Origin of the sequence: Micromonospora sp. WMMA1976 (assembly GCF_027497335.1) — a bacterium.
GTDB lineage: Bacteria > Actinomycetota > Actinomycetes > Mycobacteriales > Micromonosporaceae > Micromonospora > Micromonospora aurantiaca.
Window position 1 is genome coordinate 4204140 of sequence record NZ_CP114912.1, and the last position, 57671, is coordinate 4261810.

Genomic DNA, 57671 nt, shown 5'->3' on the forward strand with positions numbered 1-57671 from the left:
CCGCCGGAGAGCGTGCCGATGGTCTGCGCCAGGGCGCGGTCGGGCAGGCCGAGGTTGGCGCAGATCCGGGCCGCCTCGGCCTCGGCCGCGTAGCCGCCGAGCGAGGCGAACTGGTCCTCCAGCGCGCCGTAGCGGCGGACCAGCCGCTCGTCGTCGGCGCCCTCGGCGAGCTTGTTCTCCAGCTCCTTCATCTGCGCCATGAGCACGTCCAGCCCGCGGGCGGAGAGCACCCGGTCCCGGCCGGTGACGTCCAGGTCACCGGTACGCGGGTCCTGCGGCAGGTAGCCGATGGCGCTGCGCCGGTCGATCTGGCCGCCGTACGGCTGCCCCTCCCCGGCGAGCACCTTCAGTGTGGTGGTCTTGCCGGCGCCGTTGCGGCCGACCAGGCCGATCCGGTCCCCCGGCTGCACCCGCAGGGTGGTGTCGGACAGCAGGATCCGGGAACCGGCGCGCAGTTCCAGGCCGGTGGCAGTGATCATCTCGGAGTACTCGCTCTCGGGTCCGGAAGGGCTGATTCAGGGCACGCGAAAGCGCCGGCGGGTGGAATTTCCCGTCGGCGCGGGGCGGTTCAGCCTTCGCAGCGCAGCACGGGGGCAAGTGTACCGGGCCCCGCGGGCCCCCTCCCCCGGATTACCGCGCAAGATCATCGGGTACGAAATCCGCCGTCCGGACCCGGTCCGGTACCGCAACCATCACAAACGGACACATCGGTGATCGGGGTCAACATGGAGCTGAACGAGAACGCGCGGGTCGACACCAGCCAGGTGGACGACCGGCGAGGGTCCGGCGGAGGCGGCGGGATGGGCATTCCGATCCCGATCGGCGGCGGCCGGGGCGGGATCGTGGGCATCATCATCGCCGTACTGGTCGCCCTGGTGGGCGGCGGCTTCGGCCTCAACGCCGCCACCAACGGCGGCGGTGACGAGCAGGGCGACAACACCTCGCTGGAGCAGAAGTGCTCGGCGCAGGACGCGCTGAAGCAGCTCGACTGCCGCAACGCGCTCTACGTCAACTCGATCCAGGCGTACTGGCGTACCGCGATGCCGGAGGCGTTCGGCGAGCAGTACCGGCCGTCGAAGACGGTGTTCTTCAGCCAGAACGTGAGCACCGCCTGCGGCGCTGCCGACTCGGGCGTGGGCCCGTTCTACTGCCCGGCCGACGACCTGGTCTACATCGACCTCACCTTCTACAAGCTGCTCGCCGACCAGCTCGGCGCCGAGGGCGAGTTCGCCCAGCCGTACGTGCTGGCCCACGAGTACGGCCACCACGTGCAGGACCTGCTCGGCACCGAGGCGCAGATGCGCCGCCAGCAGCAGCGCGATCCGCAGAGCGCGAACGCGCTCTCGGTGAAGCTGGAGCTGCAGGCCGACTGCTACGCCGGGGCGTGGGCGAAGAACGCCACCGGCACGGCCGACGACAAGGGCCAGAAGATCTTCAAGAGCATCACCGAGCAGGACATCTCGCAGGCCATCGACACCGCCGAGAAGATCGGTGACGACGCGATCCAGCAGCGGTCCGGCCGGCCGGTGAACCCGGACGAGTTCACCCACGGCAGCTCGGAGCAGCGCAAGCAGTGGTTCACCAAGGGCTTCACCACCGGTGACCCGAAGTCCTGCGACACCTTCGGTTCGGGGGCCTGAGCCGCTCGTGCACCGGCCCGCACCGCCGACCTGGTCGGCGGTGCGGGCCGATGTCGTTTCCGGGGCCGGTCAGGCCGGCAGTGTCACCTGAGCCGGGGTGGACCGGTTGACGGTCGTCCCGTCACCGAGCTGGCCCCCACTGTTGTCGCCCCAGCACCACAGTCCGGCGTCGGTACGGATCGCGCAGCCGTGATCGGTGACCGCGAGGCCGCCGGTCCAGGTGGTGGCCGTACCGACCTGGGCGGGCGCGGACCGGTGGTTGGTGCTGCCGTCGCCCACCTGGCCGGCCGAGTTCTTGCCCCAGCACCACAGGGTGCCGTCGGTACGCGACGCGCAGGACGTGTCGCTGCTGGCGGCGATCCGGTTCCACGTGGTGGCCGTGCCGATCTGCACCGGCGCGGTCCGGTACGTGCCGCTCACGCCGAGCTGCCCGTATCCGTTCTCCCCCCAGCACCACAGCGCGCCGGAGCGGACCCCGCAGGTGTGCGCGTACCCGGCGGCGACGCCGGTCCACCCGGTCGCGGTGCCGACCTGCGCGGGCGCGGTCTGGGGCGTCAGGTTGCCGAGCCCGAGCTGGCCGTCCGAGCTGGCCCCCCAGCACCAGAGCGTGCCGCCGGTCCGGACACCGCAGGTGTGCCCGTAGCCGGTCGAGACGCTCACCCAGTCGGTGGCCGTGCCGACCTGCAACGGGGTGTTCGCGACGTACGGCGAGGCGCCGACGCCCAGCTGGGTGGTCCGGTTGAAGCCCCAGCACCAGAGCGTGCCGTCGGTGCGTATCGCGCAGGTGTGCTGGGGGCCGGCGTCGACCCGGGCCCAGGTGGTCGCGGTGCCGACCTGCGTCGGGGCGCTGCGGCTGGTGGTGCTCCCGTCGCCGAGCTGACCCCGGAAGTTCGAGCCCCAGCACCACAGCGTCCCGTCCGTGCGGACCGCGCAGGTGTGCCCGGAGCCGGCGTCGACGTTCGTCCAGGTGGCGGTGCCGACCTGCGTCGGGGCGCTGCGGTTCGTGGTGGTCCCGTCGCCGAGCTGGCCGCCGTAGTTCGAGCCCCAGCACCACAGTCCCCCGTCGGTGCTGATCGCACACGTGTGCGCGCCACCCGCGGTGACGCTGCTGACGGTGGGCGCGGCGAGGGCGGCGCGCTGCACCGGGCCCGCGTTCGCCGTACCGGCCGTGAGTGCGGTGGTGAGCACGAGGCTTCCGACGCTCATCGCCGCCGCCGCGACGAGGAGCCTCGTCGCACGGCGCCACCGGGCCCGCAGCCGGCCGTCCTGATATCCGCTCATGAAGTTGTTCTCTCCCAACGATGTCGGCACGTGATGGCGGAGGTGAAGCGGGCCCTGCGGGTCGCCCGGAGACCCGCCGCTTCGTGACACCGACCATATGCATCGAGTCGATTCGATGCATCATCGAGGAGCGGGATTGCGCCGTCTTGAGGTGATCTTTCCTGTTCAGCGGACCAGGATGTGGACCGCCCGGGCGGCGGCGACTGCCGCCACCAGCACCGCGTGCCGGGGTTCCGGCACGTCGAGCAGGCGCGGCGCGCGCAGCGTCGCGAGCGGGGCCAGCCGCCGGTCGGCCAACACGGTGTCCACCGCGCGCCGGTCGCCGCCGCACACCAGCGCCGCCAGCGTGCCCGCCTCCGGCAACAACAGGCGTACGGCCAGCTCGGCCGCGTCGCCCAGGGCGGCCTTCGCCTGGTTGTCGCGCCGCCGGGCGAACCGCTGCTGGGACCAGCCGCCCGCCGCGGTCCGGCCCTGCACGTACCGGGTGTCCACCTTGGAGACCGCCAGGTCGGTGCCGTCGGCGACGCCGACCGCGACAGCGCCCTTGCGGGCCAGGAGCAGACCGAGCCGGCGGGCCGCCGTGGCGGAGGCGACGAATCCGGGTACGTCCGCCGACGCGCTCGCGCCGGGCGGGGTGTGCAGCTCGGCGGTGGCGCCGTCCGGGGCGGTGAGCAGCAGCCCGTACTCCTGGACTGTCGTGGTCGGCGGGCCGTGCCGGTCGGTGAAGCCCTCGACCCAGCGGGCGACGCGGCCGGGGTCGACCTCGACCCACCGGCCACCCCCGGCGGCGGGTCGGCTGCTCATGGCCCGACGGTACGCCATCGACGGACCCGGGAACGCAACGCGGGAGGACACCGTGACCGGTGCCCTCCCGCGTCTGCCGCGTGGATCAGTGGACGGTGAGGTTGCCGCCCTTCAGCGTGACCTCGGCGGTCGCGCCGCCCGTCCAGTCGGACGAGAAGAGCAGCAAGCCGCCCCGCCACAGGGTCAGCCCGACGGTGTCGTTCCTACCGGGGGCGCCCCTGTCGGTCACCGTCACGGCCAGGGTCAGGCCGGAGGCCACCAGCTTGCCCTTGTTGTCGTACAGGGCGGCCTGGTAGCGCACCTGGGCGACCTTGCCCGCCGAGGTGACGCCGAGTGCGTCCACAGTGCCGGCCCTGATCGTGTACGACTTCCCGCCGGAGCGGAACTCGATCTCGGCCTTGCCCGTGGCGGGCTTGTTCGCCTTGCCCGGCTTCGCGTTCAGCTCCACCTCGACGGTGGAGTTCACGTCGGCCGGGTAGGTGCCCGCCGAGCGGGTGGCGGTCAGGTGACCGCCGCCGGTGAGGAACCCGCCGTCGGAGACGGCGACTGTCACCTGGGCGGTGGTGCTGCCCGTGTAGTTGCCGCCGACGGTCGCGGTGACGGTGTGCGTGCCCTTCGGCAGGGTGGCCGTGCACGCCGCGGACGCGGTGGTGGTGGCCGTGCCGAGCAGGGCGGGCACACCGGTGCACAGCGTCACGCCGTCCTTGGTGAAGGTGACGGTGGCGGTACGGATGTCACCGGCTGTGGTGTCCGTGGCGCCGGGCAGCACCGAGCCGTCCCGGACCACGGCCCGCAGCAACACCTGGCTGGACGAGCCGCCGGTCGCGGTGTTCACGAGCGTGTCACCGGCCCAGCTGACCGCCGCGTCCTCGGCGGCGACGGTGACGGTGAACGAGGTGCTGCCGGTCAGACCGGAGCCGTCGGAGGCCGTCACGGTGACCGGGTAGTCGCCCGGGGCCGCCGTGGTGGTGCCGGCGACCGTCCAGGTGCGCGACCCGGGCCGGGCGTCCGTCGCCGAGGTGCTCGCGACGGCCAGTGACAGGCCGGCGGGCAGCCCGGTGGCGGCAGCGGTCAGGTCCGCGCCCGTGGTGTCGCCGTCGGTGGCGGTCACCGTGACGGCGGGCGAGAGCGCGTCGCTGTACTGCACACGCACGCCGCCGTCCGGGGCGGTGCTGGTGACGACCGGGGCGGAGCGGATGGTGAAGTCGGCGTCGTTGACGTCGAAGAAGACGTTGCCGACCGCCTCGATCTTGATCCGGGCCTTCCCGGTCGCCACGTTCGGCAGCGTCACCGTCGCGGTGCCGGTGTTCGCGGTCTGCTCGGCCAGCACGTACGGGAAGGTCAGCCCGCCGTCGGCGGACAGCGAGATCTTCACCTGCGCGGCGTTCACCGGCGCCACGTCGGTGCCCGCGACGTCCCACGTCACGGTCTGGGTCGAGCCGCCGTCCAGGACGGCGGCGGCGCCCTGCGAGGTCACCAGGAACGGACCGGCGTCCGGCGCCAGCACCACGGAGACGTCGGCGCTGCCGATGCCGCCGCCGCCCAGCCGCCCGTCCCGGGCGGTGAGCTTGAAGTGCAGGGTCCGGTCGCCCGCGATGCCGACCCAGTCGCGGGTGGGCAGGAACTCGGAGTAGCAGTCGACCAGCTCGGCCGGCACGTTCGACGCGCCACCGGTGGCCGGCGGCGCAGGCGGGGCCGGGCAGGCGCCGGTGGCCGCGTTGGTGTTGCCGGCCAGGATCTGCCGCAGGTCCGGGAACACCCGGGTCGAGTCGGTGGTGACCGCGTTCAGACCCGGCGAGTAGTACTTCAGCGTGTCGGTCGGCGACACGATCGCCGCCTCGCCGAACACCCGGAACAGCGGGCCGTTGACCTTCGTGTTGTTCGTCAGCGCGGTGCCGGTCGTGGCACCCCTGTCGTTCTGCTCCCACAGGTACGTGACGGTGTCGCCGTCGGCGTCGGTGGCGCTGCCGGTCAGCGCGAACGGCGTACGCACCGGGATGGTGACGGTGTCCGGCACGGTGACCACCGGGGCGTGGTTGGTGGTCTCCTCGACCAGCCAGCCGCCGTTGTCGATGGCGCCGCCCTTCGCCGTCTCACCGACGAAGCCGGAGGCACCGGCGGCGTTCGTCAGCTCCAGCGACGCCACGTTCGTGGTCGCCAGCGTGCCGCCGAAGGTCACCTGGAAGCCGTTGTCGTTGAGCGTGCCGCTGCCACCGAACGCGGCCACGGTGACGGTCGCGCCGGCCGGCCAGCCGGCGATGCCCTCGACGGCGGCCTTGATGCCGGCGGTGGTGTAGTTGACGCCCCGCACGATCGGCGCCGAGTCGCTGCCCGCGTAGCTGATGGTGAACGAGTCACCGTCGGCGTCGAACCCGTACAGCGAGACGCTCTGCACCTCGTTGATGGCGGGGCGGTTCGACGTGACGTAGTTGGTGATCTCGGTGTAGCTGCGGTGCGACCAGTACGGGTCGCTGTGCGGCTGGAGGTTGTCCTGCTGGCAGATGCCCGCGTACGCCATGATCGACGAACCGCTGCCCGGCTCGTACGAGTTGGCCGCGCTGCGGTTGCCGCCCGAGCAGTTGTACTGCGTGCCGTTGAAGGTGTGGTTGCCGGCGAACTGGTGACCCATCTCGTGCGAGACGTAGTCGACCGCGTAGAAGTCGCCGACCGGCGTGGGCAGGCCGGTGCAGCCCTGCGCCTTGCCGTTGCCGCCGATCACGCCGAGGCTGGCCACGCCGCCTCCGTTGACGCCCAGGCCGACGTGGCCCACGTCGTAGTTGCTCGCGCCGACCAGCTGGCCGAGCACGATGCGGTTACGGCTGAGCGTGCCGCCGCCGCAGGAGGTGAGCTGCGCCGGCGTGAAGCAGGCCGCCGCGCCGCACGGACCGTTCGGCTCGGTGGCCAGGGCCGGTGTGTTCAGGTTCGTCTTGTCGGTGTCGTTGATCAGGACGAGCCGGATCGCGGTCTCGTCCTCGTAGATCTGGGTGACCCGGTTCATCAGCGTCACCTTCGCGGCGGTGACGTTCTCCGCGCCGAAGTAGGTGGCATACGACGGGTCGGTCACCAGCGCCACCCGGTAGGTGCGCAGCTTCACCAGCGGCCCGGCCGGCACCTCCGCCTCGGCGATCTCCTCGGCCAGCGCGTGCGCCTCCTGCGTGACGTCCTCACGCTCGACGAACTCGCCGTCGGGGTGCTCCAGGTCGCGGGCGAAGTAGCTCGCGTACAGGCTCTGGTCGCGCTGGTAGTACGGGTCGATGTACCAGTTGCCCTTCGCCGAGCGGACCGAGGCGTGGAACCCGAGCGGGGTGAGGTCCGCCCGGATGGTAGCGGTCGGGTCGTCCAGGCCCTTGCCGGCGTACGTGGTGATCTCCGGGTGCTTCGCGGCCAGGCCGGCCTCCATCACCGGCGAGTCGACCAGCTCGAAACGCTGGAACGTGCCGTCCGGAGCGGGCAGCGACACCACCTGCTTCGCCACCCGGGCCACCGCCACGCGCTTCTCGGCCGGCGCCTTGTCCAGCAGGCCCTGCATGGTGCCGCGGTCCAGCTTGTACGCGGCCAGCCGCTTGGCCTTGATCGCGGCCTTGCGGCCCGCCTTCGTGGCCGCCGGCGTGCTGTCCACCTTCTGCCACGGTCCGTGGACGCCGGGAGCGGCGGAGGCGGGCGCGGGCGCCGCGAGAACGGGAAGCGTCGCCGCGGCCAGCGCGGCGACGAGGAGGGCAGCGGTCCGTCCGCGCCGAGGCGGTCCGGCGGGCTGCCGGTCGCGCGGCGGGCGCCCGAGGGTGATCCTCAAGTCTTCTCCCTGTTCGATCGGGTGTGGACTGACGCACGACCGGTGGGGATGACCGGACGTACGTGAACGGTCCACGGATTGTTCCGTGACCCTAGGACCACTCGCGAGCTCGAACATCACCCGCAAAGAGGATGCGGTTCTACCTGGACGGTGATCCGGGTCGTCCCGGCTTGCGGGATCCGCGCTTCGCAGGCCCGGCACGGCCGGCCTGACGACCGAGGGCACCTGTGGTCGGACGCGGGACCGGGACGGCTCCTTCCGTCATCCGGAACCGCCGTTCCGGCCGATCCCGGGGTTACGGATCATGAACCGGCCCGCAATCCGGCCGACACATCGGCGTGTCCACGTCGGTCAGACAGCGAGCACCGTGGCGACTGCGAGCGCGGCGACGATGACACTGGACAGCAGCGCGGTGACCTGCCGCCCGCGGGGACCGGTGAGGGCCCGGCCGATCAGCGTGCCGCCGCCGGCGATCAGCAACTGCCAGCTCGCCGAGGCGAGGAACACCCCGGCGGTGAAGGCACCCGCGCCCGCCGGACCACCACCGAGCACGTCACCCCGGCCGAGGACGAGCGCCACGAAGTAGACCACTGTGGCCGGGTTGAGCAGGGTCAGCGCGAGGACCGCGGCGAACGCCCGCACCGGTGTGTCCAGCCCGCCCCGCGCCGCCGCCGTCCGATGCGGCCCGCCTTCCCGGGCCGGTCCGCCTTCCACGCTCGGCTCCGGCGTCGGGGCGGGTGGGCGCAGCGCACGCCAGGCGGTGAGGCAGGCGAGAGCCAACAGCACCCCCGCGGCGACCAGTCGCAGCGGACCCGCGACCGGCGCGAGCCGGCTCGCCACCGCGGCGCCGCCCAGCGCCGCCACGGCCGCGTAGAGCCCGTCGGCGCTGGCCACGCCGAGCGCCGCAGCCGCACCGACCCGGAACGAGGTACGGGCGCTGAGTCCGAGAATGAGGATCGCGATCGCGCCGACCGGAATGGCGACGCCGTAGCCGGCGACCAGGCCGGCCAGGAACGCCCCGGTCACGACGACGGGTGATGGGTCGAGGCGGCCGAGGGCAGGGTGCGCTGTCGACGCGCGGCAGTGGCCGCACGGACAGGAACCTGCTTCGGGTACGCCTCGATCACCCGCTCATCCTGCGCCCCACTCCCCCACCCCGCGACCCCTTTTCCCGCGCGCCCGCACGCGCACCCCGCGGCTGGGCTGGGCTGGGCTGGGCTGGGCTGGGCTGGGCTGGAGATCTTGGTACGAATCTGCCTCCTCGGGGGCGATCTCGTACCAAGATCTCGCCGTTCCCGGCCCCGCTGCCGATGGCAGTGCCGTCAGCCCACCTTGATCGGCACCACTACGCCGATGTAGCGGCATCAAAGCGACTCCGACCACACCACTTCGGCGAAGTGGTGTCGATCAAGCCGAACAGGCGGACAGTTTCCCACAACTAGGGAGCCGGATCCCGGCATGAGGGAAGCGAGGAGGTCACGGAAGGAAACGGCCGCCCAAGGGGCGTTCTCGTACCAAGATCTCGCCGTTCCCGGCCCCGCCGCCGATGGCAGTGCCGTCAGCCCACACCTTGACGACACCGCTACGTAGCGGCATCAGACCCCCTCCAACCACAACACTTCGGCGTAACGGTGTCGATCAAGCCCGCAGACACGACGGGCGCGGCATCCCCTTGGCAGGGGTGCCGCGCCCGTGGCGGTGACCGGGAGAACGGTCAGACGTTGAAGCCGAGCGAGCGGAGCTGGTCGCGCCCCTCGTCGGTGATCTTGTCGGGGCCCCACGGCGGCAGCCACACCCAGTTGATCCGGATGTCGTTCACCAGGCCGCCGCCCGGACCGGTGGTCAGCGCCTGCCGCGCCTGGTCCTCGATGACGTCGGTCAGCGGACAGGCCGCCGAGGTCAGCGTCATGTCCAGGGTGGCGACGTTCTCGTCGTCGACGTGGACGCCGTACACCAGGCCGAGGTCGACCACGTTGATGCCCAGCTCGGGGTCGACGACGTCCTTCATCGCCTCCTCGATGTCACCGATCGCGGCCTTGCCGCCGGCCGGGGCCGCCGCACCCGCTGCCGCACCGTCGGCAACAGTCCCGTTGACGGCGGTGCCGTCCGTCGCCACCGCGCCGGCCTCGGGGGTCATGTTCTCGTCGCTCATGCCTTCACCTCCGGGCTCACGCCCACCCCGGCGCGTGCCGCGGCGTCCTTGAACGCCATCCACGACAACAGCGCGCACTTCACCCGGGCCGGGTAGCGCGCGACACCCGCGAACGCCACCCCGTCTCCGAGCACGTCCTCGTCCGGCGTGACCTGGCCCCGCCCGGACATCAACTGCACGAACGCCTCGTGCACCACGGCGGCGTCGCTCGCGGCCCTGCCGCGCAGCAGCTCGTGCAGGATGCTCGCCGACGCCTGGCTGATCGAGCAGCCCATCCCGTCGTACGAGATGTCGGTGAACACGCTGCCGTCGGTCGCCACCCGCACGGTGATCTCGTCGCCGCAGGTCGGGTTGACGTGGTGCGCCTCGCCGACCCGGACGGCCGGGTCCGTCGCGTCCCGCAGGCCACGGCCGTGCGGGTGCTTGTAGTGGTCCAAAATGATCTCTTGGTAGAGAGATTCAAGTTGCATCAGTCGAACACCTTCCGCACCCGCTCCAGACCCGCCACCAGGGCGTCGATCTCCGCGGTGGTGGTGTAGAGGTAGAACGACGCCCGCGTCATGGCCGGCACCCCGAAGCGGGTGCACACCGGCTTGGCGCAGTGGTGGCCCACCCGCACCTGCACACCGAGCGAGTCGAGCACCTGCCCGACGTCGTGCGGGTGCACGTCACCGAGCGCGAACGAGATCGTCCCGCCCCGGCCCACCGGCACCGTCGGGCCGAAGATCCGCAGCTCCGGCACGGTGGCGAGGGCGTCGAGCGCGTACGCCGTCAGCTCCTTCTCGTGCCACTGGATCGCCGGCATGCCGATCGCGGTGAGGTAGTCCACCGCCGCGCCGAGCGCCACCGCCTCGGCGATCGGCGGGGTGCCCGCCTCGAACCGGGCCGGCGGCGCGGCGAACGTCGAGCCCGCCATCGTCACCGTCTCGATCATCGAGCCGCCACCCATCACCGGGGGCATCGCGGCGAGCAGCTCGCCCCGGCCCCACAGCACGCCGATCCCGGTCGGGCCGCACATCTTGTGCCCGGTGAAGACGATGAAGTCGGCGTCGTAGTCGACCACGTCCATCGGCAGGTGCGGCACCGACTGCGAGCAGTCGAGCAGCAGCAGCGCGCCGACCTCGCGGACCCGCGCGGTGATCCGCGAGGTGGCGTTGACGGTGCCGAGGATGTTCGACATGTGCACCAGCGAGACGATCCTCGTCCGCTCGGTGACCAGGTCGTCCAGGCCGGACTCGTCGAGCCGGCCCTGGTCGGTGACCGGGAACCAGCGCAGCGTCGCGCCGGTGCGCTCCGCCAGCAGCTGCCACGGGACGATGTTCGAGTGGTGCTCCATCTCGGAGATCACGATCTCGTCGCCGGGGCCCAGCCGGAACCGCGGGTCGCCGTCCGCGCGCAGCGAGGCGTTGGAGAACGCGTACGCCACGAGGTTGATCGCCTCGGTGGAGTTCTTGGTGAACACCACCTCGTCCACGCTCGGCGCGTTGATGAACGCGGCGATCTTCGCCCGCGCGCCCTCGTACGCCTCGGTCGCCTCGGTGCCCAGCGTGTGCACCGAGCGCGACACGTTGGCGTTGTGCAGCGCGTAGTGCTCGGCGAGCACGTCGAGCACCTGCCGCGGCTTGTGCGAGGTGTTCGCGCTGTCCAGGTAGACGAGCGGGTGACCGTTGACCTCCCGGTCGAGGATCGGGAAGTCGGCCCGCACCTTCGCCACGTCGAAGCGGGGCACGTCGTCGTACTGCGGCATGCCCGCCGGGATGGCCATCGAGGTCATGTCGAGTCTCAGGCCCGCGCCGCGCCGGCCCCGGCGACGTACCGCTCGTAGCCCTCTTCCTCGAGCTTGTCGGCCAGCTCCCGGCCGCCCTGCTCGACGATCCGGCCGGCCACGAAGACGTGCACGAAGTCCGGCTTGATGTAGCGCAGGATGCGCGTGTAGTGGGTGATCAGCAGCAGGCCGGTGTCACCGGTGTCGCGCACCCGGTTCACGCCCTCGCTGACCACGCGCAGCGCGTCCACGTCCAGACCGGAGTCGGTCTCGTCGAGGATCGCCATCTTCGGCTTGAGCAGCTCCAGCTGCACGATCTCGTGCCGCTTCTTCTCGCCACCGGAGAAGCCCTCGTTGACGTTGCGCTGGGCGAACGCCGGGTCCATCTGGAGCTTCTCCATCGCGCCCCGCAGCTCCCCGGCCCAGGTGCGCAGCTTCGGCGCCTCGCCGTCGATGGCGGTCTTGGCGGTACGCAGGAAGTTGGCCACCGACACGCCGGGGACCTCGACCGGGTACTGCATGGCCAGGAAGAGACCGGCGCGGGCCCGCTCGTCGACGGACATGGACAGCACGTCCTCGCCGTCGAGGGTCACCTCGCCGCCGGTGATCTCGTACTTGGGGTGACCGGCGATCGAGTACGCCAGCGTGGACTTGCCGGAGCCGTTCGGGCCCATGATGGCGTGCGTCTCGCCGGAGCGCACGGTCAGGTCGACCCCGTGCAGGATCGGCTTGAGCTCACCCTCGGGCAGCTTGACCGACACCTTCAGGTCGCGGATCTCCAGGGTGCTCATCAGCGGGTCACTCCATTGCTCGGCAGCGGACGGCCGTCGCCGTCCACGGAAAGGTAGATGTCGCCGTCGCGGACTTCGACGGGATAGACGGGTACGGGTTCGGTCGCGGGCAGCCCGGTGGGCTCACCGGTACGCAGGTCGAAACGGGATCCGTGCAGCCAGCACTCCAGCGTGCAGCCCTCGACCTCGCCCTCGGACAGCGCCACGGCGGCGTGCGAGCACTCGTCGTGCACCGCGTAGAACACGTCGTCCTCGCCGTGCACGATCGCGACCTGCACGCCGTCCACGTCGGCGCTGATCGCGGTGCCCTTCGGCACGTCCTCGGTGGAGCAGATCTTGAGCATCAGGCGCCGGCCTTCGCCAGCCGGGCCTCGATGGCGTCGCCCAGGCGCTCGCGCAGGTCCTCGACCGGGATCTTGTTGATCAGCTCGGCGAAGAAGCCGCGCACCACCAGGCGCCGCGCCTCGGCCTCCGGGATGCCCCGGGCCATCAGGTAGAACAGCTGCTCGTCGTCGAACCGGCCGGTCGCGCTGGCGTGCCCGGCGCCGGCGATCTCGCCGGTCTCGATCTCCAGGTTGGGTACGGAGTCGGCCCGCGCGCCGTCGGTGAGCAGCAGGTTCCGGTTGATCTCGTACGTGTCGGTGCCGGTCGCCTCGGCACGGATCAGCACGTCGCCGACCCAGACCGTGTGCGCGTCGTCGCCCTGCAGCGCGCCCCGGTAGCCGACGTTGCTGCGGCAGTCCGGCACGGTGTGGTCGACCAGCTGCCGGTGCTCCAGGTGCTGGCCGGAGTCGGCGAAGTAGACGCCGTACAGCTCGGCCTCGCCGCCGCGCTGGGTGTACTCGACAGACGTGTACTGCCGGACCAGGTCACCGCCGAGGCTGACCTGCACGTGCAGGATCCGGGCGTCGCGGCCCAGCCGCACCTTGAGGTGCTGCGCCTGCACCGCGTCGTCGGCCCAGTCGGCGACGGTGACCAGGGTCAGCTTCGCCCCGTCGCCCACAGTCACCTCGACGTTGTCGGCCAGCGTGGCCGAGCCGACGTGCTCGATCACCACTGTGGCCTCGGCGAACCGGTCCACCTCGACGAACGTGTGACCGAAGGCGAGCGCCTCGGCGTTCTCGCCGACCACCCGCAGGCGCACCGGCGCCTCCACCACCGCGTCGCGGTCGACGCGCACCAGCAGCGCGCCGTCGGCCCCGCCGTACGCGAGCGCGCTGACCCGGTCGAACGGGGTGAGCACGCTGCCCACCCGCGGGTCGTCCCGGCCGATCCGGTCGACGGTGACGCCCTCGGGCAGGTCACCGTACTCATGCCGGACCGTGCCGGTCGCACCCTGCGCCGACCCGGTCAGGCCGCGCAGGCGCTTGAGCGGGGTGAAGCGCCACTCCTCCTCCAGGCCGGTCAGGGCCGGGAAGTCGGCGACGTCGTACGAGCGGAGCGCCTGCGACTTGGTCGTGGGCGGCGCGGAAGCCTGGGTAGTCATCTCTTCCTTGGTCTGTTCAGCGACGACGGTGTCAGTGAGGCGAGGGTGGCCGGCGTCAGCCGACCGCGCCCTCCATCTGGAGTTCGATCAGGCGGTTGAGCTCCAGCGCGTACTCCATCGGGAGCTCCTTGGCGATCGGCTCGATGAAGCCGCGCACGATCATCGCCATCGCCTCGTCCTCGCTCAGGCCCCGGCTCATCAGGTAGAAGAGCTGGTCCTCGCTGACCTTGGAGACGGTCGCCTCGTGCCCCATCGACACGTCGTCCTCGCGGATGTCGACGTACGGGTAGGTGTCGGAGCGGGAGATCGTGTCGACCAGGAGCGCGTCGCACTTGACCGTGCTCTTGCTGCTGGTCGAGCCCTCCAGCACCTGCACCAGACCGCGGTACGAGGTGCGGCCGCCGCCCCGGGCGATCGACTTCGACACGATGGTCGAGGAGGTGTGCGGCGCGGCGTGCACCATCTTGGCGCCGGCGTCCTGGTGCTGGCCCTCGCCGGCCATCGCCACCGACAGCACCTCGCCCTTGGCGTGCTCGCCGGTCATGTAGACCGCCGGGTACTTCATGGTGACCTTGGAGCCGATGTTGCCGTCGACCCACTCCATGGTCGCGCCCTCGTGGCACACGGCGCGCTTGGTGACCAGGTTGTAGACGTTGTTCGACCAGTTCTGGATGGTCGTGTACCGGCACCGGGCGTTCTTCTTGACGATGATCTCCACGACGGCGCTGTGCAGCGAGTCGGAGGAGTAGATGGGCGCGGTGCAGCCCTCGACGTAGTGCACGTACGCGCCCTCGTCGACGATGATCAGCGTCCGCTCGAACTGGCCCATGTTCTCCGTGTTGATCCGGAAGTAGGCCTGCAGCGGGATGTCCACGTGCACGCCCTTCGGCACGTAGATGAACGAGCCACCGGACCAGACGGAGGTGTTCAGCGCGGCGAACTTGTTGTCGCCGACCGGGATGACCGTGCCGAAGTACTCCTTGAACAGGTCCTCGTGCTCCTTGAGCGCGGTGTCGGTGTCCAGGAAGACGACGCCCTGCTCCTCCAGGTCCTCACGGATCTGGTGGTAGACGACCTCGGACTCGTACTGCGCCGCGACACCGGCGACCAGGCGCTGCTTCTCCGCCTCCGGGATGCCGAGCTTGTCGTAGGTGTTCTTGATGTCCTCGGGCAGGTCCTCCCAGGAGGTGGCCTGCTTCTCGGTGGACCGCACGAAGTACTTGATGTTGTCGAAGTCGATCCCGGTGAGGTCGGCGCCCCAGTTCGGCATCGGCTTGCGGCCGAACAGCCGCAGGCCCTTGAGCCGCAGGTCGAGCATCCAGGCCGGCTCGTTCTTCTTGGCCGAGATGTCCCGCACCACCGCCTCGCTGAGGCCGCGCTGGGCGGACGCCCCGGCGACGTCGGGGTCGGCCCAGCCGTACTCGTACCGGCCGAGGGCCGCGAGCTGCTCCTCCTGGGTCAGGGGCTGGACGATCTGCTCGGTCATCTATCTGTCCTCACAGTGGTGACGGTGGAACCGGACTGGGCGGGAATGTGCGTGGTGCACACGCCGTCGCCGTGCGCGATGGTGGCCAGGCGCTGTACGTGAGTGCCGACCAGACGGGAGATCACTTCGGTCTCGGCCTCGCACAGCTGAGGGAACTCGGCGGCCACGTGCGCCACCGGGCAGTGGTGCTGGCAGAGCTGGCCGCCGGAGGCGATCGTGGACGCGTTGGCAGCGTAGCCCTCGGCGGTCAGCGCGCCGGCGAGCGCCTCCGCCCGCGCGAGCGGGGCGTCACCGGCGTCCTCCATTGCTGCCCGGCAGCGGGTCTCCAGCGCGGAGACCTGCTCGGCCGCGAACGCCGCGACCGCCTCGGTGCCGCCGGTGCGGGCGATCCACCGCAGCGCGGCGGTGGCCATGTTGTCGTAGTGGTGGGTGCCACAGCGGCCGCGGCCCGCCTCGGTGAGCGCGAAGACCTTGGCCGGCCGGCCGCGCCCGCGGCTGCCGCGCACGGCCTGCTCGCGGGCGACCACGTCACCGTCGGCGAGCATCGCGTCGAGGTGGCGGCGGATCGCCGCCGGGCTCAGGCCGAGCGCCGAGCCGAGCTGCGCGGCGGTGGTGGGACCACGCTCCAGCAGCAACTGGGTGACCCGGTCGCGGGTCGACAGGTCGGCCGGAGCGGTCTCCCGCTCGCCGGGCCGTACGCCGCGACGTGCGCGCGAACCACCGGCGACCGGACCGGTCACCGGCGTTCGGGAGAGCGCCGCCGCGTTTTTCACAACGGCAACGTTACGTAATTCGCGGAGGGCCCGCAAACCCGGGGTCCGGTGATTCCGACCACCGGGGTGCCGGAGTCACCCGATCGGGATCAACTACGGTGCGTAGGATTCGCTCCGTGAAGCGATCCGTCCGGTTTCCGGTCTCCGCCACGCTGCTGCGCCGCCTCGCGCTCGCCTCGATCATCGCGAACGTCGCGATCGTGGTCACCGGCGGGGCCGTCCGGCTCACCGCCTCCGGCCTCGGCTGCCCCACCTGGCCCCGGTGCACCGAGGACTCCTACACCACCACGCCCGAGATGGGCGTGTACGGGGTGATCGAGTTCGGCAACCGGCTGCTCACCTTCGCGGTCGGAATCATCGCGCTCGCCGTGGTGCTGGCCGTGCTGGCGCACCGCCCCCGCCGCCGCGGGACGCTGCCGCTGGCGGTGGGCGTGCTGTTCGGCATTCCGGCCCAGGCGGTCATCGGTGGCATCACCGTGCTCACCAACCTCAACCCGTGGGTGGTCGGGCTGCACTTCCTCGCCTCGATGGCGGTGATCGCGGTCGCGTACGCGCTCTGGCGGCGCATCAAGGACCCGGACGGGCCGGTGTCCCCGACCGTACCGGCGCCGCTGCGTACCCTCGCCTGGATCACCACGGCGGTGAGCGCGTCGGTGCTGGTCGTCGGCACGTGGGTGACCGGCAGCGGACCGCACGCCGGCGACCACGGCGCGGCCCGCAACGGCCTGGACCCGGCGGCGATCTCCCAGGTGCACGCCGACGGCGTCTTCCTGCTGATCGGTCTGTCGGTGGCGCTGTACTTCGCGTTCCGGGCGGTCGGCGCGGCTCGGGCGGCGCGGGCCGCCGCGGTGCTGATCGCGGTCGAGCTGGGCCAGGGCGTGATCGGCTTCGTCCAGTACTTCACCCACCTGCCCGCCGTGCTGGTCGGCGCGCACATGCTCGGCTCCTGCCTGGTGCTGCTGGCCACGCTGGGCGTGCTCTGGGCGACCCGGGAGCGACTGCCGGCCACCCCGGAGGTGCCGGCCGCGCCCGCCGAGCGACGGGTGGGCGCCGCCGCCTGAGCGCGGGCGTTACCGCGCGGCGGGAGCGGGAAAGCGGTCCGGGCCACCGACCGTCGCCCGAGGGGAGCTCCCCGTGTCGCGCAAGAGCCTCTCCACCACCACACCGCAACGGCTGACCCCGGTCGCCGGCGCGCCGCTGTGGTGCGACGCCCGCGAGTACGGCCTCACCGGCGACGGGGTCACAAACGACCAGCCCGCCCTGGCGGCGCTGGTGGACCGCCTCGGCGCCGGGTACGACGCCGACGGCCGGGCGCGGGTGATCTACTGCCCGCCCGGCCTGTACTCGATCCGTGACGCCGGCACCGTCTGGCGCAGCGGCGTCTCGCTGATCGGCGCCGGACCGGCGGCGACCCGCTTCCTGCTCAGCAACGAGGGCAACCGCAGCGCGCCGGTCCCGCTCGCCTTCTGGACCACGGTGCAGCACGGCGCGGACCGGGACCGGCACATCGCCGACTGCTCGTTCGCCGACTTCGAGATCGACGGCTCCGGCGTGGCCCAGACGTCCTACGACTACCTGGCCAAGGGGCTGGGCCTGCAGTACGTGGTGCGCGGCGTGTTCCGCAACCTCTACATCCACCACACCGGGGCGACCGGCCTGGGCTGTGACTTCCTCCAGGACAGCCTGATCGACGGCGTGGTCGTGGTGGGATGCGGCCGGCTGGACAACGGCGACCAGATGGGCGGCGCGGGGATCGGCGTCGGCATCGGCGGCTGGGGCGACGTGGAGCGCCTCACCATCGCCAACTGCACCACCATCGGCAACGGCACCAACGGCATCTTCCTGGAGCTGCAGAAGGACTACTGGACCCCGCCGCGCGGCATCCGGATCGTCGGCTGCCACAGCCAGGCCAACCGGTTCGGCATCTCCGACTGGGGCGCGGACGGGCTGATCGTCTCCGCCTGCACCATGACCAACAACCTGGAGGCCGGCTTCGACGTGTCGGGCAACGGCACCGCCGGGGTCGCCGGGCGCGGCGGCCTGGTCACCGGCTGCGTGATCGACTACAACGTCGGCGACGGCATCAGCATGGGCAACACCCCCGGCCCGTACGCGGTCCAGGCCAACCGGATCAGCCGCAACGGCGGTTTCGGCTACCACGAGCACGACCTGGGCCACGGCTACCGGGGTGCGGCGGCCGACGTGGTGATCCAGGACAACGACATCCGGGAGAACGCGCTGGACGGCATCCGGATCGACCGGCCGATGCTGGACACGTCGATCGTCGGGAACCGGATCCGGGACAACGGCCGCCGCTCCGCCCCGGCCTGCTCCGGCTCCGGCGAGGCGGTGCGATACGGCCCGCGCGAGGTCACCGACGGCAACGCCGACTGGCCGGCCGGCGGGCACCGGGGCAAGGTGGTGCGGGTCGGCTCGCGGGACGCGGTGGTGTCCGACAACAGCGCCACCGGGCTCTCCCTGGCCGAGGTACGCCCGGACGGCTCCACCGGCTGGAGCGCGGACACACCGGAGCCCGGCACGGCGTACGAGCTGCCCGACTCGCCACCGGCGTGCGGCGGCATCACGATCGCCGCGCCGTTCGACTCGGCCACCGTGCGCGGCAACCGGATCTGGCACCGGGACGCCGACACCCAGGCGTACGGCATCTGGGTCACCGAGGCGGGCAGCTGTGTCTCGTGCGCGTTCGAGGACAACGACCTGACCGGCGCCGAGGCCGCGCTGCGGCTGGACACGCCGCCGATCGGCGGCCGCTGGGCACGTAACCACAGCGACCGCGACTGAGCGCGCCGTCGCCGCCGCCGGCGGTCAGGCGGACGCCTCGGCGGCGAACGCCAGCGCGACGAGCGTCCCGTTGCTGACGGCGTGGGCGAGGATCGGCACCCAGAGGTTGCGGTGCCGGTGCAGCAGCCAGGCGAACAGCAGCCCGGCGAAGAGGGCGCTGACGGTGTTGAACACCCGGGGCAGGTGCACGACGGCGAAGAAGGCCGCCGACAGCACCACGGCGGCCACCGCGGGCAGCCGCGCGGCCAGCCCCTGGTAGAAGACACCCCGGTAGAGGATCTCCTCGTAGAGAGGGGAGACGACGGCGCCGAAGGCGAACGCGAAGGCGAACTGCACGAGCAGGCTTCCGGCGGGGTAGCCGCCCTCACCGCCGCCACCCTCGACGAGCGCCGCGGGCAGCGCCACCACGAGCACGAGGGTGAGCGCGGCCTTGGCCAGGCCCCAGCCCACCGCGGCACCCACCTGGCGGCCCGCCGGGCGGACGAGTCGCAGCGGCCTGGCGATCTCGCCGAAGCGGTGGCGCACCACCGCGAGGCCGACCGCGAGCTGGGCGCCGTTGATCAGGGCCCAGGCGATGGTGGACGCCGCCGTCTCCGGCATGCCCAGCCGCTCCGGTCCCCGGGCCAGGAAGTCCGCGACCGCCGAGTTGGCCAGGCCGACACCGACGGCGAGCACGAGCGCCATGTCGAGGTAGCTGAACCGGCGGGTGTCGCGTGCGGGGTCGGTGAGGGGTGCGGTCATGCCGGGCAACGTTAGGCGGCCGACCTATATCGGTCAAATGACCGACCATCTATGATCACGTCGTGCCCAAGGTTGTGGACCACGAGGAGCGGCGGCGTCATCTCGGCGCGGCGGCGTGCGTCGTACTGGCGCGCGCGGGGTCGGCCGGGATGACGGTGCGCGCCGTCGCCGCCGAGGCCGGCATGCCGCTGGCGACCGCGCAGCACTACCTGCCGACCCGGGAACTGATGGTCCGGGCGGCCATGGACCACCTGGCCGGGCGCGTGGTGGCGCGGGCCCGGACGATCCCCGCCGACCCGGTCACTCCGGAGGTCATCCGGCAGGCGGTACGGCAACTCGTCCCGCTGGACGCCGAACGCGCCTTCGAGGCCCGCGTCTGGCTGGTCCTCACCGCCGAGGCGCTCGTCGACGAGCAGGTCGCGGCGATCCTGGCGGAGAGCGAGGCGCAGATGCGGGCCAACGTCGAGCGGCTGCTCACGCTCGGCCGGGCCACCGGCGGCATCGCCGGGCACGTGGACGCGCGGGCCGAGGCCGCCGCGCTGGCGACGCTGCTGGACGGCGTCACGGTACGGATCCTGACCACCGGACTGGACCCGGCGGACGCCCGCACGGAGATCGACGCCCACCTGGCCCGGCTCGCACCGGCCGGCGCTTAGCCAGCCGGGCTCCCCCGGCCGATCCGGGTCAGTGGCGGGCCAGGTGGGTGAGCACCGCGTCGGCGAGCCGGTCCGGGGCGCCGTCGGCGTACCCGACGAACAGACTCGGCTCGGTCAGCTCCAGCTCGACCAGCACGGGCTCGCCGTCCGGGCCGGGGATCAGGTCGACGCGGGCGTAGAGCAGGCGGTCCGGGCCGCCGGGCACCACCGCGAGCACCTTCTCGGCCACCGCGCGCTGCTCCGCCGTGGCGACGCGGGCGTCGATCCGCTCCTCCTTGTAGAGCGCGGCCTCGCCCAGGTCCGGCCCGGTCAGCATCGGACCCTTGCGGATCGCGTGGCTGAACGCCAGGCCGCCGGGACCGGCCAGGAACAGCAGCGCGGTCTCCCCGGCGGTGTCCACCGCGTCGAGGTACGGCTGCACCATCGTGACCCGCCCGGCGTCGGAGAGCCGCCGCACGTGGGCCGGCGCCAGCTCGCGGTGCTCCGGGTCGGTCAGGTCGTAGCGGCCGGTGTCCTGGCTGCCGGCGCTGACCGCCGGCTTGATCACGTACTCGCCGCCGGCCGGTGGGGTCCACTCCCGCCCGGGCTCGACCCACTCGGTCGGGACGGTGGGCACTCCGGCTGCGGACAGCTCGGACAGGTAGCGCTTGTCGGTGTTCCAGGCGACCACGTCGGCCGGGTTGACCAGGGCCGGCACGGTACGCGCCCAGGCCACGAACTCGTCCCGCCGCAGCACGTAGTCCCACGGGGAGCGGAGCACGACCAGGTCGTACCCGGACCAGTCGACTGCCGGGTCGTCCCAGACGGCGATCTCGGCGGTGACGCCGCGGGCGGCGAGCGGGCCGAGCGCGAGCCGGTCGTCCGGGTCGAGGTCGGGCAGTTCGGCGCAGGTGACGAAAGCGACCCGGGGTCTCCCCCGGGTCGACTGGTGGTGGTCGGTCATTCGGTATATGTCAACGGGCCATCGTGCGCCGGGCCATCGACCGCCACAGGTCGTTGCTCGGACGCATCTGGTCCATCAGTTCACGCTCCCAGGCGTTCTCGACGTCGACCCCGGCCTTGGCGCAGGCCTGCCGCGCGACGTCCGTGCCGTCGGCGAACTGGTCCGCCCATACCCCGTCGGAACCCACGAGGACGATCCGTGCGCCGCGCTTGCCGACGTACTCGATGACCGCCTTCGCGCCGCCGTGTCCGGCGGCGAACGACTTGATGCCCGCGACCAGGCCGTTGGGGGCCTGCTCGGCGGTCTTGTCAGCCGTCAGCGTCGTATCGGAACCATCTGCCATGACGCGAAGCCTAAGCAGAGTTCCACCCGGATGTGCGAGAACCATGAACTGAATGTGATGCCAATTACCCATCGGTTTAAGAAGAACCACAGGTAATTCGCCCGTACATGTCGCTTATATCTGGGCGAAGCGGGCGGGCTGGATCGTCACAATCTGTCCGGGTTGAACACGTCCGGGGAAGCCCGAAAAAAATTTCTGATGAACCGCCGGACGGGCGGGTCAGAGCAGCGCGTCGAGCGCGACGGCCGCGAAGAGAATCGTGAGGTACGTGGTGGACCAGTGGAACAGCCGCATCGGCTTGACCGCCTCGCCACGCGTCGCGCGCCGGCACAGCTTGTGCGCCTCGACGAGGAAGATCCCGCCGACCACGAGCGCGGTGACGCCGTAGATCGGGCTCATCCCGAGCGGCCAGACCGCCAGCGAGGAGAGCACCGTCAGCCAGGAGAAGCCGATGATCTCCGCGTTCACCCGCCGGACCGAGGCCACCACCGGCAGCATCGGCACCCCGGCGCGGGCGTAGTCGGCCTTGTACTTGATGGCCAGCGCGTAGAAGTGCGGCATCTGCCAGAAGAAGACCACAGCGAACAGGCCCCACGCGGCCGGCGCCAGCGTGCCGGTGACAGCGGCCCAGCCGATCAGCACCGGCGCGGCGCCGCAGATGCCGCCCCAGAACGTGTTCGCGGCCGTGGTCCGCTTCAGCCACAGCGTGTAGACCAGGTCGTAGTAGGCGATCGCGGCCAGCGTCAGCACCGTCGCCAGCCAGTTCGTCGCCACCGCCATCAGCGCCACCGACACGACCGCCAGCACCAGGCCGAAGACCAGCGCGCTGCGCGGCGACACGGTGTGCGCGGGCAGCGGGCGGCGCTTGGTACGCCGCATGAGCTGGTCGATGTCGCGGTCGATGTAGCAGTTGATGACGCTCGCCGCGCCGGCCGCGAGCGACCCGCCGACCAGCACCACGGCGACCAGCCACAGCGACGGCATCCCGCCGTGGGCGAGCATCATCGCCGGCACGGTGGTGACCAGCAGCAGCTCGACGATCCGCGGCTTGGTCAGCGTCACGTACGCCGCCACCACGGCGCGTACGTCCCGCCGGCCGCTCGCCGGCGCCTCCGCCACCGCGCCCACCGGCGACTGCCCGGCAGGGTTGCTGACGGGGCGCTCGGTGATCATGCTCACGGATTGCCACCTTCCGGCATCGGCGGGGGAGGTCGTTCGGCCCGGACCGCTGCGGGTCCACACACCGCCCCACACACTACGCGGCGTCGTTTTCGCTGCCCCGTGGACCCGGCAACGGTGCGAGCCGTCACACCTGCGGTTGAACGACCGGACGTCCGCGATCCGTACAGAACAGCATGCTGAGATCCCCGGGCGGACGTTTAGCGCCGCTCGATAGGGTCATCAGTGAGGGTTCCGCCCATCTGCCGAGGAGCACAACCATCGTGGCTGCCAACCGACCCGAGCTTCCCGCTCTCAACTGGTCCGACCTCGACCGCAGGGCCGTCGACACGGTCCGCGTGCTGGCCATGGACGCCGTGGAGAAATCCGGCAACGGCCACCCGGGGACGGCGATGAGCCTCGCCCCGGTGGCGTACCTGCTCTTCAACCGGGTCATGCGGCACAACCCCGCCGACCCGAACTGGGCCGGACGCGACCGGTTCGTGCTGTCGGCCGGGCACTCCAGCCTGACGCTCTACATCCAGCTCTTCCTCTCCGGCTACCCGCTGGCGCTGGACGACCTCAAGGCGCTGCGCCAGTGGGGCTCGCTCACCCCGGGCCACCCGGAGCACGGCCACACCCCGGGCGTGGAGACCACCACCGGTCCGCTCGGCCAGGGCCTCGGCAACGCGGTCGGCATGGCGATGGCGGCCCGCCGCGAGCGCGGCCTGTTCGACAGCGAGCCGGACCGCGCCGACTCGCCGTTCCGGCACGACATCTGGTGCATCGCCTCCGACGGTGACATCGAGGAGGGCATCACCCACGAGGCCAGCGCGCTCGCCGGTCACCAGCAGCTCGGCAACCTCTGCGTGATCTACGACGACAACGAGATCTCGATCGAGGACGACACCCGCATCGCCAAGAGCGAGGACGTCGCGGCCCGCTACGAGGCGTACGGCTGGCACGTGCAGACCGTCGACTGGCGCCGCGGCGACGCCGACCAGGGCGACTACCACGAGGACGTGGAGGCGCTGTACCAGGCGCTGCTGGCCGCCAAGGCGGAGACCGGCCGGCCGTCGTTCATCGCGCTGCGCACGATCATCGGCTGGCCCGCGCCGAACAAGAAGAACACCGGCAAGATCCACGGCTCGGCGCTCGGCGCGGACGAGGTCAAGGCCACCAAGGAGATCCTCGGCTTCGACCCGCAGCGCACCTTCGAGGTCGACGAGGAGGTGCTCAAGCACGCCCGTCAGGTGCTGGAGCGCGGCGCGCAGGAGCAGGCCGAGTGGACCACCGGATTCGACGCGTGGGCGCAGGCCAACCCGGAGCGCAAGGCGCTGTGGGACCGGATGGCCACCCGTACGCTGCCGACCGGCTGGACCGACGCGCTGCCGACCTTCCCGGCGGACGCCAAGGGCGTCGCCACCCGGGCCGCATCCGGCAAGATCCTGGAGGCCCTGGCGCCGGTGCTGCCGGAGCTGTGGGGCGGCTCGGCCGACCTGGCCGAGAGCAACAACACCACGATGAAGGGCGAGCCGTCGTTCGTCCCGGCTGCGCACGCCACCAAGGACTTCCCGGGCGACGAGTACGGCCGCACGCTGCACTTCGGCATCCGCGAGCACGCCATGGGCTCGATCCTCAACGGCATCGCCCTGCACGGCGGCACCCGCCCGTACGGCGGCACGTTCCTGGTGTTCAGCGACTACATGCGCCCGGCGGTACGGCTGGCCGCGCTGATGAAGCTGCCGGTGACGTACGTCTGGACGCACGACTCGATCGGCCTCGGCGAGGACGGCCCGACGCACCAGCCGATCGAGCACCTGACCGCGCTGCGGGCCATCCCCGGCCTGGACGTGGTCCGCCCGGCCGACGCCAACGAGACGGTCTGGGCCTGGCGGCAGGCGCTGGAGCACACCGACCGGCCGACCGCGCTGGCGCTCAGCCGCCAGGCGCTGCCGACGTTCGACCGCACCGACCTGGCCGGCGCCGAGGGCGTCGCCAAGGGCGGTTACGTGCTGGCCGAGGCGTCGAACGGCAAGCCGCAGGTGATTCTCGTCGGCACCGGGTCGGAGGTGCAGCTCTGCCTCACCGCGCGGGAGCGGCTGGAGGCCGACGGCACCCCCACCCGGGTCGTCTCCATGCCCTGCCAGGAGTGGTTCTTCGCCCAGGACGAGGCGTACCGGGAGTCGGTGCTGCCTCGCGGGGTAAAGGCACGGGTGAGCGTGGAGGCGGGCATCGCGATGTCGTGGCGCGCGATCGTCGGCGACAGCGGCGAGTGCGTGAGCATCGAGCACTACGGCGCCAGCGCGCCGCACACCGTGCTCTTCGAGCAGTTCGGCTTCACCCCCGACCGGATCGTGGCCGCCGCGCACGCGGCGCTGACCCGGGTGGGCGACATCACCGGTTTCACGACCGGCAACTGAGGGGAGCGTGGACGGCATGACGGACAGGCTGAAGGACCTCCAGGGCGCCGGTGTGGCGATCTGGCTCGACGATCTCTCCCGGGTACGGCTGACCTCCGGCGGGCTGGACAAGCTGCGCCGGGAGAGCCACGTAGCCGGGGTGACCACCAACCCGACGATCTTCGCCAAGGCGCTGAGCGACGCCGACGAGTACGACTGGCAGCTTCGTGACCTCGCCGTACGCGGCGTGGACGTCGAGGAGGCGGTCCGCATGCTCACCACGTACGACGTGCGGTGGGCCTGCGACGTGATGCGCCCGTCGTACGACGTCAGCGGCGGCGTGGACGGCCGGGTGTCGATCGAGGTGGACCCGCGCTCGGCGCACGACGCGGCGAAGACCGTCGCCGAGGCCAAGGCGCTGTGGTGGCTGGTCGACCGGCCGAACCTGTTCATCAAGATCCCGGCCACCGAGGAGGGCCTGCCCGCGATCACCGCGACCCTGGCCGAGGGGATCAGCGTCAACGTCACGCTGATCTTCGGCCTGGACCGGTACTCGCAGGTGATGGACGCCTTCCTGGCCGGCCTGGAACAGGCGAAGGCCAACGGGCACGACCTGTCGAAGATCGGCTCGGTCGCCTCGTTCTTCGTCTCCCGGGTCGACACCGAGGTGGACAAGCGGCTGGAGAAGATCGGGTCGGACCAGGCCAAGGCGCTGCGCGGCAAGGCCGCTGTCGCCAACGCCCGGCTGGCGTACGAGCGCTACGGCGAGGTGTTCTCCTCGGCGCGCTGGCAGAAGCTGGCCGACGCGGGCGCCCACCCGCAGCGCCCGCTGTGGGCCTCCACCTCGACGAAGAACCCGGACTACCGGGACGTCATCTACGTCGAGGAGCTGATCGCGCCCGGCACCGTCAACACCATGCCGGAGCCGGTCATCCACGCCTACGCCGAGCACGGCGAGACGAAGGCGGACACCGTCACCGTCGCGTACGACGACGCCCGCCAGGTCTTCGACGACCTGCTGGCGGTGGGCGTGGACCTGTCCGACGTGATCGCCACGCTGGAGCGCGAGGGCGTGGAGAAGTTCGAGGCGAGCTGGGTGGAGCTGCTGGAGGGGGTCAAGAAGTCCCTCGCCGAGGCGGCCAAGGGCTCGGGCAGCCCGCACCGGGCCGCCGGGAAGAACGCGCAGGCGGCGCAGCAGGCCGGCGGCAACGCGTGACAGACGGCGTCCGACGCGTCCCGGGGCCCGGCCCCGGGACGCGTCGCGCCGTACCGTGGAAGCGGTGAGGGGGCGCTGTGTGGAAGCCGAGGTGGCGCCGTGAGTGACCTGCTGGCCGGGCGGGCGGACATGGCCGCCGGCCTGGCCGTGCGCGGAGCCGACGCCCTCGGTGCGTCCACCCGCGCCACGCTCGTCTCCCATGACGTCCCGGCCCGGCTCGCCGCCGCCGACCCGGCCCTCTGGGGACCCGCCGCCGAGCCGGCGGCCCTCGACGGGCTGGGCTGGCTGCACGCCCACCGGCGCAGCCGGGACCTGCTCCCCCAGCTCGCCGAACTGGCCGCCGAGCTGGGCGACCTGGACCACGTGGTGCTGGCCGGCGCCCGCGACGACACGCTCGCCGCGGAGGTGCTGGCCGAGTGCCTGGGCCGGCCGCTGACGGTGCTCGACACCGCCGACCCGGGACCGGTCCGGGCCGCGCTCGCCGACCGCCCGGCGCGGACCCTCCTGGTGCTCGCCGCCCGGCGCGGCCTCGACCGGACCACCGACGCCCACCTGCGGGTCTACCGGCAGGCGTGGGCGGACGAGGGCCCCGACGCCGCCCGGCACGTCGTGGTGGTCACCGAACCCGGCTCCGACCTCGCGGCGCGCGCCGACGAGCTGGGCGCGATGGTCATCCCGGCCGAGTCCGGCGTGGCCGGGCCGTGGGCCGCGCTCACCGCGTCCGGTCTGGTCCCGGCGGCGCTGGCCGGCGCGGCGGTGGCCGAGGCGCTGGACGAGGCGGAGGCGCTCACCGGCGTGCTGGACCGGGACCGGGACAACCCGGCCCTGGCGCTCGGCGCGGCCCTGGGCGCGGCGCCCGGCGCCGGACGGGACACGATCGCGCTGGTCCCGGACGGCACCGGCCTCGACGGCCTGGGCCGCTGGGCCGGCGCGCTGCTCGCCCGGGCCACCGGTGGACGGCTGCTGCCGGTGGTCGCGGAGTCCCCCGACTCCCCCGGCGCCACCGGGCCGGGCGTGCTCACAGTCGGTCTCGGCGGCGCCCTCGGCGCCGGCGTCGGGCCGGGCGTGGCGGCCGACGTGGCCGTCAACGGCCCGCTCGGCGCGCACCTGCTCACCTGGGCCTACGCGGCCGCCACCGCCGCGGTGACGCTGCGGGCCGACCCGTTCGCCGCGCCGCCGGACCCGGTGGGCGACGACGCGGCGCCGGAGAGCGGGCCGCCGTCGTCGGTCGAGGGCGCGATCGAGGTGTACGCCCCGAGCGGCGCGCCCGCCGACCTGACCGGCGCGCTGCGCTGGCTGCTCGACGGGCTGGGCGAACGGGAGCACCTCGTGGTGACCGCGTACCTCGACCGGCACGCCGACGCGTCGGTCGCCGGGCTGCGCCCGCTGCTGGCGCGGGCCGCCGGCCGTCCGGTCACCTTCGGCTGGGGACCGCGCCGGGCCGAACACACCGACCCGCACGGCCGGTACCTCCAGATCACCGGTGCGGTCACCGATGATCTGGACGTGCCCGGTCGTCCGTACACCTTCGCGCAGCTCCAGGCGGCCCAGGCCGCCGGCGACCGGCGGGCCCTGGCCGGCCGGGAGCGACCGGTGCTGCGCCTGCACCTGACCGAGCGGGCGGCGGGTGCCGCCCAGCTCCTGGAAACGGCCGGACGGACACGCACGTGACGATCAACGACCTGGAATCAGCGGACCGAGACGCAGGAGGAGGTGGCCCGGTGAACCCGCTGCGCGATCCGCAGGACCGGCGACTGCCCCGGATCCCCGAGCCGTGTGCCCTGGTGATCTTCGGGGTGACCGGCGACCTGGCCCGCAAGAAGCTGCTGCCGGCGGTCTACGACCTGGCCAACCGAGGGCTCCTGCCGCCCGGCTTCGTGGTCCTGGGCTTCGCCCGCCGGGACTGGGGCGACGGCGACTTCGAGTCGGTGGCGCACGACGCGGCCAAGAAGCACGCCCGCACCCCGTGGCGGGAGGAGGTGTGGGCCCGCCTCGCCGGCAACATCAAGTTCGTCGGCGGCTCGTTCGACGACGACGCGGCGTTCGACCACCTCGCCGCCACACTCGACGAGCTGCGCGACTCGCACGGCATCGCCGGCAACGCGGCCTTCTACTTCTCCATCCCCCCGGCGGCCTTCCCGGTGGTGCTCAAGCAACTCGCCCGCACCGGCATGGCCGACAACGCCAAGTCCGGCGGCTGGCGGCGCGTGGTGGTGGAGAAGCCGTTCGGCAACGACCTGCCGTCGGCGAAGGCGCTCAACGACCTGGTCGACGACGTCTTCACCAGCAAGGACGTGTTCCGGATCGACCACTACCTGGGCAAGGAGACGGTCCAGAACATCCTGGCGCTGCGCTTCGCGAACAACCTGTTCGAGCCGCTGTGGAACTCCAAGTACGTCGACTCGGTGCAGATCACCATGGCCGAGGACGTCGGCATCGGCACCCGCGCGGCCTTCTACGACTCCGTGGGCACCGCCCGCGACGTGCTCCAGAACCACCTGCTCCAGCTGCTCGCCCTGGTCGCGATGGAGGAGCCGACGAGCTTCGACGCCGACGAGATCCGGGCCGAGAAGCTCAAGGTGCTCAAGGCGATCACCGTGCCGCGGGACGTCACCGAGGACACCGTGCGCGGCCAGTACCTGCCCGGCTGGGTGGGCGGCGAGCGCGCCAAGGGCTACCTGGAGGAGGAGGGCGTCCCGGAGGGCTCCACCACCGAGACGTACGTGGCGGTGAAGCTGGGCATCCAGAACCGCCGCTGGGCCGGGGTGCCGTTCTACATCCGGGCCGGCAAGCGGCTGCCCCGGCGGGTCACCGAGGTGGCCATCATGTTCAAGAAGGCGCCGCACCTGCCGTTCAACGCCGCCGACATGGAGTCGCTCGGCCCCAACCAGCTCGTCATCCGGGTGCAGCCGGACGAGGGCGTGGTGCTCAAGTTCGGCTCCAAGGTGCCGGGCACCACGATGGAGGTCCGCGACATCGCGATGGACTTCCAGTACGGCGAGGCGTTCACCGAGTCCAGCCCCGAGGCGTACGAGCGGCTGGTGCTGGACGTGCTGATCGGCGACCGGACGCTGTTCCCGGACGCCGCCGAGGTGGAGCAGAGCTGGCAGGTCGTCGACCCGCTGGAGCACGCCTGGGAGGGCACGACCCCGGAGCCGTACCGGGCCGGTGAGTGGGGGCCCCGGGCCGCCGACGAGATGCTGGCCCGCGAGGGCCGGGCTTGGCGGAGAGCGTGAGCGAGCACTGCGAGCGAACCAGGAGGCTCCATTGATCGGGCTGTGGGACACCACCGGCAACGAGGTGGTCAAGGCGCTGGCCGCGGAACGGCGCAGCGCGGGCGGGGTCGCCAGTGGCATGGCGCTCACGCTGATCGTGGTGGTGGACGAGAAGCGGGTACGCGAGGCCGAGGCGGCGGCCACCATCGCCGCCGCGGCGCACCCGTGCCGGCTGCTCGTGGTGGTCCGCTCCGACGTCGAGCGGGACCGCAACCGGCTGGACGCGGAGATCGTCGTGGGTGGCCGGCTCGGGCCGTGCGAGGCGGTGGTGACCCGGATGTACGGGCGGCTCGCGCTGCACGCCGAATCCGTGGTGATGCCGCTGCTGGTGCCGGACGTACCGGTGGTGACGTGGTGGCACGGCGAGCCGCCGGAGGAGATCGCCACCGACTTCCTCGGTGTGGTCGCGGACCGGCGGATCACCGACTCGGCGCAGGCCGCCGACCCGATCGCCGCGCTGCGGCAGCGGGCGCACGACTACGCCCCGGGCGACACCGACCTGGCGTGGACCCGGATCACCCCGTGGCGCACGCTCGTGGCGGGCGCGTTCGACACCACCCAGGCCCGGGTCACCGAGGCGAGCGTGGTGGCGCCCCCGTCGGATCCGACGGCGGCACTGATGCGCGGCTGGCTCAACGCCCGGCTCGGCATCGACCCGATCCTGACCGCCACCGAGGAGTTCCCGCGGATGCGTCAGGTGCAGCTGCGCTGCGCCAACGGCGACGAGCTGACGCTCACCCGGGACGACAGCATCGCGGTGTTCCGGCGTACCGGGCAGGAGGACCGCACGCTGCCGCTGGTGCGCCGGCCGCTCGGTGACGAGCTGGCCGAGGAGCTGCGCCGCCTCGACGCCGACCAGGTGTACGCGGAGGCGCTCGGCGCTGCGGCCGGGATCACCGGGCTCGACCAGCGCCCCGCCCAGCGGGTGCACGTGTGGAAGGATCCGGCGACCGCCCAGCGGGCCGAGGCCGGCGTGACCGCGCACGCGGGCGCGACCGCGAACGAGTGACCACCCGGACCGGGTGGTCGGAGGCACAGTTGACCGCCGGTGGGCGGTCGGAACACGAGGGCTCGACGGATGACTGAGGCGAGTGTCGCCGTACACGCCGACCCCGACCTGCTGGCGCAGGCGGTGGCGGCCCGGTTGGTGGTGAAGCTGCTCGACGCGCAGGCCGAGCGCGGCCAGGCGTCGGTGGTGCTGACCGGGGGGCGGATCGCCGCGGCGGTGTACCGGGCGGTCGGGCAGCTGCCCGCCCGGGACGCCGTCGACTGGTCCCGGGTCGACGTGTGGTGGGGCGACGAGCGGTTCCTGCCCGCCGGTGACCCGGAGCGCAACGAGACGCAGGCCCGGGCGGCGCTGCTGGACACGGTGCCGCTGGACCCGGCCCGGGTGCACCCGATGCCGGCATCGGACGGCCCCGCGGGTGACGACCCGGAGGCGGCTGCCGCCGGGTACGCGCGGGAGCTGGCCGCCGCCGCCCGGCCCGGGAACGCGATCGTGCCGCACTTCGACGTGCTGATGCTCGGCGTCGGCGAGGACGGGCACGTGGCCTCGGTGTTCCCGGAGCACCCGGTGCACCACGACAAGCGGCCGGTCAGCGCGGTACGGGGCAGCCCGAAGCCGCCGCCGGTGCGGACCACGCTGACGCTGCCGACGATCAACACGGCCGAGGAGGTGTGGCTGATCGCCGCCGGAGCGGACAAGGCCGGGGCGGTGGGCATGGCGCTGGCTGGGGCCGGGCCGGTGCAGCTGCCGGCCGCCGGGGTGCGGGGCGTCTCGCGTACCCTTTGGCTGCTCGACCGGGCCGCCGCGGCGAACGTGCCGCCGCGGCTGCGCAGCCTCCGCTGATCCCGGTCGTGGTCGGGCCCCTGCCGGGGCCCGTCCACGATCTGGCGATCGACGACACCAGCTCGCCGGCATCCGGGGCACCCCGACACGACCACCACCCCGATCTGGCGATCGGCGACGCCAACTCGCCGGCTCAGGCGCGGCCGCGGCGCCGCCGCAGCGCGTCGAGGGCCTCGGCGAGCAACGCCTCCCCCTCCTCCGGCGTGCGCCGCTCCTGCACGTACGCCAGGTGGGTCTTGTAGGGCTCGGCGCGCTGGCGGCCCGGCGGGTCGCCCGGGTCGGGGCCGGCCGGCTCGCCGCAGCGCGGGCACTCCCAGGTCGCGGGCGTCTCCGCCTCGGCGGCGATCAGGAACTCGACCCGGTGCCCGTGGCGGCACCAGTAGACGACCGGGCGGCGCGGCGCGGGCTCCACCCGCTGGTCGAACCGCTCGGGGGCGGACCCGATCCGGGTGCCGCGGATGACGTTGTTGCTGGGCACGGTTGCTCGCTCCCTGTCGTCGGAGGGGACCGCCGCCGGAGGGGGTGGGCGACGGACGACGTGCGGAGAAACAAAACTGCGCGCGGTCCGTGACGGACCGCGCGCAGATTGTACGCTTCTCAGCGCCGACTCAGGTGCCGCTGGCCATCTGCAGCCGCAGCCAGAGTCCGAGCCCGACGATGCACGCGAACCAGACGATTCCCACCAGAACGGTGTAGCGGTCGAGGTTCTTCTCGGCCACCGACGAACCGGCCAGGCTGGAGCTGACGCCGCCGCCGAACATGCTCGACAACCCGCCGCCCTTACCGCGGTGCAGGAGGATCAGCAGGGTGAGCAGGACGCTCGTGATGACCAGCAACGTGATCATCGTGTAGGCGAACCAGATCGGCATGGCGGGGGTCAGTCCTCTCGTTGCGATCACTGCCCGGACCTGTCGGGCACTGCGGCACCGACCGGTGGACGGGCAGCGTCAAGGATAGCGAGCGATCAGCGGGTGATGTGCTCCGGGAACCGGCAGATCTGCGCGAACTCCTCCGCGTCCAGGCTGGCGCCCCCGACCAGAGCCCCGTCCACGTCCGGCTGCGCCATGATCGCGGCGACGTTCGACGCCTTGACCGACCCGCCGTACAGGATCCGGACCTGCTCGGCGGTGCCCTCGTCGTAGGTCTCGGCGATGCGCTTACGCACCGCGCCGCAGACCTCCTGGGCGTCGTCCGGGGTCGCCGTCTTGCCGGTGCCGATCGCCCAGACCGGCTCGTACGCGACGACGACCTTGGTGACCTGCTCGGCGGTGAGCCCCTTCAGCGCGCCGTCGAGCTGGTCGCAGCAGTGCCGCACCTGACCCGACTGCTCCCGGACCTCCAGGCCCTCACCGATGCAGAGGATCGGGGTGAGCCCGTTCGCCAGCGCCGCCGACACCTTCGCGTTGACGAGCGCGTCGTCCTCGTGGTGGTACTGCCGCCGCTCGGAGTGCCCGACCACCACGTAACCGCAGCCCAGCTTGGCGAGCATCGGACCGGCGATGTCACCGGTGTACGCGCCGGACGGGTGCGGCGACAGGTCCTGCGCGCCGTAGCCGATCAGCAGCTTGTCGCCGTCCACCGCGGTCTGCACGGTACGCAGATCGGTGAAGGGCGGCAGTACCACGCACTCGACGTCGGTGAGCTGCTTCTCGTTCAGGCTCGCGGCCAGCTTCTGCACCAGCAGGTTGGCCTCGAGGTGGTTCAGGTTCATCTTCCAGTTGCCGGCCATCAGCGGCCGGCGGGTCGTGCTCGCCATTCAGTTCTCCAGGGCCGCGATGCCGGGGAGGGTCTTGCCCTCCAGGTATTCCAGGGAGGCGCCACCACCGGTGGAGATGTGCCCGAAGGAGGACTCGTCCAGGCCCAGCGCGCGCACCGCCGCGGCCGAGTCGCCGCCGCCGACCACGCTGAACGCGTCGGCCTTGGTGATCGCCTCGGCCACTCCCCGGGTGCCGTTGGCGAACGCCGCCATCTCGAACACGCCCATCGGGCCGTTCCAGAAGACGGTCTTCGCCTGCGACAGCGCGGCGGCGAAGCCGGCCACCGTCTCCGGGCCGATGTCCAGGCCCAGCCGGTGGCTGGGGATGCCGTCGGCGGGCACGGTGTCGTGCGCGGCATCAGGCGCGAACGCGTCGGCCACCACCACGTCGACCGGGAGCAGGATCTTGCCCGGCGCGCGCTCCATCAGGTTGCGGCAGGTCTCGACCATGTCCTTCTCCAGCAGCGACGTGCCCACCTCGTGGCCCTGGGCCTTGAGGAAGGTGAAGCACATCCCGCCGCCGATGAGCAGCCGGTCCACGGTCGGCAGCAGCGCCTCGATCACTGCGAGCTTGTCGGAGACCTTCGAGCCGCCCAGCACCACCACGTACGGCCGCTCCGGCTCGCCGGTGAGGCGGCTGAGCACCTCGACCTCGCGCAGCACCAGCCGGCCCGCGAAGTGCGGCAGCCGGGCCGGTACGTCGTGCACGCTGGCGTGCTTGCGGTGCACCGCGCCGAACGCGTCGTCCACGTAGGCGTCACCGAGCGCGGCGAGCTGGTCGGCGAACGCGCCCCGCTCCGCGTCGTCCTTGCTGGTCTCGCCCTTGTTGAACCGCAGGTTCTCCAGCAGCGCGACCTGACCGTCGGCGAGGTCGGCCACGGTGGACCGCGCCGAGTCGCCGACGGTGTCCTCGGCGAAGTGCACCGGGGCGCCGAGCAGCTCACCGAGCCGCCCGGCGACCGGGCGGAGGCTGAACTGCGGGTCCGGCGCGCCCTTCGGGCGGCCCAGGTGCGAGCAGACGACCACCTTCGCGCCGGCCTGCACCAGCGCGCTCAGCGTCGGCAGGACGGCCCGGATCCGGCCGTCGTCCGTGATGTCCCCGGTCTGCTTGTCGAGCGGGACGTTCAGGTCGGCGCGCACCAGCACGCGCCGACCCGACACCCCCTCGGCGAGCAGGTCGTCGAGGTTGCGGATGCTCACAGAGCTAGCCCTCCGTTCGTGACTGCGGGGCTCGCAAGCTCGCTCCTCGCACTCACAGGGACTGACCCACCAGCTTGACCAGGTCGACGAGGCGGTTCGAGTAGCCCCACTCGTTGTCGTACCAGCCGACGACCTTGACCTGGTTGCCGATCACCTTGGTCAGCGGCGCGTCGAAGATGCACGACGCCGGGTCGGTCACGATGTCGGCGGAGACGATCGGGTCCTCGTTGTAGGTGAGGATGCCCCGCAGCGGGCCCTCGGCGGCGGCCTTGAGCGCGGCGTTGACCTCGTCCACAGTGGTCTCCCGGCCGACCTCCACGGTCAGGTCGGTGGCCGAGCCGGTCGGGATCGGCACACGCAGCGCGTAGCCGTCCAGCTTGCCCTTGAGCTCCGGCAGCACCAGGCCGATCGCCTTCGCGGCACCGGTCGAGGTCGGCACGATGTTGAGCGCGGCGGCCCGGGCCCGGCGCAGGTCCTTGTGCGGCGCGTCCTGCAGGTTCTGGTCCTGCGTGTACGCGTGGATGGTGGTCATCAGACCCTGCTTGATGCCGAACGTGTCCTGCAGGACCTTCGCCATCGGCGCGAGGCAGTTGGTGGTGCAGGAGGCGTTCGAGATGATGTTGTGCTTGGCCGGGTCGTACTGGTCCTGGTTGACGCCCATGACCACGGTGACGTCCTCGTTCTTCGCCGGCGCGGAGATGATGACCTTCTTGGCCCCGCCGTCGAGGTGCGCCTTCGCCTTGGTGCCGTCGGTGAAGAAGCCGGTGGACTCGATGACCACGTCGGCGCCGACCTCGCCCCACGGCAGCTTCGCCGGGTCCTTCTCGGCGTACGCCTTGATGGTCTTGCCGCCCACGGTGATCTCGTCGGCGGTGGCCTTCACCTCGTGCGGGAGGCGGCCCAGGATGCTGTCGTACTTGACAAGGTGGGCGAGCGTCGCGTTGTCGGTCAGGTCGTTGACCGCCACGACCTCGATGTCAGCGCCGGACGCCAGCACTGCCCGGAAGAAGTTGCGGCCGATCCGGCCGAAGCCGTTGATGCCAACCCGGATGGTCACAGGTCCCATCTCCTCGCGTTCTGGTCCGCCGGCGCCAGACCGGGGCCGGCGGAGGTGTGTGCGCCGACCGTTGGAGCCGGCCGTCGACATGTCATCTCGGCCACCCCGCCGCGGTCACGGAGACCTGACCGCCCGAGGCGGTGAGCACGGCGAGGAGCGCCTGTTCCGGCCCCCTTGCCGTACGCAGCGACCATATCCGAGCGCGCGGCGTCGCGCTGCGGCGGGTGGTGATCCCGCACGCGGTGCGCTGCCGCCCGAGTCCTATCAGACCACGAGCATGTCCGGCGTGACTGCCGCTTCCGTATCCGGGATGCCCAGGTCACGGGCACGCTTGTCGGCCAGCGCGAGCAGCCGGCGGATCCGGCCGGCGATGGCGTCCTTGGTCAGCGGCGGCTCGGCGAGCGCGCCCAGTTCCTCCAGCGAGGCCTGACGGTGCTCCAGGCGCAGCCGCCCGGCCGAGGTCAGATGGTTCGGCGCGTCGTCGGCGAGGATCTCCAGCGCGCGGGTCACCCGGGCGGCGGCGGCCACCGCGGCACGGGCGGAACGGCGCAGGTTGGCGTCGTCGAAGTTGGCCAGCCGGTTCGCGGTGGCGCGCACCTCCCGGCGTACCCTCCGCTCCTCCCAGGCCAGCACGCTGGAGTGCGCGCCTATGCGGGTGAGCAGCGCGGCGATCGCGTCACCGTCCTTGACCACCACCCGGTCCACGCCGCGCACCTCGCGGTTCTTGGCGGTGATACCGATCCGGCGGGCGGCGCCGACGAGCGCCAGCGCCGACTCCGGGCCGGGGCAGGTGATCTCCAGCGCGCTGGAACGGCCCGGCTCGGTGAGCGAGCCGTGCGCCATGAACGCGCCCCGCCACGCCGACACGGCACAGCAGACGTTCGCGGCCACCACATGCGGCGGCAGGCCGCGCACCGGGCGGCCCCGCACGTCGAGCAGGCCGGTCTGCCGGGCGAGCGCCTCGCCGTCCTTGACCACCCGCACGATGAAGTGGCTGCCCTTGCGCAGCCCGCCGGAGGCGAGCACGTGGATCTCGCTCGGGTAGCCGTACACCTCGGCGATCTCCCGCCGCAGCCGGCGCGCGACCGCGCCGGTGTCCAGCTCCGCCTCGACCACGACGCGGCCCGACACGATGTGCAGGCCGCCGGCGAAACGCAGCAGGGCGGCCATCTCCGCCCGCCGACAGCAGGGCTTGGGCACGTCGACCCGACTCAGCTCGTCCTTGACCGCAGCCGTCATCGCCATAGTGCGCCCCCTCACGGACCGGTTCCGGCGTGTCGCCGGTGATTACGTACGTGTCTAACGATCGGCGCGCAGGACAGGCACCAGCGCGGCGCCCAGTGCGGCTGGATCATGACGGGGCGTGCCGTCGAGGACGGCGACGGGAGCGAGGACCAGCCGGGCACCAAGCGATTCTGCCGCACGTTCGACCGCCGCGGGATCACCCACCGCCGTGGAGTCGGCGAGCACCCGGTCCACCTTCAGCTCGGGCAGATAGCGCCGCAGGGTGTCCAGATGGTCGGGCAGGGAGAGCCCCGAGGTCTCCTTCTCGGCCACCAGGTTGAGCGTCACCAGCCGCCGCGCCGGGCTGGACACGATCGCGTCCGCAAGCCCCGGCACCAGCAGGTGCGGCAGCACGCTCGTGTACCAGCTACCAGGTCCGAAGATCAGCCAGTCCGCCGCGCGTACCGCTGTCACCGCCTCGGCGCACGCGGCCGGCGCGGACGGGCTGAGCCGCAGCGACTCGACGGTGCCCGGGGTGACCGCGACCTGGTGCTGGCCGCGCACCGTGGACACCTCGTCCGGGTGCTCCGGGTCGGCGCCGCGGACCCGGGCCTCGATCCCCACCGGCTGGCGGGACATCGGCAGCACCCGCCCCACCGCGCCGAGCATCGCCCCGGCGTGGTCGAGCGCCGCCACCGGGTCGCCGAGCAGTTCGGTGAGCCCGTGCAGGAGCAGGTTGCCGACCGCGTGGCCGGCGAGCGAGTCGCCCACCGCGACAGGTACCGGCGCGGCGATCGTCGGCGCCGGCGGCACGGCGGCGGCGAAGCGGTGCTGGAACAGCGCCGCGCTGCGCCGGGTGGCCGGATGGTCACCGGCCAACGCGACGAGCGCCTGCCGCAGGTCACCCGGTGGCAGGCCGCCGCGCTCGGCGCGCAGGCGGCCGCTGGAGCCGCCGTCGTCACCGACGGTGACCACCGCGGTGATGTCCAGGTCCAGTTCGGGTACGCAGTGACGCAGCGCCCGCAGCGACGCCGAGAGCCCGTGCCCGCCGCCGAAGGCGACCACCCTGGTCGGGGTCACTCCCGCCCCAGGTCCCGGTGCTGGGCGTTGGCGGCGATGCCGGAATGACGCAGCCGGGAGGCCAGCTCCTCGGCGATGGCCACGCTGCGGTGCTTGCCGCCGGTGCAGCCGACCGCCACGGTCAGGTAGCGCTTGCCCTCCCGCTCGAACCCTGCGGTGGTGGCGTTGACCAGGTCGGCGTAGCCGGCCACGAACGCGTCGGCGCCCTCCTGGCCCAGCACGTACGCGCTCACCGCCTCCTCCCGGCCGGTGTGCTCACGCAGCTCCGGCACCCAGTACGGGTTCGGCAGGAACCGGGCGTCCATCACGAAGTCGGCGTCCGGCGGCAGGCCGTACTTGAAGCCGAACGAGATCACGGTGATCCGCAGCCGGCGGGCGTCCTCACCGCCGAACAGCTCCTCGACCCGGCGACGCAGCTGGTTCACGTTCAGGTGGCTGGTGTCGATGATCACGTCGGCCTGCTCGCGGGCCTCCTCCAGCAGCGTCCGCTCGACCGCGATGCCGTCGGCCAGCCGCCCGTCGCCCTGCAACGGGTGCGAGCGGCGCACGCTCTCGAACCGGCGGATCAGCACCTCGTCGTCGGCGTCGACGAATACCACCCGGGGCTGGAAACCGCGCTCGCGCAGCTCGCGGATCGCCCCGGCCAGGTCGGTGGAGAACGCGCGCGAGCGCACGTCCAGCACCATCGCCGTACGCCGGGCCGCGCCGCCGGCCTTGAACGCCAGCTCGGCCATGTCCAGCAGCAGCGCCTGCGGCAGGTTGTCGACCACGTAGTAGCCGACGTTCTCCAGCGCCCGCGCCACAGTGCTGCGCCCGCCGCCGGACAGGCCGGTCACCACCACCAGGGAGGTGTCCGACTCGGCCGGCGCCGTCTCCCCCTCGGTCCGCCCCAGGTCACCCGCTGTACGCGCCTCGCTCACCCGCTACCCCCAGCCGTGGCGCCGCGGCCGGTCGGCCGCGCATGGTCAATCAGCGACTCTAACGGCTGCGACCCGGCCCGGGATTCCACGGGGTGACCACCGGAACATGTCGCCGCCCCCGGAACGGCTCGCCGGACGGGCGCTGTCGGGGGACGCTCGTAGACTGCGCGGATGGTCTCCCCCACCGATGAGCGGACCACCTCCGCACCGGCCGGCTCCCCACCGACCGGCGACGCGCTCGACGTGTTGCGGCGGGTCTTCGGGTACGACGCCTTCCGCGGCTTCCAGCAGGAGGTCGTCGAACACGTGGTAGCCGGCGGCGACGCGCTGGTGCTGATGCCCACCGGTGGCGGCAAGTCGCTGTGCTACCAGATCCCCGCGCTGGTCCGCGACGGCGTGGCGGTGGTCGTCTCGCCGCTCATCGCGCTCATGCAGGACCAGGTCGACACGCTCACCGCGGTCGGCGTCCGGGCCGGGTTCCTCAACTCGACCCAGGATCCCGCGCAGCGGCGCCGGGTCGAGGCGGCCTACCTCGCCGGTGAGCTGGACCTGCTCTACCTCGCCCCGGAAGGGCTGGCCGTGCGATCCACGCTCGGCCTGTTGGAACGCGGCCGGATCGCGCTGTTCGCGATCGACGAGGCGCACTGCGTGTCTCAGTGGGGGCACGACTTCCGCCCCGACTACCTCAACCTGTCGATGCTGCACGAGCGCTGGCCGGACGTACCGAGAATCGCGCTGACCGCCACCGCGACCCGGGCGACCCGCACCGAGATCGCCACCCGGCTGCGGCTCACCGAGGCCCGGCACTTCGTGGCCAGCTTCGACCGGCCCAACATCCAGTACCGCATCGTCCCCAAACGGGAACCACGCAAGCAGTTGCTGAGCCTGCTGCGTGACGAGCACCCCGGCGACGCCGGCATCGTCTACTGCCTGTCCCGCGCCTCGGTGGAGAAGACCGCCGAGTTCCTGGTCGCCAACGGCATCCCCGCGCTGCCGTACCACGCCGGGCTGGACGCCTCGACCCGCGCCGCCAACCAGCAGCGGTTCCTGCGCGAGGACGGCCTGGTCATGGTCGCCACCATCGCGTTCGGCATGGGCATCGACAAGCCCGACGTACGCTTCGTCGCCCACCTGGACCTGCCGAAGTCGGTGGAGGGCTACTACCAGGAGACCGGCCGCGCCGGGCGCGACGGGCTGCCGTCCACGGCCTGGCTGGCGTACGGGCTCCAGGACGTCGTGCAGCAACGCAAGATGATCGAGACGTCCGAGGGCGACCTGGCGCACCGGCGTAACCTCGCCGCCCACCTGGACGCCATGCTGGCGCTCTGTGAGACGGTCCGCTGCCGCCGTTCCCAGCTGCTCGAATACTTCGGCGAGACCGAGGTGGCCGACTGCGGCAACTGCGACACCTGCCTCGAACCGCCGGAGTCCTGGGACGGTACCGTCGCCGCGCAGAAGCTGCTGTCCACCGTCTACCGGCTCGACCGCGAACGCAACCAGCGGTTCGGTGCCGGGCACAGCATCGACATCCTGCTCGGCAAGCACACCGACAAGATCGATCAGCACGGCCACGACGCGCTCAGCACCTTCGGCATCGGCACCGAGCTGCGCGAGGCGGAGTGGCGTGGCGTGGTGCGGCAACTGCTCGCCGAGGGCCTGCTCGCCGTCGAGGGCGACTACGGCACGCTGGCACTGACCGACGCGAGCGCGGACGTGCTCGGCCGCCGCCGTACCGTCACCCTGCGCAAGGAGCCGGAACGTCCGGCGGGCGGCCGGTCCGCCAAACCCCGGGGCGCCGCCACAGTGGTCGCCGACCTGTCCCCCGCCGCCGCGCCCGTCTTCGAGCGGCTCCGCGCGTGGCGCGCGGCCACCGCCAAGGAGCAGGGCGTCCCGGCGTACGTCATCTTCCACGACGCGACCCTGCGGCAGATCGCCGCCGAGCCGCCCGCCTCGCTGGCCGAGCTGTCCCGGGTCAACGGGGTCGGCGAGAACAAGCTCGCCAAGTACGGCGAGGCGATCCTGGCCGTGCTCGCCGAGTCCTGACGCACGCGAAAAGGGCCCGGCCCCCGTGGTGGGGGTCGGGCCCTTTCGCGTGCGCCTTGCTCTTGCTCTTGCTCTGCAGCCGTTGGTGCGGCGGTTGGTCAGCTGGTGCTGTAGCCGCGGGTGGCGATCCAGTCGGCGAGGTTGTCGATGCTCATGCGGTAGGTGGCGGTGTTCGGGTCGGCGCTGTCGGCGATGGTGACGGTCTTGCCGTCGTCGCGGTAGCCGATGACGCTGATGTAGTGGCCGCCCTCGAAGGAGTGGGTGTTGCCGTCGGTGTCGGTGGCGGTGCCGGCGATGTTGGCGACCACGGCCCGGCCGGCGTCGACGGTCTTGACCACGTCAGCGCGAAGCTTGTCGGTCTGCTTGTCGTCGGCCTTGGGGGTGCTGATCTCGACCGACTTGTAGGCGTCCTTCGCGCCGGTCTCCTTGTTCAACACCGGGGTGATGTCGTTGATGGAGTTGGTGCCGGCCTCGGTGGTGCCCATCTCGCGGGCCATGGCGTGCACGTCGATGTTCTTGCCCTGTACGGACAGGGCGTTGCGGGCGGCGGCGGGGCCGCAGAAGTAGAAGTTGGGCTGCGCCTCGTAGCGGACGTCGAGTTCCCGCTCGCCGTGGCCCTTACGGTCGGTGGTGATCTGAGCGGTGCGCTCGGCCGGGGCGGCGTGGGCGGCGATCGCGGGGCCGGCGATGCCTCCGGTGGTGGCGGCGATACCGGCAGCGGTCAGAACGGTCTTACGCAGCAGAGTGGTAGCCATGATGGTTGCCTCCCTGAAGTGGGGGATAAGCGCGGCAGGGGGTGCCGCGAAGGGGGAAAGTCTTGAGGGGTGCCCGTCGGACGGGCGGCACGCGGGCGGCCCGGAGGGCCTGCTCTGCGCGGCTCGGGGATGTAACGACCACCGGGCCGGGGTCATTCCGGGACGGCGGTGCCCGTCGCTCGGGGATGTAACGACGACCGGGCCGGACCGATTCCCTGACCAATCCGGGCGCCTCGGCGGACCGGTGTCCGGCGCTCGACCTGGTGCCTGGGCGGTCAGCCATGTACAACGCCTGCACCCCACCCCCGATTCCGCCGTGAGCATGGCGCCGGCCACAACGCGCCACCCCGGCAAACCGGACACCGGTCCCAGGACGCGCCGGGCGGCAAATCGGGCACTTGTTGGGCACCAACTGCAAGATCAGGGGACGGGATGGCGGTTTCGCCCATCAGGAACAGGCGTGGCTGGAACGTCGTAGGTGTCAAAGGCGGGCGGAGACACCCACGGCGTTCCACCCACGGCAGCGACGGTGGTGGCGGGCCGGCGGACCGGACAACGGGCGTTTGTTGACGCACGCTGGACACCGGCCGGGGCCTACGACGGCAGGCGCGAGCAAGAGAAGGGTCAGGAACGGGGGGCGGCCGTGGGGGCGTCGGCTGGGGAGCCGTCCAGTGCGGCCAGGATCGCCTCGGCCGTACGCCTGCCCACCCCGGGCACCTCGGTGATCTCCTCCACGGTGGCGGACGACAGCCGCTTCAACGAGCCGAAGTGCCGCAGCAGCGCCTTGCGGCGTACGTCGCCGAGGCCGGGGATGTTGTCAAGCGCGGATTCGGTCATCCGCTTGGAACGCCGCTGCCTGTGGAACGTGATGGCGAACCGGTGCGCCTCGTCGCGGACCCGCTGCAGCAGGTAGAGCGCCTCGGAGGTGCGCGGCAGGATCACCGGGAACTCGTCGTCGGGCAGCCAGACCTCCTCCAGCCGCTTGGCCAGCCCGCACAACGCCACGTCGTCGATGCCCAGTTCGGCGAGCGCCTTCGCGGCGGCGGCGACCTGGGGCGGGCCGCCGTCGACCACGACGAGCTGCGGCGGGTACGCGAACTTGCGCGGCCGCCCGGTGGTCGGGTCGATGCCCGGCCGGTCGGGGTCGGAGGCGGTCTCCTCGCCCAGCTCACCGGTCTCGGCGCGGGCGTCGAGGTAGCGGGCGAAGCGCCGCCGCAGCACCTCGGACATGGCCGACAGGTCGTCGGTGGCGCCGCGCACGATGAACCGGCGGTATTCGCTCTTGCGAGGCAGCCCGTCCTCGAACACGACCATGCTGGCGACCACGTCGGTGCCCTGGATCTGGGACACGTCGAAGCACTCGATGCGCAGCGGTGAGGTGTTCATGGCGAGCGCGTCGGCGATCTCGTCGAGCGCCTGACTGCGGGTGGTCAGGTCACCGGCCCGCTTGAGCTTGTGCCGGGCCAGCGCGTCCTTGGCGTTGCGCTCGACGGTCTCCAGCAGCGACCGCTTGTCGCCGCGCTGCGGCACCCGCAGCGACACCCGGCTGCCCCGGCGGGCGGTGAGCCAGTCGGCGAGCGCCTCGGCGTCGCCCGGCAACTCGGGCACGAGCAGCTCGCGGGGCACATCGGCCTCGCCCTGCTCGCCGCCGTACACCTGGGTGCAGAAGTGGTGCACGAGGTCACCGGTGGTCAGTTCCTCGGTCTTCTCCACCACCCAGCCGCGCTGGCCGCGCACCCGGCCGCCGCGCACGTGGAAGACCTGCACGGCGGCTTCGAGCGGGTCGTCGGCGAACGCGACCACGTCGGCGTCGGTGCCGTCGCCGAGCACCACCGTCTGCTTCTCCATCGCCCGGCGCAGCGCCGCGACGTCGTCGCGCAGCCGGGCGGCCCGCTCGAACTCCAGCTGCTCGCTGGCGTCGAGCATCTCCTTCTCCAGCCGCCGGACCATGCTGTCGGTGCGGCCGGCCATGAAGTCGCAGAAGCCGTCCACGATCTCCCGGTGCTGTTCGGCGGTGACGCTGCCGACGCACGGCGCCGAGCACTTGCCGATGTAGCCGAGCAGGCAGGGCCGGCCGACCTGGCCGGCCCGCTTGAACACCCCGGACGAACAGGTCCGCGCCGGGAAGACCCGCAGCAGCAGGTCGAGCGTCTCGCGGATCGCCCAGGCGTGCGAGTACGGCCCGAAGTAGCGCACGCCCTTGCGCTTCACCCCGCGCATCACCTGCAACCGCGGGTATTCCTCGTCGAGCGTGACCGCGAGATAGGGGTAGGACTTGTCGTCGCGGTAGCGGACGTTGAACCGGGGGTCGTACTGCTTGATCCAGGTGTATTCCTGCTGGAGCGCCTCGACCTCGGTGGCGACGGTGATCCAGTCGACCGACTCGGCGGTGAACACCATCTGCCGGGTGCGCTGGTGCAGGCCGACCGGGTCGGCGAAGTAGGAGTTGAGCCGGCTGCGCAGGTTGCGCGCCTTGCCGACGTAGATCACCCGGCCGGTGCCGTCGCGGAAGCGGTAGACCCCTGGCGACTCCGGGATGGTGCCGGGCGCGGGACGGTAGGTCGAGGGGTCAGCCACGGCGTCAAGCCTAGTCCGCACCCCTGACACGCGACCGTCGCCGCGCCCCCGCCGACGGCGTGCCGACGGGGGCGCGGAACGGGTCAGGCCAGCTTGATCTGGTCGCCGTCGACCTTGATCTCCTTCGCCGCGAGCGGCTTGGTGGCCGGGCCACCCTTCACCGAGCCGTCGACGATCGAGAACCGGCTGTTGTGGCAGGTGCAGTTGATCGTGCCGCCGTCGACGTTCGACACCGGGCAGCGCTGGTGCGTGCAGATCGGGTCGAACGCCTTGAACTGGCCGGCCTCGGGCTGGGTGATCACCACACCCTGGCTGGCGAAGACGGCGCCGCCGCCGACCGGGATGTCCGAGGTGCGCGCCAGCGCGCTGCTGCCGTCCCGGTCGCCGCCGCCCGCGTCGCCGGTCGCGGTGGCGCCGGGCGGGCCGCCGCTGGTCGGGGCCGCCCCGGGGGACGCGTCGTCGTCACTGCCGCAGCCCGCGAGCACCACGGCTGCGCCCACCGCGCCGGCTCCGGCGAGCAGACTGCGGCGGCTCTGGGTGAACGGTCGGGTCAGCGCCTGATCATCACTCATGTCCGGCCTCTCTCTCGGCTTACTGCGGAACACGCACCAGCTTGCGGCACGGTTCATATTGACGCGTCAACGAACCGGGAGCCGCGTTGAAGGACGCCGGTCAGCGTGCCCCGGCGGGGACCTTGCGGGTCCGCGACTTGGCGCTGCCGTTGGCCTTCGCCGCCCGGGTGGTGGCCGCCTTGGCGCCCTTGGCCTCGCCGTCGAGCTTGAGGATCGGCCGCAGGAACTGCCCGGTGTGGCTCTCCGGCACCTCGGCGACCTCCTCCGGCGTGCCGGTGGCGATGACGGTGCCGCCCCGGTGACCGCCCTCCGGGCCCATGTCGATGAGCCAGTCGGCCGTCTTGATCACGTCGAGGTTGTGCTCGATGGTGATGACCGTGTTGCCCTTGTCGACCAGGCCCTCCAGCACCATCAGCAGCTTGCGGATGTCCTCGAAGTGCAGGCCGGTGGTGGGCTCGTCGAGCACGTAGACGGTGCGGCCGGTGGAGCGCTTCTGGAGTTCGGAGGCGAGCTTGACGCGCTGCGCCTCGCCGCCGGACAGCGTCGGCGCGGGCTGGCCGAGGCGGACGTAGCCGAGGCCGACGTCGACGAGCGTCCGGAGGTGCCGGTGGATGGCCGGGATGGCGGAGAAGAACTCGGCCGCCTCCTCGATCGGCATGTCCAGCACCTCGGCGACCGTCTTGCCCTTGTAGTGCACCTCGAGCGTCTCGCGGTTGTAGCGCGCGCCCTTGCACACCTCGCAGGGGACGTAGACGTCCGGCAGGAAGTTCATCTCGATCTTGATCGTGCCGTCGCCGGAGCACGCCTCGCAGCGCCCGCCCTTGACGTTGAACGAGAACCGACCCGGGCCGTACCCCCGGACCTTGGCCTCGGTGGTCTCGGCGAACAGCTTGCGGATGTGGTCCCAGACGCCGGTGTAGGTGGCCGGGTTGGAGCGCGGCGTCCGCCCGATCGGCGACTGGTCCACGCCGACGACCTTGTCCACGTTCTCCAGGCCGGTGATCCGAGTGTGCCGGCCGGGCACCAGCCGGGCACCGTTGATCTGGTTGGCGAGCACCGTGTAGAGGATGTCGTTGACGAGCGTCGACTTGCCCGAGCCGCTGACGCCGGTGACCGCGATGAGCTGGCCCAGCGGGAAGCTCACGGTGAGGTTGCGCAGGTTGTGCTCGCGCGCGCCGTGCACCACCAGTTCGCGGCCCGGGGTCTGCGGCCGGCGGCCGGCCGGCGTCGGGATGGCCTTGCGCCCGGCCAGGTACGCCCCGGTGACCGACTCGGTGTTGTCGAGCAGCGCCGGCACCGACCCGCTGTGCACGATCTTGCCGCCGTGCTCGCCCGCGCCCGGGCCGATGTCGACGATCCAGTCCGCCACCCGGATGGTGTCCTCGTCGTGCTCGACCACGATCAGCGTGTTGCCCAGGCCGCGCAGCCGCAGCAGCGTCTCGATGAGCCGGTGGTTGTCGCGCTGGTGCAAGCCGATCGACGGCTCGTCGAGCACGTAGAGCACGCCGACCAGGCCGGAGCCGATCTGGGTGGCCAGCCGGATGCGCTGGGCCTCACCGCCGGAGAGCGTGCCGGCCGGGCGATCCAGCGAGAGGTAGTCCAGACCGACGTCGAGCAGGAACTTCAGCCGGGCGTTGATCTCCTTGAGCACGCGCTCGGCGATCATCTTCTGCCGGTCGGTCAGCTCGATGCCGGCGAGCAGGTCGGCCGCCTCGCCGACGGAGAGGTTGCAGACCTCGGCGATGCTCTTGCCGGCCAGGGTGACCGCGAGCACCTCCGGCTTGAGCCGGGTGCCGCCGCAGGCCGCGCAGGGCACGTCCCGCATGTAACCCTCGTACTTGTCCCGGGACCACTCCGACTCGGTGTCGGTGTGCCGACGCTCGATCCACTGCACCACACCCTCGAAGCCGGTGTAGTAGGAGCGCTCGCGGCCGTACTTGTTGCGGTAGCGCACGTGCACCTGGTCGTCGGAGCCGTGCAGGATCGTCTTCTGCGCCCGCGACGGCAGCGCCCGCCACGGGGTGTCGATGTCGAAGTGCTCGGCCTCGCCGAGCGCCTCCAGCAGCCGCAGGAAGTATTCGAGGTTGTGCCCGGTGGCCCAGGGCTGGATCGCACCCTCGCGCAGCGTGCGCTCCGGGTCGGGGATGACCAGCTCCGGGTCGACCTCCTTCTTGGTGCCGAGGCCGGTGCACTCCGGGCAGGCGCCGTACGGGGCGTTGAAGGAGAAGACCCGGGGTTCCAGGTCCTCGATCGCGAGCGGGTGGTCGTTCGGGCAGGCCAGGTGCTCGGAGTAGCGGCGTTCCCGGGCCGGGTCGTCCTCCGGCAGGTCGACGAAGTCGAGCAGCACCAGGCCGCCGGAGAGACCGAGCGCGGCCTCGACCGAGTCGGTCAGCCGCTGCTTGGCGCTGGGCTTGACGCTGAGCCGGTCGATCACCACCTCGATGGTGTGCTTCTCCTGCTTCTTGAGCTTCGGCGGCTCGGTCAGCGGGTGCACCACGCCGTCGACCCGGGCCCGGGCGTAGCCCTTGGCCTGGAGCTCGGCGAACAGGTCGACGTACTCGCCCTTCCGGCCGCGCACCACCGGCGCGAGCACCATGAACCGGGTGCCCTCGGCCATGGCCAGGACCCGGTCGACGATCTGCTGCGGGCTCTGCTTGGAGATCCGCTCGCCGCAGATCGGGCAGTGCGGCTCGCCGATGCGGGCGAACAGCAGGCGGAGGTAGTCGTAGACCTCGGTGATGGTGCCGACGGTGGAGCGGGGGTTGCGCGAGGTGGACTTCTGGTCGATGGAGACGGCGGGACTGAGGCCCTCGATGAAGTCGACGTCGGGCTTGTCCATCTGGCCGAGGAACTGCCGGGCGTACGACGACAGCGACTCGACGTAGCGGCGCTGCCCCTCGGCGAAGATGGTGTCGAACGCCAGGCTCGACTTGCCCGAACCGGAGAGCCCGGTGAAGACGATCAGGGCGTCCCGGGGCAGGTCGAGACTGACGTCACGCAGGTTGTGCTCGCGCGCGCCACGGATGATCAGTCGGTCGGCCACGGTGCGTGTGCTCCCGGAAGAAGAATATGAGGCGGATCTGTGCACCAGACGCCGGGTCTGGGTGGTTTTCACAGGTTGTCGGGGGCGCAGAGAAGACGCCCCGGCAACTCTAGCCCCGACGTATGACAACTTCCGTCGCGCGAACATTCCCCCAGCTCAGGCCGGTCGGGCGCGAACCACGCAGGTCCACCCGACCGGCCCGGGCCGGCTCAGAATGCCCCGGGAGCGGGCGGAGTCGCCGGACGTCCGGTGCGTCGCCGACCGGCCCGCCATCCTCCCCGCCGTTCGGCCGCCAGCCGGGCCGCGCGGCGACCGCCCTCGTGCTCGATCTCCCGCTGCAGCCGCCGCCAGCTCTCCCAGCGGCGCACCGGCAGCTCGCCGTCGTCCAGCGCGGCCCGCACCGCGCAGCCCGGCTCGGCGTCGTGGGCACAGTCGGCGTACCGGCAGCCGGCGGCCAGCTCGGTGATGTCGGCGAACGCCCGGTCCAGCCCGGCCGCGCCGTCGAGCAGGCCGACCGCCCGTACCCCGGGGGTGTCCAGCACCGCTCCCCCACCCGGCAGCGGCACCAGCGACCGCCAGGTGGTGGTGTGCCGGCCCTTGCCGTCGACCCGGCGGATCGCCTGGGTGCGCATCACGTCCGCCCCGGCCAGCGCGTTGACCAGGCTCGACTTGCCGGCCCCGGAGGGGCCGAGCAGGCCGAGCGTGCGGCCCGGGGCGACGTGCCGGCGCAGCGGCGCCAGGCCGGTGCCCCGCTCGGCGCTGACCGGCAGCACCGGCACCCCCGGCGCGAGGTCGGCCAGTTGCCGGGCCACCGCCGCCGGGTCGGCGGCCAGGTCGGCCTTGGTGAGCACGACGAGCGGCTCCGCCCCGGATTCGTGCGCCAGGGAGAGCAGCCGTTCGATCCGCGCGGCGTCCGGTTCCGGGTGCACCGGCTCGACCACCGCGGCGGCGTCGAGGTTGGCGGCCAGCACCTGGCCGCTGGAGTCCTTGCCCGCGGTGCGCCGCACCAGCGCGGTACGCCGCGGCAGCACCACCTCCACCGTGACCGGGCCGTCCGGCCAGGTGGACAGCAGCACCCAGTCACCCGCGCAGGGCAGCGCGGTCAGGTCGCGGGCGGCGGCGGACAGCACGCCGCCGCCGAGGCTGGCCCGCACCGGCCCTTGCGGGCACAGCACGGTGCAGACGCCCCGGTCCACCCGGGCGACCCGCCCGGGACGGTGGCCGGCGCGCCGGTCGAGACGGTCCGCCCAGCCGGCGTCCCAGCCGAGGGCGGTCAGATCGAGAGTCATGGTGTCCTCATCGGTGTCGAGGGGAGATACGGCGGAACACACGCGCTGCGACCGGCATGCACACCACCTCCCCTCCGACTCCCGGTGCCGCGTTCGCGACGACGTGGACGCCTGGCGCGTGCGGCGCCGGTCCGATGTCGTCGGCCCCGACGGTAGGTGTCCCGCCGACGCGCCGAAAGCGATTTCCCCCCGGGCACGGCCCGGTCCGGCCCGCTAGGGTCGGACGGGTGAGAACGCGATGACCGCCGACCCCCTGCTGCTGACCGGCCCGCTGGCCGAGGCGAACGACCGGCTGCTGCGTACCGTGTCCGGCCTGACCGCCGCGGACGTCGCGGCGCCCTCCCTGCTGCCGGGCTGGTCCCGCGCGCACGTGCTCACCCACCTGGCCCGCAACGCCGACGGGTTCGTCAACCTGCTCACCTCGGCGCGCACCGGCGAGGAGATCCCGATGTACGCCTCGGCGCAGGCCCGCGCCGACGACATCGACGCCGGCGCCGGGCGCGGCCCGGCCGACCTGCTGGACGACCTGCGCCGCAGCGGCCAGCGCTTCGACGCGGCGGTCGCGGCGATGCCCGCCGACGCGTGGGGCGCCACGGTGCAGACCCGGCGCGGCCCCTGGCCGGCGGCGATGCTGGTCTGGGGCAGGCTGCGCGAGGTCGAGGTGCACCACGTCGACCTGGCGGCCGGTTACCGGCCCGCGGACTGGCCGGACGCGTTCGCCCAGCGGCTGCTGCACGAGGTGGTGACCGGGCTGGCCGGTACCCCGGCCGCGCCGGCCATGGTGCTGCGTTTCGACGGCGCGGCGTCCGAACTCGTCGTGGGTGACCCCGAGGGGGCGCCCACGGTCACCGGCCCCGCGCCGGAACTCGCCGCCTGGCTCACCGGCCGGGGCGCGGGCGACCTGCTCACCGTCGAACCCGACGGTCCTCTGCCGAACCCACCGGAATGGATCTGAACATCGTCATGACCTACACCGGAGACGTCACGCCCGGCGGTCCGCCGGCCGTGCGCGAGCTCGACCGGCTCACCGTCACCAAGCTGTCGGTGGGCCCGATGGACAACAACGCCTATCTGCTGCGCTGCAACGCCACCGGCGAGCAGGTGCTCATCGACGCCGCGAACGAGGCGCCGCGCCTGCTGGAGCTGGCCGGCGACGGCGGGCTGGCCGCCGTGGTGACCACCCACCAGCACATGGACCACTGGGTCGCGCTGGAGGAGGTGGTGGCCAAGACCGGGGCGCGCGCGCTGGTCCACGCCGACGACGCCGAGGGTCTGCCCATCTCCGCCGAGCGGCTCGCCGACGGCGACACGGTGCCGGTCGGCGACTGCGCGCTGGAGGTCATCCACCTGCGCGGGCACACGCCGGGCTCGATCGCGCTGCTCTACCGCGACCCGGCCGGCCCCCCGCACCTCTTCACCGGTGACTCACTTTTTCCGGGCGGCGTGGGCAACACGGACCAGGACCCGGAGCGCTTCGGCCGGCTCATCGACGACGTCGAGGCCAAGCTCTTCGACCGGCTGCCGGACGACACCTGGTTCTACCCGGGCCACGGCAAGGACAGCACCATCGGCGCCGAGCGGCCCGCGGTGCCGCAGTGGCGCGCACGCGGCTGGTGAGCACGCCCGGTCCGGCCTCCCCCGTGACGGCCGGGCCGGGCGCGGTCAGCCGGTGACCGCCCGCAGCCGCCGCCGGGTGGCGAGCAGCACCGGGCCGGCCAGCAGCAGCCCGACCGCCATGGTCAGCACCGTGGGGTTCAGCGCCGCGGGCAGCAGGCCGGTCAGTGCCCGTGCGGCGAGCCCCAGCGCCACGTAGAGCCCCGCCCAGGCGGTGGCTCCGGCCGCCGCGCAGACCAGGAACCGCCGGTACGACATCCGCAGCCCGCCCGCGGCCAGCGGCAGCAACGCGTTGAACACCGGCAGGAACGGCGCCACCAGCACGATCCGTCCGCCGCCGCGGTGCAGCAGCGTCTCGGCGGCGGCCCAGCGGGACTCGCCGATCCAGCCGCCCACCCGGCTGTCCCGCAGCCGCCCGCCCCAGCGCCGGCCGGCGAAGAAGCTCAGCGACCAGCCGGCCAGGCAGCCCGCGACCACCGCCGCGACGGTGAACGCCCCACCGGCCGGACGACCCGCGCCGACCGCCGCGAGGACCGCGGCGTCGCCGGGCACCAGCACCCCGATCAGGGGTACGGCGTCGGCGAGCATGACCACGCCGAGCAGCCCCATCAGCAGGGTGGTGGGCAGCTCACCGGCGGCGGCCACGAGTTCGTTCATGAGCTGCACGCTATGCGGCGGGGGCACGCCGGCACATCGGGCATGATCCCCCAGTGGTCCCCGACACCCGGCCGGGGAGACCCCTAGGGTCAGGCGGGTCAGCGGGGGCGGAGCACCTGCACCCGGCGTACCGGGGAGTCGACGTAGGGTTCCGTGGTCGGCACCGGATAGCTGGCCACCAGTTCCAGCCCGTCCGGCGGCAGGTGGCCCCGGTCCGGGTCGCCGACCAGCACCTGTACGCCGTGTGCGGCGCAGCGCCGCAGGTACGGCAGGACCCGGGCGGCCAGGCCCGCGTCGTAGAGCGCGTCCCCTGCCACCAGCAGGTCGGCGCCCGCCACCCCGTCGAGCAGGTCGGCGCCGTCGGCCGTCACCCGGACCCGGTTGGCCCGCGCGTTGACGGTGACCGCCGCCACCGCGTACGGGTCGATGTCGTTGGCGACCACCTCGTCGGCGCCGGCGAGCGCGGCGGCGATGGCGACCAGCCCCGATCCGGCGCCCAGGTCGAGCACCCGTCGCCCGGCGGCCAGCTCCGGGTGGTCCAGCAGGTGCCGGGCGAGCGCCTGCCCACCGGCCCACACCGACGCCCAGTACGGCGGCGGCAGCGACCGCCCGGCGGCGGCCTCCATCCGGGCCCACCACAGGATGGCGTCCTCGGCCAGGTGCAGACGCACCTCCGGCACGAACGGCGTACCGACCAGGCGCAGGCGGTCCGGCCCCGCGCCGGGCGCCGCGATCTCCTGCTCCAGGTCGGCCAGAGCCGTCTGCCTGCTCATCGGGGCAAGCATGCCGCGCCCCGCCCGGCGGCGGGGTCTTTTTCCGGTCCCGCACGTATTCACGGGCGCGCCGCGCGCTTCCGGCAGCGGATTCCGGTCCGGACGGTTACTGTCGGGGTGGTACAGGGCGATCACCGGCCGCGGAGCCGATGCTCGCCCGCATTGGAACAGGGAGAGACGCATGGCAACCGGCACGGTCAAGTGGTTCAACTCGGAAAAGGGCTTCGGCTTCATCGAGCAGGACGGCGGAGGCCCGGACGTGTTCGTCCACTACTCGGCCATCCAGAGCAGTGGCTACCGCGAGCTGAACGAGGGCCAGAAGGTCGAGTTCGAGGTGACCCAGGGCCAGAAGGGCCCGCAGGCGGACAACGTCCGTCCGATGTAACGCGTGCCGGTGGCGGCGGTCGGGATCCGACCGCCGCCGCAGTGCATCCTCAGGACGGCGCGGCCGGCAGGTCGCGCCGTTTCCGTAGTGGCCCGGCCAGCAGGATCAGCGGGGTCAGCGCCAGCCAGGCGGTCATCGCCCGGATCGCGCCGCCCGGCCCCCAGACCGCGCCCAGCGCCCCGGCGAGCAGAGCGGCCAGCGGAATGGTGCCGTAGTTGAGCAGATGCATGCTCACCGTCACCCGGCCGAGCAGCCGGTGCGGCGTGTACGTCTGCCGGAAGCTGCCCTTCACCACGTTGCCGACGGCGACGCCGAGGCTCACCAGCACCCCGCCGAGCACCAGCCAGCCGGTGCGCGCGCCGGGTCCGGCGAGCGGGATGAGCAGCGCGGGCGGGCCGGTCAGGACGCCGGCGACCAGCAGCGTACGGGCGCTGCCGAGCCGGCGGGACAGGCGCGCGGCGAGCGCGGCGCCGATCACGCCCCCGAGGCTGGCGAGTCCGATCAGGAGGCCGACGAGGCCCGCCGGAAGGTCGGCCGAGCGGACCAGGAACACCACGAGCACCGCCTGGTAGCCGGTGAGGCCGATGTTGCTCGCCGCCCCGAAGACCGTCAGAACCCGCAGGTACGGGTCGCGGACGACGAACCGCAGCCCGGCGGCGACCTCGCGGCGCAGCGACGTCGACCCGGCCGGACGGTGCGGGCGGGGTTCGGAGGCACGGATGCGACGCAGGCACAGCGCGGACAGCAGGAAGCTGAACGCGTCCAGCGCCACCGCGGTCACCGCGCCGACAAGCTGGGCGACCAGACCGGCCAGTCCCGGCCCGACCAGGTAGCTCGCCGTCTGGGTGGCGTGCAGCCGCGCGTTGGCCTCGGGCACCTGCTCGGGACGCAGCAGCGTGGGCAGGTAGACCTGGTCGGCGGTCTCGAAGAAGACCCGGGCCAGGCCGGCGCCGAGCGCCACGATCAGCAGGTGCCCGACGGTGAGCAGCCCGGCCAGGGCGGCCACCGGCACGCTCGCGAACAGCGCCGCGGCGGCGAGGTCGGCGGCGATCATCACGGGCCGGCGGCGGACCCGGTCGACCCACGCCCCGACCGGCAGGCCGGCGAGCAGCCACGGCAGCCAGGCCGCGGCGGTGAGCACCGCCACCTGGAACGTGGTCGCGTCGAGCACCGCGACCGCGACCAGCGGCAGCGCCACAGCGGTCATGTTGCTGCCCACGGCGCTGACCGTGTGACCGGTCCAGAGCAGCCGGAAGTCGCGGTGCCGGGACAGCCGGGCGGGCGGCACCTCGACCGGCCCGGAGGTGCGCGCGGGAGCGGTCACGGCCGGCCCGGCACGCCGTGGGCGAACACGAAGACCGGCTCGCGGCGCTGCCCGTCCTCGGGCACCGGCCGGTCGGCCCACCTGGCGAACAGCGCGATCACCTCGCGGCTGAGTTCGGCCAGCTCGTCGGGGGTCAGGTGCAGCCACTTGTCGGTGCTGAACGGCCCCTCGCCCCACGCGGCGTGGGCCTCGTCGGAGGCGGCGTGCCAGGCGCGGACCAGCTCGGCGTGCCGCTCCAGGTTGAGCGAGCTGGCCGCGTCGGCCACCAGCCGGGCCGCCGGGTCGTCGTCGAAGTCGCTGTTGGACCAGCGCACCCCGCGGTCGCGCAGCCGCCACCAGCGTTCCCGGCGGTCGCGGGCCAGCTCGGGCGCCTCGACCAGCAGGTCGGCGGCGGCGAGCACCTTGAGGTGGTGGCTGACGTTCGCGGGCGCCTGGCCGGTGTGCTCGGCGAGCATGCCGACGGTGCACGGGCCGTACACCTTGAGGACGTCCATGAGCCGGCGGCGCAGGGGGTGGGCGAGCGCGGCGAGCACCCGCGAGTCGGTGACCTGCCGGACGGTGGGTTCCATGCGGCGAGTCTGGCATTCGCAAGAGCTGTTGCGCAACAGCTCTTGCCGAATTGCCCGGACCGCGGCGCCGCGACGCGACGGTCGCGGCGCCGGGCGGTCAGGCGGTCAGCCGCCGGGACAGTTCGTCGGCGACGTCCCGGGCGATCTGCGGCGGGATGGCCTCGGCGATCTTCTCCGGCGGCAGCCCGGCCAGCACCCCGGAGACGATCTGCTCCTCGTCGGTGAAGTCCTTGCCGGACAGTTCGTTCACCTGCGCCACCAGCGCCGGCCAGGCGCGCAGCATCGCCAGCATCTGCTGCAACGGCGAGTTCGCCATCGGCGGATTGACCAGCCCGGTGGTGTTTGCCGGCGAGATGAGCCAGTTGCGCAGGTTCTGCAGGTCGGCCAGGACGTCGCCGACGGTACGGTTCTTGGCGCCGGTGTCGCGGATGAGCTTGTCGGTCTGTTCCATGTCGTCCTCCGGTTTCGCGATGGCGATCATCCCGATCGCGGTCAGATAGCGGCGGAACAGCGGGGTCTGGTCCCGGCCCGCCTTCGTGGAGTCGCGGAAGAAGCTGAAGTGGGTGTGGAACAGGTGGCTGCTGTCGCCGCCGGTGCGCCGTCCCAGCCGGTCCCAGCGGCGTACGGTCCGCCCGTCCGGCGAGTAGATGACCTCCCGGATGTCCCGGGTGTCCGCGGCGTTCGCCACGCACTGCGCCACCATCCAGGTGGAGAACGTCCGCAGATTGTGCGTGCCGCCACCGGAGCGGACGGAGAACGTGCCGACGTCCAGCGCCGACGCGTACAGCGTGAGCCCCGACCGGTCCCGGTTGGACTCCACCACCGAGTAGTCGTTCGTGACGACCCGGTCGGAGCCGCAGTGGTAGCCGCCGCGGTGGTTGACGTCTCCGACGATGCCGACCTCCGCCGGCTCCAGGTCGTCGGCGCGTACGGCGTTCTTGTCGACGTTGAGGTAGGTGAGTAAGAGATTCCGGACGGCCAGCAGGTTCGCCGGGGCCGACGTCATGACAGATCCCCTTCCGATCGATGACCGGCGAGGGCACGAAAATCACACCGCGTGATGACATGCGATCCGCGGACGCGCCCCGCCGGATAACTGCACGGCACCGGGCACTTGCTCCGAGCTTAACCACGGTTAGGCAGAAGTGCCCAGCTCAGAAGCGGTTTTTTGAACTATCAGCCCGCTGTGGACGGTGCCGGAACGAGCGGCAGCACCAGTGCCGAGGGATGCTCGCGATCGTGGAGGATCTCCCGCCATCCAGCACGGAGGGTCACGGCGGTGCCGAGCGGCTCACCGGTGCCGGGATTGCGCGCGTATCGCGGGTGAGCGCCGCCGGAGACCTGCACGCGCAGCCGGTGCCCGGGCGCGAATCGGTACGCCGTGGGCCAGAGCGTGACCGGCACGGTGACCACGCCGGACGGATCGCGCGGGAACCGGCCTGGCTCGACGCGGACCAGGCCGTCGCAGACGTTCCACGAGCGCCCGCGCCGGTCCACGTCGCACAGACGCACGAACACGTCCAGGTACGACAGTTCGCTGCGCAGGTGGATCTCGGCGCGTACCGGCCCGGCCACCTCGACCGGCTCACGCAACCGCTCAGTGGTGTAGGTCAGCACGTCCGGGCGCGCCTCGACCGGCCGGTTGTCCACCGCGCCGGCCCGCTGGGCCACCAGCAGCGGGCCGCCGAGCGACGGGGTGGGGTCGGCCGGGTCGTACCAGATCCGGTCCGGTGCGCCGTGCTCCTGCGGTTCCGGGGCCAGCCCGCCGGCGGATCGCAGATGCCATCGCGCGGGGGTGGCCGGTGGCGGCCAGTCCGGCAGGTCGCGCCAGCCGCCGCCGTCGCCGCCGACGTGCACCCGCACCGGCGCGCGGTCCGGCCCGGGCCGCCCGGCCAGGTGGGTGTCGAGCCAGTCCAGGCCCTCCCGCAGCGACGCCAGGAGCAGCCCCGGGCTGCCGTGCGTCCACGGCCCGACGACCAGGCGGGTACGCGTCCCGGCGGCCCGCAGGCGGGCGTAGTCGTCGAGCTGGGCCGGCAGGAAGATGTCCTGCCAGCCGCTGACCATCGCCACCGGGGCGCGGACCTCGGTGATCCGGTCGCCGAAGACCCGGGTACGCCAGTAGTCGGCGCCGGGCGTGTGGTGGCGCAGCCACTCCTGGAAGAACGGCACCGTGACGCCGGTGGCGACCCGGTCGGCCTCGGCCAGCGGCAGATGCGCCAGGGCCCGGGCGAGGCGGGGCTGGCCGCGCTTGAGTTCCCACTGCCGGGCCAGCCAGGGCACGGTCTGCGCCTGGAGCAGCTCGGCCCACGTGAGCACCGTGTCGAGGGCGAACGACTCCCCCGCGTACGTCGAGTCGCGGGTGCCCGAAGCGGTCACCACGGCGACCATCGCGCGCAGCTCGTCGCCCGCCTCGGCGGCGAGCGCCCACTGCACGAAGCCCTGGTAGCTGGCGCCGAACATGCCGAACGCGCCGGTCCACCACCGCTGGCGGCGCAGCCAGTCGAGCGTGTCGAGACCGTCGTCGCGCTCGTGCACCAGCGGCGCGAACTCGCCGCCGGAGCCGAACGTGCCGCGGCACGACTGGATCACCACGTGGAAACCCCGCTCGGCGATCAGGCGGCCCAGCAGCCGGACCGGTCCGCCGCGCCCGTACGGGGTGCGGATCAGCACGCACGGCGCGGCGGGCAGGCCGGGCGCGTAGTGGTCGGTGCGCAGCGTCACTCCGTCGCGTACCCGGACCGGGATGTCCCGGGTGACGGTGACCCGCCCGGTGCGGGCGGCGGGCAGTCGCAGCGCCGCGGTGGCCGCCCGGGTGGCGAGCCGCACGATCAGGCGTCTCCGGACCCGGCGCCACGGCGGGGCGCGGCGCGGATCTCGTCCCGGTGGGTACGCATGGAGTGCACCATCTCGGCCATGAACCGGTGCACCACGGCCAGCTCGTCGTCGCTGAAGCGTTCCATCACCTCGTCGGTACGGCGGCCGAGCGGCCCGAAGAAGCTCTGCGCCAGCGTGGCGCCCCGGTCGGCGTAGTGCAGGAGGATCTTGCGGCGGTCGGCGGTGTCCCGGTCGCGCCGGATGTGGCCGCCGCGCTCCAGCCGGTCGACGAGCGCGGTCACGGAGCCGGAGGAGAGGTTGAGCGCCTCGCCGAGACGGCCGGGGGTGATCGGGTCGCCCACCAGCTCGGCCTCCATGACCGCGATCAGGGCGTACAGGTCGGTGGCGTTGAGCCCGTGCAGCCCGGCGAACGCGTGCCCGATGTGCTGCGCGTCGACCGAGTAGCGGCGCAGGTCGTTTGTGATGTCGGCGACCATGCGACCGCGCGGGTCGTCGCGTCGCCGGTACATCCTGTGCGCCGCCACCGCTTGCCGCCACCCCCCCTGTCGAACAGTTCCGGTTGCAGCATAGAACCACCCCGGATAATCTCGCTCATCAAGATACTCGTTTAGAGAGAATCCCCCGCGACCAATATGTGAGGGCATC

At 72.4% G+C, this 57671-nt stretch carries 51 protein-coding genes (1 of these 51 only partly in view); 14 read left to right on the plus strand and 37 right to left on the minus strand.

Going from position 1 to position 57671, the window contains the following annotated elements; genetic code table 11:
• Positions 1-479, minus strand: the 5' portion of a protein-coding gene (locus O7546_RS19180) for an ABC-F family ATP-binding cassette domain-containing protein (protein ID WP_064445312.1). 1129 nt of this gene lie to the left of the window's left edge; the window shows 479 of its 1608 coding nt (coding positions 1-479); it begins with the start codon at positions 477-479; its stop codon lies beyond the left edge, outside the window.
• A 246-nt stretch (positions 480-725) separates the two neighbouring features.
• Between O7546_RS19180 and O7546_RS19185 the strand changes: the two genes are divergently transcribed.
• Positions 726-1640: a neutral zinc metallopeptidase gene (locus O7546_RS19185; protein WP_269698124.1), complete on the plus strand. Its 915-nt coding sequence runs from the start codon at positions 726-728 to the stop codon at positions 1638-1640.
• A gap of 69 nt (positions 1641-1709) precedes the next feature.
• Here O7546_RS19185 and O7546_RS19190 read toward each other — a convergent pair whose 3' ends face one another.
• The 12 genes from O7546_RS19190 to O7546_RS19245 form a co-directional block, all read right to left on the minus strand.
• Positions 1710-2921 carry a hypothetical protein gene (locus tag O7546_RS19190; protein ID WP_194803159.1) on the minus strand — a complete coding sequence of 404 codons (1212 nt, stop codon included), beginning with the start codon at positions 2919-2921 and terminating at the stop codon, positions 1710-1712.
• Between the two features lie 165 nt (positions 2922-3086).
• The gene (locus O7546_RS19195; RefSeq protein ID WP_194803160.1) at positions 3087-3725 is read right to left on the minus strand and encodes an acVLRF1 family peptidyl-tRNA hydrolase; all 639 of its coding nucleotides are present in this window, start codon (positions 3723-3725) and stop codon (positions 3087-3089) included.
• An 85-nt stretch (positions 3726-3810) separates the two neighbouring features.
• Complete coding sequence (locus O7546_RS19200) at positions 3811-7515, minus strand: M12 family metallo-peptidase (RefSeq protein ID WP_281599853.1); 3705 nt, start codon at positions 7513-7515, stop codon at positions 3811-3813.
• 351 nt (positions 7516-7866) lie between these two features.
• Positions 7867-8541: a LysE family transporter gene (locus tag O7546_RS19205; RefSeq protein WP_194803161.1), complete on the minus strand. Its 675-nt coding sequence runs from the start codon at positions 8539-8541 to the stop codon at positions 7867-7869.
• A 688-nt stretch (positions 8542-9229) separates the two neighbouring features.
• The gene (locus O7546_RS19210) at positions 9230-9667 is read right to left on the minus strand and encodes a metal-sulfur cluster assembly factor (RefSeq protein ID WP_120568934.1); all 438 of its coding nucleotides are present in this window, start codon (positions 9665-9667) and stop codon (positions 9230-9232) included.
• Positions 9664-10137, minus strand: coding sequence for a Fe-S cluster assembly sulfur transfer protein SufU (sufU, locus tag O7546_RS19215; RefSeq protein WP_281599854.1), 474 nt, complete (start codon positions 10135-10137; stop codon positions 9664-9666). Before sufU ends, O7546_RS19210 begins: the two co-directional genes overlap by 4 nt.
• The gene (locus O7546_RS19220) at positions 10137-11441 is read right to left on the minus strand and encodes a cysteine desulfurase (RefSeq protein WP_269697321.1); all 1305 of its coding nucleotides are present in this window, start codon (positions 11439-11441) and stop codon (positions 10137-10139) included. The genes sufU and O7546_RS19220 overlap by 1 nt, the downstream gene beginning before the upstream one ends.
• 8 nt (positions 11442-11449) lie before the next feature.
• Entirely contained in the window at positions 11450-12223 is a 774-nt protein-coding gene (gene sufC / locus O7546_RS19225; RefSeq protein ID WP_013287444.1) for a Fe-S cluster assembly ATPase SufC, read from the minus strand.
• Entirely contained in the window at positions 12223-12567 is a 345-nt protein-coding gene (locus O7546_RS19230) for a non-heme iron oxygenase ferredoxin subunit (protein ID WP_013475890.1), read from the minus strand. Before O7546_RS19230 ends, sufC begins: the two co-directional genes overlap by 1 nt.
• Entirely contained in the window at positions 12567-13709 is a 1143-nt protein-coding gene (sufD, locus tag O7546_RS19235; protein ID WP_194803164.1) for a Fe-S cluster assembly protein SufD, read from the minus strand. The genes O7546_RS19230 and sufD overlap by 1 nt, the downstream gene beginning before the upstream one ends.
• 55 nt (positions 13710-13764) lie before the next feature.
• A complete protein-coding gene (gene sufB / locus O7546_RS19240; protein WP_013287447.1) occupies positions 13765-15195 on the minus strand; it encodes a Fe-S cluster assembly protein SufB in 1431 nt (476 codons plus the stop codon).
• Positions 15192-15968 (minus strand): metalloregulator ArsR/SmtB family transcription factor, encoded by a 777-nt coding sequence (locus tag O7546_RS19245; protein ID WP_194803165.1) that lies wholly within the window; start codon positions 15966-15968, stop codon positions 15192-15194. The genes sufB and O7546_RS19245 overlap by 4 nt, the downstream gene beginning before the upstream one ends.
• Positions 15969-16066: 98 nt before the next feature.
• Here O7546_RS19245 and O7546_RS19250 point away from each other — a divergent pair, with 98 nt between their 5' ends.
• Both O7546_RS19250 and O7546_RS19255 read left to right on the plus strand, forming a co-directional pair.
• A complete protein-coding gene (locus tag O7546_RS19250; protein WP_194803166.1) occupies positions 16067-17029 on the plus strand; it encodes a COX15/CtaA family protein in 963 nt (320 codons plus the stop codon).
• Positions 17030-17102: 73 nt separating this feature from the next.
• Positions 17103-18770 carry a right-handed parallel beta-helix repeat-containing protein gene (locus O7546_RS19255; RefSeq protein ID WP_194803167.1) on the plus strand — a complete coding sequence of 556 codons (1668 nt, stop codon included), beginning with the start codon at positions 17103-17105 and terminating at the stop codon, positions 18768-18770.
• 24 nt (positions 18771-18794) lie between these two features.
• Here O7546_RS19255 and O7546_RS19260 read toward each other — a convergent pair whose 3' ends face one another.
• Positions 18795-19511, minus strand: coding sequence for a CPBP family intramembrane glutamic endopeptidase (locus O7546_RS19260; protein WP_194803168.1), 717 nt, complete (start codon positions 19509-19511; stop codon positions 18795-18797).
• A gap of 62 nt (positions 19512-19573) precedes the next feature.
• Between O7546_RS19260 and O7546_RS19265 the strand changes: the two genes are divergently transcribed.
• On the plus strand, positions 19574-20167 hold the full coding sequence (locus O7546_RS19265) for a TetR/AcrR family transcriptional regulator (RefSeq protein ID WP_194803169.1): 594 nt from the start codon (positions 19574-19576) through the stop codon (positions 20165-20167).
• 28 nt (positions 20168-20195) lie between these two features.
• Here the strand turns inward: O7546_RS19265 and O7546_RS19270 are convergent, their stop codons facing one another.
• From O7546_RS19270 to O7546_RS19280, 3 genes are all read right to left on the minus strand, one after another.
• On the minus strand, positions 20196-21110 hold the full coding sequence (locus O7546_RS19270) for a hypothetical protein (RefSeq protein WP_269697322.1): 915 nt from the start codon (positions 21108-21110) through the stop codon (positions 20196-20198).
• A 10-nt stretch (positions 21111-21120) separates the two neighbouring features.
• Positions 21121-21453, minus strand: coding sequence for a hypothetical protein (locus O7546_RS19275; protein ID WP_013287454.1), 333 nt, complete (start codon positions 21451-21453; stop codon positions 21121-21123).
• 219 nt (positions 21454-21672) lie between these two features.
• Complete coding sequence (locus O7546_RS19280; RefSeq protein ID WP_194803171.1) at positions 21673-22632, minus strand: heme o synthase; 960 nt, start codon at positions 22630-22632, stop codon at positions 21673-21675.
• A 263-nt stretch (positions 22633-22895) separates the two neighbouring features.
• Between O7546_RS19280 and tkt the strand changes: the two genes are divergently transcribed.
• The 6 genes from tkt (at position 22896) to pgl (ending at position 31353) form a co-directional block, all read left to right on the plus strand.
• Positions 22896-25034 carry a transketolase gene (gene tkt / locus O7546_RS19285; protein WP_194803172.1) on the plus strand — a complete coding sequence of 713 codons (2139 nt, stop codon included), beginning with the start codon at positions 22896-22898 and terminating at the stop codon, positions 25032-25034.
• 16 nt (positions 25035-25050) lie between these two features.
• Positions 25051-26229 carry a transaldolase gene (gene tal / locus O7546_RS19290; protein ID WP_194803173.1) on the plus strand — a complete coding sequence of 393 codons (1179 nt, stop codon included), beginning with the start codon at positions 25051-25053 and terminating at the stop codon, positions 26227-26229.
• 99 nt (positions 26230-26328) lie between these two features.
• The gene (locus O7546_RS19295; protein WP_194803174.1) at positions 26329-27900 is read left to right on the plus strand and encodes a glucose-6-phosphate isomerase; all 1572 of its coding nucleotides are present in this window, start codon (positions 26329-26331) and stop codon (positions 27898-27900) included.
• 50 nt (positions 27901-27950) lie between these two features.
• On the plus strand, positions 27951-29465 hold the full coding sequence (zwf, locus tag O7546_RS19300) for a glucose-6-phosphate dehydrogenase (RefSeq protein WP_194803175.1): 1515 nt from the start codon (positions 27951-27953) through the stop codon (positions 29463-29465).
• Positions 29466-29496: 31 nt separating this feature from the next.
• Entirely contained in the window at positions 29497-30513 is a 1017-nt protein-coding gene (locus tag O7546_RS19305; protein WP_194803176.1) for a glucose-6-phosphate dehydrogenase assembly protein OpcA, read from the plus strand.
• Between the two features lie 69 nt (positions 30514-30582).
• On the plus strand, positions 30583-31353 hold the full coding sequence (pgl, locus tag O7546_RS19310) for a 6-phosphogluconolactonase (RefSeq protein WP_194803177.1): 771 nt from the start codon (positions 30583-30585) through the stop codon (positions 31351-31353).
• A 133-nt stretch (positions 31354-31486) separates the two neighbouring features.
• Here pgl and O7546_RS19315 read toward each other — a convergent pair whose 3' ends face one another.
• The 8 genes from O7546_RS19315 to rapZ all read right to left on the minus strand — a co-directional run bounded on the left by O7546_RS19315 (position 31487) and on the right by rapZ (position 38590).
• Positions 31487-31831 (minus strand): RNA polymerase-binding protein RbpA, encoded by a 345-nt coding sequence (locus tag O7546_RS19315; RefSeq protein ID WP_018788218.1) that lies wholly within the window; start codon positions 31829-31831, stop codon positions 31487-31489.
• Positions 31832-31961: 130 nt separating this feature from the next.
• Entirely contained in the window at positions 31962-32222 is a 261-nt protein-coding gene (secG, locus tag O7546_RS19320) for a preprotein translocase subunit SecG (RefSeq protein ID WP_091420428.1), read from the minus strand.
• A gap of 95 nt (positions 32223-32317) precedes the next feature.
• A complete protein-coding gene (gene tpiA, locus O7546_RS19325) occupies positions 32318-33109 on the minus strand; it encodes a triose-phosphate isomerase (RefSeq protein ID WP_135241179.1) in 792 nt (263 codons plus the stop codon).
• Positions 33110-34309 (minus strand): phosphoglycerate kinase, encoded by a 1200-nt coding sequence (locus O7546_RS19330; RefSeq protein ID WP_194803178.1) that lies wholly within the window; start codon positions 34307-34309, stop codon positions 33110-33112.
• 52 nt (positions 34310-34361) lie between these two features.
• A complete protein-coding gene (gene gap / locus O7546_RS19335) occupies positions 34362-35366 on the minus strand; it encodes a type I glyceraldehyde-3-phosphate dehydrogenase (RefSeq protein WP_013287466.1) in 1005 nt (334 codons plus the stop codon).
• Positions 35367-35630: 264 nt separating this feature from the next.
• Positions 35631-36611: a DNA-binding protein WhiA gene (whiA, locus tag O7546_RS19340; RefSeq protein ID WP_018788213.1), complete on the minus strand. Its 981-nt coding sequence runs from the start codon at positions 36609-36611 to the stop codon at positions 35631-35633.
• A gap of 54 nt (positions 36612-36665) precedes the next feature.
• The gene (gene yvcK, locus O7546_RS19345) at positions 36666-37670 is read right to left on the minus strand and encodes a uridine diphosphate-N-acetylglucosamine-binding protein YvcK (protein WP_135241181.1); all 1005 of its coding nucleotides are present in this window, start codon (positions 37668-37670) and stop codon (positions 36666-36668) included.
• Entirely contained in the window at positions 37667-38590 is a 924-nt protein-coding gene (rapZ, locus tag O7546_RS19350) for an RNase adapter RapZ (protein ID WP_262014426.1), read from the minus strand. The genes yvcK and rapZ overlap by 4 nt, the downstream gene beginning before the upstream one ends.
• A gap of 171 nt (positions 38591-38761) precedes the next feature.
• Here rapZ and recQ point away from each other — a divergent pair, with 171 nt between their 5' ends.
• On the plus strand, positions 38762-40633 hold the full coding sequence (recQ, locus tag O7546_RS19355; protein WP_194803180.1) for a DNA helicase RecQ: 1872 nt from the start codon (positions 38762-38764) through the stop codon (positions 40631-40633).
• Positions 40634-40731: 98 nt separating this feature from the next.
• On the opposite strand, the gene O7546_RS19360 is transcribed toward recQ, so the two are convergent.
• The 5 genes from O7546_RS19360 to rsgA form a co-directional block, all read right to left on the minus strand.
• The gene (locus tag O7546_RS19360; RefSeq protein WP_194803181.1) at positions 40732-41388 is read right to left on the minus strand and encodes a C39 family peptidase; all 657 of its coding nucleotides are present in this window, start codon (positions 41386-41388) and stop codon (positions 40732-40734) included.
• 624 nt (positions 41389-42012) lie between these two features.
• On the minus strand, positions 42013-43965 hold the full coding sequence (uvrC, locus tag O7546_RS19365; RefSeq protein ID WP_194803182.1) for an excinuclease ABC subunit UvrC: 1953 nt from the start codon (positions 43963-43965) through the stop codon (positions 42013-42015).
• Between the two features lie 83 nt (positions 43966-44048).
• On the minus strand, positions 44049-44537 hold the full coding sequence (locus tag O7546_RS19370; protein ID WP_194803183.1) for a Rieske (2Fe-2S) protein: 489 nt from the start codon (positions 44535-44537) through the stop codon (positions 44049-44051).
• Between the two features lie 100 nt (positions 44538-44637).
• Positions 44638-47580, minus strand: coding sequence for an excinuclease ABC subunit UvrA (uvrA, locus tag O7546_RS19375; RefSeq protein WP_194803184.1), 2943 nt, complete (start codon positions 47578-47580; stop codon positions 44638-44640).
• Between the two features lie 209 nt (positions 47581-47789).
• Positions 47790-48869 (minus strand): ribosome small subunit-dependent GTPase A, encoded by a 1080-nt coding sequence (rsgA, locus tag O7546_RS19380; RefSeq protein ID WP_194803185.1) that lies wholly within the window; start codon positions 48867-48869, stop codon positions 47790-47792.
• Positions 48870-49107: 238 nt separating this feature from the next.
• On the opposite strand from rsgA, the gene O7546_RS19385 reads away from it, so the two are divergent.
• Together O7546_RS19385 and O7546_RS19390 are read left to right on the plus strand one after the other, a co-directional pair.
• Positions 49108-49824, plus strand: a complete 717-nt coding sequence (locus tag O7546_RS19385; RefSeq protein ID WP_281599868.1) for a maleylpyruvate isomerase family mycothiol-dependent enzyme — start codon at positions 49108-49110, stop codon at positions 49822-49824.
• An 8-nt stretch (positions 49825-49832) separates the two neighbouring features.
• The gene (locus O7546_RS19390) at positions 49833-50486 is read left to right on the plus strand and encodes an MBL fold metallo-hydrolase (RefSeq protein ID WP_194803187.1); all 654 of its coding nucleotides are present in this window, start codon (positions 49833-49835) and stop codon (positions 50484-50486) included.
• Between the two features lie 45 nt (positions 50487-50531).
• Here the strand turns inward: O7546_RS19390 and O7546_RS19395 are convergent, their stop codons facing one another.
• Positions 50532-51140, minus strand: coding sequence for a VTT domain-containing protein (locus O7546_RS19395; RefSeq protein ID WP_194803188.1), 609 nt, complete (start codon positions 51138-51140; stop codon positions 50532-50534).
• A 98-nt stretch (positions 51141-51238) separates the two neighbouring features.
• Positions 51239-51913 (minus strand): 50S ribosomal protein L11 methyltransferase, encoded by a 675-nt coding sequence (locus O7546_RS19400; protein ID WP_194803189.1) that lies wholly within the window; start codon positions 51911-51913, stop codon positions 51239-51241.
• Positions 51914-52094: 181 nt separating this feature from the next.
• Here O7546_RS19400 and O7546_RS19405 point away from each other — a divergent pair, with 181 nt between their 5' ends.
• Positions 52095-52298, plus strand: coding sequence for a cold-shock protein (locus tag O7546_RS19405; protein ID WP_013287480.1), 204 nt, complete (start codon positions 52095-52097; stop codon positions 52296-52298).
• 49 nt (positions 52299-52347) lie between these two features.
• Here O7546_RS19405 and O7546_RS19410 read toward each other — a convergent pair whose 3' ends face one another.
• The 5 genes from O7546_RS19410 to O7546_RS19430 all read right to left on the minus strand — a co-directional run bounded on the left by O7546_RS19410 (position 52348) and on the right by O7546_RS19430 (position 57535).
• Positions 52348-53622 carry an MFS transporter gene (locus O7546_RS19410; protein ID WP_194803190.1) on the minus strand — a complete coding sequence of 425 codons (1275 nt, stop codon included), beginning with the start codon at positions 53620-53622 and terminating at the stop codon, positions 52348-52350.
• A complete protein-coding gene (locus O7546_RS19415) occupies positions 53619-54191 on the minus strand; it encodes a metalloregulator ArsR/SmtB family transcription factor (RefSeq protein WP_269697326.1) in 573 nt (190 codons plus the stop codon). The genes O7546_RS19410 and O7546_RS19415 overlap by 4 nt, the downstream gene beginning before the upstream one ends.
• Before the next feature lie 97 nt (positions 54192-54288).
• Positions 54289-55197 carry a hypothetical protein gene (locus tag O7546_RS19420; RefSeq protein WP_194803192.1) on the minus strand — a complete coding sequence of 303 codons (909 nt, stop codon included), beginning with the start codon at positions 55195-55197 and terminating at the stop codon, positions 54289-54291.
• A gap of 170 nt (positions 55198-55367) precedes the next feature.
• Entirely contained in the window at positions 55368-57023 is a 1656-nt protein-coding gene (locus tag O7546_RS19425; RefSeq protein WP_194803201.1) for a CocE/NonD family hydrolase, read from the minus strand.
• Positions 57020-57535, minus strand: a complete 516-nt coding sequence (locus tag O7546_RS19430) for a MarR family transcriptional regulator (protein ID WP_194803202.1) — start codon at positions 57533-57535, stop codon at positions 57020-57022. The genes O7546_RS19425 and O7546_RS19430 overlap by 4 nt, the downstream gene beginning before the upstream one ends.
• Between the last annotated feature and the right edge of the window lie 136 nt (positions 57536-57671).

Coding starts and splice junctions, on each gene's coding strand:
- O7546_RS19185 (WP_269698124.1), top strand. CDS start 726: ATGGAGCTGAACGAGAACGCGCGGGTCGACACCAGCCAGGTGGACGAC.
- O7546_RS19190 (WP_194803159.1), bottom strand. CDS start 2,921: ATGAGCGGATATCAGGACGGCCGGCTGCGGGCCCGGTGGCGCCGTGCG.
- O7546_RS19195 (WP_194803160.1), bottom strand. CDS start 3,725: ATGAGCAGCCGACCCGCCGCCGGGGGTGGCCGGTGGGTCGAGGTCGAC.
- O7546_RS19210 (WP_120568934.1), bottom strand. CDS start 9,667: ATGAGCGACGAGAACATGACCCCCGAGGCCGGCGCGGTGGCGACGGAC.
- sufU (WP_281599854.1), bottom strand. CDS start 10,137: ATGCAACTTGAATCTCTCTACCAAGAGATCATTTTGGACCACTACAAG.
- O7546_RS19220 (WP_269697321.1), bottom strand. CDS start 11,441: ATGACCTCGATGGCCATCCCGGCGGGCATGCCGCAGTACGACGACGTG.
- sufC (WP_013287444.1), bottom strand. CDS start 12,223: ATGAGCACCCTGGAGATCCGCGACCTGAAGGTGTCGGTCAAGCTGCCC.
- O7546_RS19230 (WP_013475890.1), bottom strand. CDS start 12,567: ATGCTCAAGATCTGCTCCACCGAGGACGTGCCGAAGGGCACCGCGATC.
- sufD (WP_194803164.1), bottom strand. CDS start 13,709: ATGACTACCCAGGCTTCCGCGCCGCCCACGACCAAGTCGCAGGCGCTC.
- sufB (WP_013287447.1), bottom strand. CDS start 15,195: ATGACCGAGCAGATCGTCCAGCCCCTGACCCAGGAGGAGCAGCTCGCG.
- O7546_RS19260 (WP_194803168.1), bottom strand. CDS start 19,511: ATGACCGCACCCCTCACCGACCCCGCACGCGACACCCGCCGGTTCAGC.
- O7546_RS19270 (WP_269697322.1), bottom strand. CDS start 21,110: ATGACCGACCACCACCAGTCGACCCGGGGGAGACCCCGGGTCGCTTTC.
- O7546_RS19275 (WP_013287454.1), bottom strand. CDS start 21,453: ATGGCAGATGGTTCCGATACGACGCTGACGGCTGACAAGACCGCCGAG.
- tal (WP_194803173.1), top strand. CDS start 25,051: ATGACGGACAGGCTGAAGGACCTCCAGGGCGCCGGTGTGGCGATCTGG.
- pgl (WP_194803177.1), top strand. CDS start 30,583: ATGACTGAGGCGAGTGTCGCCGTACACGCCGACCCCGACCTGCTGGCG.
- secG (WP_091420428.1), bottom strand. CDS start 32,222: ATGCCGATCTGGTTCGCCTACACGATGATCACGTTGCTGGTCATCACG.
- tpiA (WP_135241179.1), bottom strand. CDS start 33,109: ATGGCGAGCACGACCCGCCGGCCGCTGATGGCCGGCAACTGGAAGATG.
- whiA (WP_018788213.1), bottom strand. CDS start 36,611: ATGGCGATGACGGCTGCGGTCAAGGACGAGCTGAGTCGGGTCGACGTG.
- recQ (WP_194803180.1), top strand. CDS start 38,762: ATGGTCTCCCCCACCGATGAGCGGACCACCTCCGCACCGGCCGGCTCC.
- O7546_RS19360 (WP_194803181.1), bottom strand. CDS start 41,388: ATGGCTACCACTCTGCTGCGTAAGACCGTTCTGACCGCTGCCGGTATC.
- O7546_RS19370 (WP_194803183.1), bottom strand. CDS start 44,537: ATGAGTGATGATCAGGCGCTGACCCGACCGTTCACCCAGAGCCGCCGC.
- rsgA (WP_194803185.1), bottom strand. CDS start 48,869: ATGACTCTCGATCTGACCGCCCTCGGCTGGGACGCCGGCTGGGCGGAC.
- O7546_RS19385 (WP_281599868.1), top strand. CDS start 49,108: ATGACCGCCGACCCCCTGCTGCTGACCGGCCCGCTGGCCGAGGCGAAC.
- O7546_RS19390 (WP_194803187.1), top strand. CDS start 49,833: ATGACCTACACCGGAGACGTCACGCCCGGCGGTCCGCCGGCCGTGCGC.
- O7546_RS19395 (WP_194803188.1), bottom strand. CDS start 51,140: ATGAACGAACTCGTGGCCGCCGCCGGTGAGCTGCCCACCACCCTGCTG.
- O7546_RS19400 (WP_194803189.1), bottom strand. CDS start 51,913: ATGAGCAGGCAGACGGCTCTGGCCGACCTGGAGCAGGAGATCGCGGCG.
- O7546_RS19405 (WP_013287480.1), top strand. CDS start 52,095: ATGGCAACCGGCACGGTCAAGTGGTTCAACTCGGAAAAGGGCTTCGGC.
- O7546_RS19415 (WP_269697326.1), bottom strand. CDS start 54,191: ATGGAACCCACCGTCCGGCAGGTCACCGACTCGCGGGTGCTCGCCGCG.
- O7546_RS19420 (WP_194803192.1), bottom strand. CDS start 55,197: ATGACGTCGGCCCCGGCGAACCTGCTGGCCGTCCGGAATCTCTTACTC.
- O7546_RS19430 (WP_194803202.1), bottom strand. CDS start 57,535: ATGTACCGGCGACGCGACGACCCGCGCGGTCGCATGGTCGCCGACATC.